Raw genomic sequence first — 57,671 nt, forward strand, 5'->3', positions numbered from 1 at the left:
ACATTCAACGACGGCATTTCGCCCGTTGCAGCTGAGGAAAACTTTAAAATACTGTCCGGGATTAGTTGACCACTACATACCAAACAAGACATCAAACAGGGCACTAACAGGTGGTTTCTGGTTCGACATGCGAGAAGACGAACAACGGCGTCGAATCAGCGTCAACGCCTTCTGCACCGACAAGCAGACGCCGACGCTGAAAAAATTCTGCTACAGTGGCCACCACGGCCGACAGCCGCATCATCATAATTTTCAGAATCACAACCAGTCAGAGAGAACACCACCATGGCCCTGATCACTGCCACCGTGCCGGTAACCGCCTTTCAGCAAAACTGCACCATTCTGATGTGTGAAGCCACGCATCAGGCGGCTATTGTTGATCCTGGTGGCGATATTGATCGCATCGTCGCCAAACTCGACGCCATGGGTGCCAAGCCGGAAAAAATCTTGCTGACTCATGCTCACCTCGATCATGTCGGTGGCACGGCCGAGCTGGCCAAGCGTTACCAGTTACCGATCGAAGGGCCGCACAAGGGGGATAATTTCTGGATTCAGTCGCTGTCGCAGCAGGCTCAGATGTTTGGGCTGCCGGATGTTGAGATGTTTACTCCAGATCGCTGGCTCAGTGACGGTGATCAGGTCACGGTTGGGGATGTCACGCTGGAGGTGATTCATACGCCAGGCCATACGCCGGGCCATGTGGTATTTGTGCAGCCAGAGCAGCAACTGGCGTTGGTCGGGGATGTGCTGTTTAACGGTTCGATTGGACGCACTGACTTTCCGCAGGGAAACCATGCCGATCTGATCCATTCTATTCGCGACAAGTTGTTCCCATTGGGGGATGAGATTGAATTTGTCCCAGGTCATGGCCCACGTTCAACCTTTGGTCATGAGCGCAAGAGCAATCCTTTTGTGGCTGACCAACGCGGGTAGCTCTGCCTCATGCGTTTATTGGGGTCAATGTGGTTATTTGAGCCAATTGCTTTATGCAGGCCAACCATTAAATCCCGTCAGGCTGGTGTATATCACTCCGTTTCAGCACAAAATTAGTGCGAAATTATGTTCAGTGAACATTGATTGCTCACACATAGCGAATTCGTTCCAGGTAAGTTTCGTGCTTCACCCGCTTCAGATAATCCAGAGGCGTGGTGTTCACCTGTTTTTTGAATTCTCTGGAAAAGTGGGATTGATCGCTGAAGCCGAGGTCGGATGCCAAGTCGGAAAAGGCTACCTGATCACTGTGATTGATGTCGTAAACCGCCGATTGGCAACGGATAATCTGGCTGAATGCCTTGGGTGACATGCCCATATCGGCCCGGAACTGCCGCTGCAGTGAGCGCGTGGTATATCCGGTCAATGCCTCCAGATCGTTGATGTGAATACTGCCATGGCTCTCGCAAATACTGCGGATCGCCTGGGTCGTCAATCGGGATGATTTCCGCATCTCCTTGCCATCACAAAAACGCCCGAAGATTTCAATTTGTTCGGCAAAACTGGCGCTGCCAACAATCGCTTCAAACACTTGATTTGACTCAGGAACCAGCTCCTGAAAAGCAAAGTGCTGCTCGATCAGTTCTTCCGCCGAGACGTTCAGAAAATCCGGCATGGTGCCGGACACAAAACGCACCCCAAAATAACGGTGATGGCTGTTCAGGTCGATGTCGATGGCCTTCATCGGCGTGCCAAAAACTTCGGCGGTGGGATGGCTGCTGTCGCAGTCAAACAGTATATCAACACAACCGTCCGGTATGGCAAACGTCGCTTCGACGGAGTCTTTGGCTTCAAAACTGTAAAAGTGAGAAATGAGCGGATTGTCAGACCCTGAAAGATAAAATCTCTCGGCCGAATTAAGCACCAACCAAGGCTGTTTGGAACGAATTCCAGCAAGACAATGAACAAGGGAAGTATGTGACATAACCTGGATTCGCTCGCTTGATATTTCGAAGATACGCAATCCATAGCAAAGCCAGTGCCAGATTTTTTGAAGTTGATATTTCTTGATTCCATGTCGCAAAAGTTCAATACGGATGATTTTTCGACGTCTAGGATCGTATTTTTCCTCAGCCCGTCTCGCTCATGAGTTTGACCCGTCATTATTGATTCTGATGAGCGTATGGCAGCTGAATAAAAGTACAGAAGTGCTCATTCCCAGATTCAAGGTGCTGTTATGTCAGAGAATACGAAAATCGATTTTATTTATCTTTCCGAGCCGGACATGATCAAAGCCGGCGTTATGGATATGGAAAAATGTGTCGACACAATGGAAAGCATGTTCACCTTGTTACATAAAGGTGATTATCGTATGGCTGGCCCGAATAGTGATTCCCACGGTGCCATGATTACCTTCCCCGAAGAATCTCCATTTCCGACAATGCCAAAACCTACTGCCGATCGTCGTCTTATGGCCATGCCGGCTTATTTGGGTGGAGAGTTCCAGACTTGCGGAGTGAAATGGTATGGCTCCAATATTGCCAACCGTGAAAAAGGCCTGCCGCGTTCAATTCTGATGTTTATTCTGAACGATATCGATACCGGTGCTCCCATGGCTTATATGTCGGCCAACCTGCTATCAGCTTATCGTACCGGTGCGGTTCCTGGTGTTGGTGCACGCCACCTTGCCCGTAAAGATTCCAAAGTGGTGGGTTTATTGGGGCCTGGCGTTATGGGTAAAACATCTATTGCGGCCTTTATGGCCACTTGCCCGGATATCGACACCATCAAGGTAAAAGGTCGTGGGCAAAAAAGCCTCGATAGCTTTATTGGCTGGGTTAAGGAAACCTACCCTCAAATTACTACGATTACCACTGTCAATACTCTTGAAGAGGTGGTACGTGGTTCCGATATCGTAACCTATTGCAATTCTAACGAAACCGGTGATGTGTCCAGTTATCCGGAAGTCAAAAGAGAATGGGTAAAACCCGGCTGTTTCCTTTCAATGCCAGCGTATTGTCGTCTCGATGATGCGATGGAAACAAACGATGTCCGTAAAGTGCTGGATAACACCGGCTTATATCAAGCCTGGTTTGAAGAAGTGCCAAAACCGGCTCACCAGTATATTCCCATCATTGGTGCCCGTTTTATGGATATGGTCGACGAGGGCAAGTTATCGCTGGATCAGCTCGAAGACCTCGGAGCCATCACCGCCGGAGCCACTCCAGGTCGGGCGAATGATGAAGAAATTATCATTTTATCGGTTGGCGGCATGCCCGTCGAAGACGTTGCCTGGGCCACCGTGATTTATCGCACGGCAATTGAGCAAGGCATTGGCATCAAGCTGAATCTTTGGGATAGCCCTGAATTGTGCTAGCAGCATCCGGCGTCGTGACCGGCGCCGTTATTTCCTCTGCATGACTGTATTTGACACCCTGGATATTCCCAATGACACAGATTCTAAAACTGAAAACCGGCTCAAAATTCGAAGAAATCGGCAGCTATTCCCGCCTCGTTGCTGTCGATCGCTGGATTTACGTTTCCAATACTGCGGGCCGTAATCCACACACCAAAGAGATCCCAGAGGACGTGCTGGCGCAAACGCACCAGGTGTTCAGCAATATTGAAACCGCCTTGGCGGCGGCGGATTCCTGTCTCGCCGATGTGGTGTTTTCACGGGTGTTTATTCAGGACCCGGCCGATGTTCATGCGGTGATGGGATTGGTTGGCGAGAAGTTCAAAGGCATCAATCCGGCCACCACGGTGACTTGTCCACCGCTTGGTTCAACCGTCTACAAGATGGAGCTGGAAGTCACCGCCTATCGCGGCGCTTCCCAAGCCACCGTAGAAGAAATGTCCATCGCCTGATCGTTCCAGGCGATACCCGCAAACCCGTTGATGTCGGCAGCAATCTTATGACCAAAACACTGGAAACAGTACACACAACAGATCAATTACCTGACGCCACCACGGTGGTCATTATTGGTGGAGGCATCGTCGGTGTTACCGCAGCACTGACGCTGGCAGAGCGTAACATCCCCGTTGTGCTGCTGGAAAAAGGCCATATCGCGGGCGAGCAATCATCACGCAACCTGGGCTGGATACGCAAAACCAGCCGTCATGCCGCCGATGTACCCTTGGCTCAGGCGGCCGACCGGCTGTGGGCCGGGATGCCGGAGCGTATCGGCCAGTCGGTCGGCTACCGCCAGTCCGGCATTATGTTTCTGGCCAAAAACGACGAACAGATGGCGATGCACGAAGCCTGGTCACGCTCAGTGCAAGACCTGTCTCTGGACTCTCAGCTGCTGACGCCACAGGCCATCGACCAGCATGTACCTAACGGTCAGGGTCAGTGGGTTGGCGGTATTTACACGCCATCGGACGGCCGGGCCGAACCCGCCATTGCCACCAGCGCCATTGCCAGGGCTGCCGTCGCCAAAGGGGCAACCCTGATCCAGCACTGTGCTGTACGAACATTGGTGAGGTCGGCCGGAAAAATCAGCGGTGTTGTCACCGAAAAAGGCGAAATCCGGTGTGAACAGGTGTTGTTGGCGGGCGGAGCCTGGTCACGGCGTTTTCTCGGTAACCAGGGTATTGCCCTGCCGACGCTGCCGTTGATTTGTTCCGTGTTACGTACCACACCGATGACAGGGCCAACCAATATTGCTGTGGGTGGCCCGGATTTTTCTTTCCGCAAACAGGACGGCGGCGGTTTTATTATCACCCAACGAGGTGCACTTGATGCTCCCATCACCCTCGATCATCTGCTGATTGGCTGGCGTTATCTCAGCCAGCTCCGTGCCCAGCGCAGTTTTTTGCGCACCTCGTTAGGCCGGGCTTTTCTGCAGGACCTGGCCCTGGCACGCCGCTGGGGAGCCGATCGCCCTTCTCCGCTTGAGAAAATTCGTACGCTGGATCCATCAGCCAACCCTGCCCTCAATCAAGAGGCGCTAACCAATCTTGCCGACGCCTGGCCTGTTTTCAAGCAGGCACAAATCGAAGAATCCTGGGCTGGCGTGATTGACGTAACACCCGATTCAAACCCGGTGATCGACCATGTTCATGCCATTCCTGGCCTGACGATCGCCACCGGGTTTTCTGGGCACGGATTTGGTACCGGGCCAGCAGCAGGGCAATTGGCAGCAGACCTTGTCGCCAATACTTCTCCCATTATCGACCCAGACCCTTACCGGTTTGATCGACTCTGAAATACCGATAACGGTTTTACTCACACGAGGTACAGAATATGAGCGGTACTGCACACACAGCAACGGCAAACTCGATTGATCTGGCGGGGGCTAATAAAAAGACCCATATTGGCCTGCTGACCATGATGGCAATTTGTATTGGTCTGGTGATTGTTCAAGGAGCGATGATTTCTGCCCTGCAAGGGCTCGGCATTGGCGGCCTGAGCTTTATCTTTGCCATGGTGGCGGCCTTGGTACTGGCGCAATTTAATGCCATGAGTTTTGCCGAGTTATCCTTGATGTTTCCGCAAGAAGGAACGCTGGCAACTTACACCCAAAAAGCGATTGGGCATTTTCCGGCTATTGTTTCTGTATTTGCTGGTTATGTGGTGGTTGCCGTATTGGCATTACCGGTAGAAATGTTTTTGGTGGATGCCATGCTGGGAGAATTATTACCCGGTGTATTACCAGAAAAATTAATACCCTTGCTTATTTTGCTGGTTTTCACTATTACTAACCTGATTGGTACGGATGTCTTTGCCCGGGTACAAAATGTTCTGGCATTTATTCTGGTCAGTGCATTGATCCTGACCGGCCTGGTGGCAATTACCGGTGCTTCTGAACCACACCCGGTACTGACAGGTGCCACGGTTGACTGGAGTATGGCGGGGGTTATCGATGGCAGCTTTATTGGCTTGATCGGGTTGGCATTATGGACCATGGTGGGCGTCGAATTTATTTGCCCAATGATTGGTGAGGTAAAAAATCCGAAGAAAAGTATTCCTATGGCCATGCATTTGTCATTGTTTTTTATCTTTACGATTTTTGTTGCCTTTATTTTTGGTGCCAGCCTTTATCTCGACCTGGATACTTTATTGGGTTCTCCTCTGCCATTCCTCGATTATGCCAATGCCGTATTCGGACAAAGCGGTTTGATTATTGCCACCGTCATGGCACTGGCCGCCACGTGCAGCACCATGAATACAATTCTTGCGGCTGTGCCAAGAATGCTGAAAGGTATGGCAGATGAAGGCCAGGCTTTCCCACAATTAAAATCGCATAACCGTTTTGATGCCCCTTGGGTGGGTATTGTCATGATGGCGGGATTAACAATGATTCCTTATTTTGTCTTTGGTATCGATTCCTTGATCATGCTGATTATTGCCGCCACCACCAGCTGGTTATTGGCTTATAGCGTGGCACATATCAATGTCATCGTATTACGCAAGCGTATGCCAAACCATGAACGCCCTTATCGTACGCCGTTTTATCCACTACCTCAGATTGTGGGTATCATCGCGATGCTGTACGTTGCTCTGAATAATTCACCAGCACCGGAAATGACTCAAATGGTCTATAGCATTACGGGGGGGATTTTGCTGATTTTAAGTATTATTGCTGCCGTGTGGGTAAAATTTTATATGAAGCGTGGCTTGTTTGAGCCAGATATGAGTTAAACAATACCATTCGTCATTAACCTGTTTATCCCGATGCCGGCATGATTAACCCTGTTAATAGATGTCGGCATTATTGTTGTTACTGGCGTCGTATTCTCTCCTCTCTCCTCTCTCCTCTCTCCTCTCTCCTCTCTCCAAGCCCAAGCCCAAGCCCAAGCCAGAACCCAAACCAGAACCCAAACCCAAGCCAGAACCCAGGCCAAAAAAAACCCGCCGAAGCGGGTTTTGGTGTTGCGGGACTTTGGCAGTAACAGGGATTACTTCTTGCCAAAACCACCGAAACGCTTGTTGAAGCGATCAATACGACCACCGGTATCCACGGTTTTCTGCTTGCCAGTATAGAAAGGGTGGCAAGCGGAGCAAACGTCCAGATACATTTCGCCAGGCTTGGCGGAACGAGTTTTAACAACATTGCCACAAGAGCAGGTAGCTGTCAGTTCAGCGTATTCAGGATGGATATCTTGTTTCATGGGAACACCTCGGGTCTTCACGCCGCCACCTTCCGACCATCGGACAGGCACCGCGCTACTGTTAAGAAAACATCAAATTCTCGCTGTCGCCATGAACCAATGACGGTGCCAAACCGTACATCAGCCCCTTGCACAGACAATAAGGACGCGCATAATACCAGAGCCTCTTTTACCAGCAAGTTCTTTTCATGCCTTTTTACGTCGTGCAGGTCGCTGTACCCGTGCCCTTGCGGCGCTGTTTCGACTATCTTCCTTCAGCCGGTGAGCCGGAAGACACCTGGAAACCCGGACAGCGGGTGCGGGTTAACTTTGGCCAGCAGTTATTGACCGCCGTCGTAGTCGGTACCGCTCATACCACCGATGTGCCAACAGCCAGGCTCAAGCCCTTACTCGAACGTCTCGATGATGCTCCCTTGCTGGATGCCAGTCAGCTGGCTCTGGGGCGCTGGCTGGCGCGCTATTATCATCACAGTCTGGGGGAAGTGCTGGAACTGATGATACCGGCACTGCTGCGGCGCGGCGGCGCCCTGCAAGAGGCGCTGGAGCAAAGCTGGTTGCGATGCCCCACCGCTCATGATGAAACACCGTCTTTACGTGGCAAGCAACAGCAGGCGCTGTGGCAGCTATTCCAACAGCGGCCCGTGTGGGTCCATGCCGAGCTGACGGCCCAGGGGTTTACTCTGGCCCAGCTGCGCCGACTGGCACAACTGGGGCTGATCGAAACACAACAGCGCCTGCCCATACCCGCCACGTCCTTACGTCGGCGCGACGACTTGCCTCTCAACGACGAGCAACAGCAAGCCCTGACACAACTGAACCAACCACGGCAGCAATTCCGGGCCAGCTTGCTGGAAGGCATCACCGGCTCCGGCAAGACCGAAGTGTATTTGCAACACCTCAAACAGACACTGCAACAGGGCCGCCAGGTGCTGGTGCTGGTGCCGGAAATCGGCCTGACGCCACAAACCGTGCAGCGCTTCCGGGAGCGGGTTGATGTGCCGGTGGCATTGATACACTCAGGGTTGAATGACCGCGAACGCCTGCAAGCCTGGTGTCAGTGCCGTGACGGCAGTGCGCGTATTCTGATCGGTACGCGCTCGGCGGTCTTTACGCCGATGCCGGAGCTCGGGCTGATTATTCTCGATGAAGAGCACGACAGCTCGTTCAAGCAACAAGATGGGGTACGCTATTCCGCCCGCGATTTTGCCTTGGTGCGCGCCAAGCAAGCGAATATTCCCATTGTACTGGGATCGGCAACTCCGTCTCTGGAGTCGTTGCACAATGCCCTCAGCGGCCGCTACCAGCATCTGAAGCTGACCCAGCGAGCCGGTCAGGCCAAGCCGCCGGGCATGACCTTGCACAGTATCCTCCATCAACCATTGACCTTTGGTCTGGCACAACCGGTGATTGCCAAAATGCAGCAGCATCTGGACGCTGACCGCCAGGTGCTGGTGTTTGTGAACCGCCGCGGTTACGCCCCGCTGATGGCGTGTCAGGAATGTGGTTGGCTGGCAGAATGTCCTCGCTGCGACGCCCGGCTAACACTGCATCAATCGCCAGCGCATTTGCACTGCCATCATTGTGATTTCCAGCAAGCGGTGCCCCGCTTCTGCCCCAACTGCCACAGCGACAAGATTCAGGCCCTGGGTCAGGGCACTGAACGGCTGCAAGACGAACTGTCGATGTTATTCCCCCAGGTGCCGATCACCCGCGTCGATCGCGATACCGCCCGTAACAAACACGCCTTTGATGCGTTGCTGGAGGACATTCATTCCCCCGGCAAGCGCTTATTGATCGGTACTCAAATGCTGGCCAAGGGGCATCATTTCCCGGCGGTGACCATGGTGGTGGTACTCGATGCCGATGCCGGTTTATTCAGTGCCGACTTTCGGGGTATGGAACACACGGCACAACTGATCTTGCAAGTGGCTGGCCGGGCCGGACGAGCGGAGCATCCGGGCGAAGTGTGGATTCAGACCCTGTACGCCGACCATCCGCAATTAAACCTGTTGATCAACGACGGTTATCACGCACTGGCGCTGGCGCTGTTACAGGAGCGCCAGCAACGGCAGTTGCCGCCTTACAGTCATATGGCCATGTTACGGGCGGAATCGCCCCAGCGTCATCTGGCCGAGCAGCTGTTGCAGCTGGCACGACAATTCCTGCAATCGCTCTCGGCCCAGCACCGGGCGCACTCGACCAGTATTACCCCGCTGGTCCTGGTGGGGCCGTTTCCGGCCATTATGGAACGCCGCGCCGGACGTTTTCGCCAACAATTGCAGCTCCTGAGTGACGAACGCACAGGGCTGCATGCGGTACTCGATCCATTGGTGGATTTTCTCCACCAGCAAAAAGGCTTTCACCAGGTGCGCTGGCATCTGGATGTGGACCCCCAGGACACCCTCTAGCCTGGGTGAATCCAGCCAAATAACCACACGGCCAACTGGCGGTCCTGCCGTCATCTCTTTATCATCGCTGCTTTATTCTGGTCGCTGTCAACGGAGTAACCTGTGGCTCGCACGCAATTAACATCTTGGACACATTGGCTCGCGTTTGGCCTGGGTTCTGGTCTGGCCCCCAAAGCACCGGGCACCTTTGGCACCATCGCAGCGCTGCCGGTCTGGCTGCTATTGCTGGCGGACATTCCGCTGTTACCGTATCTCGGTATCCTGATCGCCGGTTTTGCCTTTGGCGTTTACCTTTGCCAGCAAACGTCGCACGACCTGGGGGTACATGATCACCCGGGTATTGTCTGGGATGAATGGATCGGCTTGTGGATTACCTATATTGCCCTGCCGTCTGGCTGGGGATGGATTCTGGCGGGGTTTGTCTTGTTCCGCTTTTTCGACATCCTCAAGCCCTGGCCGATCAAATGGCTGGATGAACAGGTCGAAGGCGGTTTTGGCATTATGATTGACGATGTACTGGCGGGTATCTTCGCTCTGGTCTGCTTGCAGCTGGCGGCCTGGGTGTTGATCTGAGGGGGCTGATCTAACACCCGCTCTAACGCCGCAAGTAACGCAACCAGCGCCAGATATTCAACAGACTCATCAGGGAACCGGCAACGTACGTCAGGGCGGCGGCTCGCAAAATGGTGCGGGCATGAAGCATATCGGCGTCATCCAGGTACTGGCCTTGCTGTAACAGCGGCAGGGCTTTGTTAAAACTGGCATCCAGCTCGACCGGCAAGGTTACCAGATGCACCAGGGTGTTGATGCTCATCGCCAGTACCGCAATCAACAATGTCCAGCGTGACAGTCCGGGCTGTACCGCCAGCAGCAAGGGCGACAGCAACAGTGCCACTGGTGCCAGCCGTTGCATCCAGCTCGCCAGTACTGCCAGCCCCTGACGCCAGGAGAACATCCGCTCGCCACGCTGGTGCTGCAGGGCATGGCCTACTTCATGGGCCGCCACCACTACTGCGGTGAGCGACTTGCCATCGAGCTTGTCGGCGGTCAGTCGCACGGCATGCTGTTGGGGGTCATAGTGGTCGCCTTGTTCTGTTGCTTCGACCACCACCTGTTCCAGCTCCAGCTTGTGGATCAGGTGCCGGGCCATATCTCCCCCGGTTCCGGGAAAATCGTCACGCACCGAGCTGTGACGAGTCAGCACGTGGCGTACCCATAACCCCGGCAAAACCAGTACCAGCAGCAAAATAACGACCCCGGCGATCATCAGCATCTATATATCCTGTGCAACAGTGTGTTAACCAGACGCTTTACGACGCTGGAAGAATCCCCTCGTAATGCTCTGTTTCGAGGTGATGTATGCCATTTTCGAACCTTTGCCAAGGCCAGAAGCAGCGATGTGCCATTGTGACACCAACAAGTCCCGTTTTTAAGGTCAGGGAAGTTTGGGGGATTATGGTTCGTGCTGATAGAATACGCCGCTTGTTTTATCGGAGGTGAGAGCCTTGAGTATCCAATACATTGCATCGTCCAAGCTGCCAACGCCATTTGGCGTCTTTACCATGCACGGATTTGAAGACACCGTTGCCGGCAAAGAGCATGTGGCACTGACGCTGGGGGATGTTGGCAACGGCGAGCCGGTACTCGCCCGTGCTCACTCCGAGTGCCTGACCGGTGATGCGTTATTCAGCATGCGCTGCGATTGTGGTTATCAGCTTGAAGAAGCGATGCGTTCGGTGGCAGAGGCAGGCCATGGCGTGGTGCTGTACTTGCGTCAGGAAGGCCGTGGCATTGGTCTGTTGAACAAAATCCGTGCCTATCACCTGCAAGATCAGGGCGCCGATACGGTCGAAGCCAATGAGCAGCTGGGGTTTGGTGCCGATATGCGTGACTACAGCATGTGTGAACCCATGCTGAGCCATTTGGGTATTCATGCCGTGCGCCTGATGACCAACAACCCGCGCAAGGTGAAGGCTCTGTCAGAAGCCGGTGTAAAAGTCATTGAGCGAGTGGCCATCGAAGTGGGCAGAAACCCGTACAACGATGGCTATCTCACCACCAAGGCCAGCAAGCTGGGGCATATGCTCAGCAATACCGCCGTTGCGCCGCTGACTCATCAGGATGATGAGGCGGTCTGAGGTCTTTCCGGTCTCTGTCTACTGTCCATTGTCTACTGCCTGGAGCTGACAAACCGTCCTCCAAGGCCGGACAGGCCAGCGATTAACACTGGCCGACGGTTGGAGCGGTCAGAGCTGCGCCAGACGCTGCTGAATCCGCTCCAGCACATGGTTGCTATCAAGACCGGCATCCAGCCATTGGCGATCCGGGCTGGCATGTTCGATATAGCGATCGGGTAATCCCGTCAGTAAAACCGGTACCATCACGCCCCCAGCCGCCAGGGATTCCAGCACCGCACTGCCTGCTCCACCTGCCGTGGCGTTTTCTTCCAGCGTTACCAGTAAGTCATGAGATTCTGCCAGCGAGGCAACCAGGGCATCATCCAGTGGTTTGACAAACCGCATGTCCGCAACGGTCGCATCCAGCGCTTCCGCTATTGCCAGCGCGCTGCTTAACGGGGCACCAAAGCCCAGCAAGGCCACTCGCTGGCCGGCAGCAGCGGTCGATGAGCGCACAATCCGTCCTTTACCAAGCGGCACGACCGCCATGGTGGTCTCTGTCTCCATGCCGGGGCCGCTGCCACGAGGATAACGCACCGCTGCCGGGCCAATATGTTGATAACCGCTATACAGCATCTGGCGGCATTCGTTTTCATCGGATGGTGTCATCACGACCAGATTCGGAATACAGCGCAGATAGCTGAGATCGAAGGCGCCATGGTGGGTCGGACCGTCTTCCCCGACCAGTCCGGCGCGGTCGATGGCAAACAATACATCCAGATTTTGCAACGCCACATCGTGTATCAGCTGATCGTACGCCCGTTGCAGAAAAGTCGAATAAATGGCAACCACCGGCTTGCTGCCTTCACACGCCAGACCGGCCGCCAGCGTCACCGCATGCTGCTCAGCAATGGCAACGTCGTAATAACGATCCGGGAATTCATGTGAAAAACGAATCAGGTCAGAGCCTTCGCGCATCGCCGGAGTAATACCGACCAGCCGTGCATCAGCGGCAGCCATATCGCACAGCCATTCGCCGAAGATATTCGAGTAGGTCGGTTTTTTGACCGCAGTCGATGCCTGATGCACCGGCTTCAGGGCGTGATAACCAATCGGGTCCTGCTCCGCAGGTTCGAAACCCTTGCCCTTGCGCGTGACGATATGCAGGAAGCGCGGCCCTTTCATTTTCGCCAGGTTGGTCAGGGTCTGGACCAGCTCGCCAAGATCATGGCCATCGATCGGACCATAGTAGTTAAAACCCAGCTCTTCAAACAGGGTGCCTGGAGCCACCATGCCTTTCATATGCTCTTCGGTACGGCGGGCAAATTCCCACGCTGACGGGATTTTCTCCAATACTTTTTTGCTGCCCGCCCGCATGGCGGAATAGGTTTTCGATGACCAGATGCGGGTGAAATACTTGTTTAATGCGCCGACGTTATTGGAAATCGACATATCGTTGTCGTTCAGAATAACCAGCATATCGGCTTTGACATGACCGGCATGGTTCAGCGCCTCAAACGCCATACCGGCGGTGATGGCTCCATCGCCGATAATGGCAACCGATTCCTGCTCCAGTCCTTGCTGGCGAAAACCCAGCGCCATGCCCAGTGCTGCACCAATGGAGGTACTGGAATGACCTACGCCAAAGGTGTCGTATACGCTCTCATTACGATGTGGAAACGCGGCCGGGCCTTCTTCACTGCGAATAAGGGGCATTGCTTCACGGCGACCGGTGAGTATTTTATGGGGGTAGGCTTGATGGCCGACATCCCACACCAGACGGTCATCCGGGGTGTTAAAGACATAGTGTAATGCAACCGTCAGTTCCACCACGCCAAGTCCGGCAGCAAAGTGCCCGCCTGACTGTCCAACACTGTAGAGCAGGTATTCTCGCAGCTGACAGCAGACCTCCTGAAGTTGCTCCGGCGCCAGCAGACGCAAGTCGGCAGGCTGATTGATAGCATCCAGTAAAGGAGTAAGAGGACGAGAACTCGGTATTTCGGTAAACATCAGGCGTTGTGTTTCCGGTCGTTGAGCATCAGATATTGCGCAGATGCTGCTACGTAATAGCAAAAAAGGGCGACCATTCTAACGATTGCGGTGGCTATTGAGTAGGCCAATAGCCACCTTGGTCATGATTCCTTCCGGTATCTGTCCTGCCATGGCCAACCTGCGGCTGGCTCCGGGAGCAGGCCAGGTCAGTGATTACGCTCAATCACATAGTCGGCAATCTGTTGCAGCAAGCCGGTTTGGCCGCCGTCTTGCTGCAATACCAGCAAGGCTGCCTGGGCTTGCTGACACAGTTCCAGCGCTTTTTGTCGGGCGGCATCCATCCCCAACAAGGCCGGATAGGTCGGTTTGTTGAGGGCAATATCAGCTCCGGCCTGCTTGCCCAGAGTCGAGGTATCCCCTTCCACATCGAGAATGTCATCCTGAACCTGGAAGGCCAGCCCGATGGCATTGGCGTAGTCAGTCAATGCCTGTTCTTGCCCAGCTGCCAGTGGCCAGCGCACCGACATGGCTCCCAGCATCACGGAGGCGCGAATCAATGCGCCGGTTTTACCCCGGTGCATCTGCTCCAGCTCAACCAGAGACATGGGCTTGCCGACATGGTTGAGGTCGATGCTTTGTCCTCCAACCATACCAAACGCTCCGGCCGCTCTGGCCAGCAGTGTGGTCATCGCCAGCCGCTGCTCTGCCGACAGGCTGTCATCAGCCAGCAGGATTTCAAAGGCGCCGGTCAGCAAGGCGTCACCTGCCAGAATGGCCGAGGCTTCATCAAAGGCAATATGAGTCGTGGGTTTGCCACGCCGCAGGTCGTCATCGTCCATCGCCGGTAAATCGTCGTGGATCAGACTGTAGCTGTGCACCATTTCCAGTGCTGTCGCCGCGCTATCGGCCTGGCCTGGCTGGCCACCCAATGCTTCTGCAGCGGCATAGGCCAATAATGGCCGTAAGCGCTTGCCACCATTAAGCAAGCCGTATTGCATGGCTTCGGCCAGCCGTGAATCACAACTATCCAGCTGTATTACAGCTGCCCGCAATTGCTGTTCCAGCTGTTTTTGCACGGCGGTCAGCCGTTCTGGCAACAGGCTCATTCAAAAGCATCCCGAACCATGGGTTGTGCCAGACTCTGGCCATTCTGCTCAGTCAGCAGCGTTACTTTCTGTTCCGCCTCGGCCAGTGCCTGCTGACACGAGCGGGTCAGCCGAATCCCTTGCTCAAACGCTCCCAGAGACTGCTCCAGAGTCAGTTCACCACTTTCCATTCGCTGTACCAGAGACGTCAGCTCTGCCAGCGACTGTTCAAAATCAAATGCTTGTTGTTTATCGCTCATAACACCTACCCACGCTGTGTGCCGCCACAGTAGCGCCTGACTGCAGCTTCAACAAGTCTGACGGCCAGTTTTTGCCATAGAACAGAGATGTTTGCGCGCTGGAATACCCGGTCGGCAGTTGAGCCTCTGCGGCACGGAAGCCGGTGCAGACGCTGAATCCTAGGGAAACAAAAGCCATGGCGTGACACTGTGTCATCCCCGCTGCCGGTGCTATTATCCGCCGCGATTGCCTGTGGAGAAAACGATGTCGTCACCGAGAATTTTTACCAATCAGCCCTTGATCGTCGGGCAAACCGTTACGCTCGATGAGCAGCCCAGCCTGCACCTGTTGCGGGTGCTGCGCCTGACCGTGACGGCTCCGGTGCGGCTGTTTAATGGTGACGGCTGTGAGTATCAGGGCGCCATCGCTACGGCCAATAAAAAGCAGGCGGAAATACATATTGTTACAGCCTCTGCCGCAGAGGCCATACCTCCATTACCGCTCCACCTCGGCCAGGTTATCTCCAAGGGCGACAAGATGGATTTCACCATCCAGAAAGCCACCGAGCTGGGGGTCAGCCAGATCACCCCGCTGTTCAGTGAACGCTGCGATGTACGCCTGAAAGGTGAGCGGCTCGAGAAGAAAATCGAACACTGGCAAAAGGTCGCGTTATCCGCCTGCGAACAAAGTGGTCGCAACCGTATTCCACAGGTTTTGCCGGCTCTGTCCCTGAACGACTGGTATGCCCGATGTGATGCCGAACGGCGGCTGATATTACATCCACACAACCAGCAGCCGCTGCAACAAGCTCATCCGCCAGCCAGTGTTGCTTTATTGGTTGGCCCCGAAGGTGGTCTGACAAATACCGAAGTCGCCGCAGGGGCGGCTCATGGTTTTCAGGGGCTGTTGCTGGGGCCAAGGATTCTGCGTACCGAAACCGCCGCACTGGCTGCAGTCTCGGTCTTGCAATTTTTATGGGGTGACTTTTAACTACTATTAACTCGCAACGCTTGTAACGCTTGGCTTGCGCAGCAATAACCGCCGCTGCCGCCAGAGATCAGAACCAACGACAGACTCAACCCATCCACAGCTACTCACGGGACGGCGTACTGACCACTCCAAGCCGGAGCGACGACCAGTCCCACCAGCTGCTAAGAAAATACACGCCAATAAACAGCGTCGCCCACCACTCGATCAGACGTTTGCCATGGCTCATATCCATACCGATGGTGACACCTGCAAAAGCAATAAACTGGAACCACAGCAACGCCATCAAAACGGTTTTCAACCAGAACGATGGCACCTGCAAACCCCGCCTGCGGCCACGCCAGATCAATACATAGTTAATCGTCAGCGCCACCAACATGCCCTGAAAAAACAGATTGGCGCCACGGACATGCACACCCCAGTGAGTTGCTGACTTGTCCGGTAATAAAACCGCAGTACCAACCAGCAGCCCCAAAGCCGCCAGCACACCAAAAAACTGCATGATGGCTAAAGTCAGTCGATGACTGTGCCCGGCCAACCAGGTACTCATAACCTGCCACCAGATCATAAAAAAGGCGCAGGCGGTAATCATGCCACCCCGGAAGATAAACCCGGCGTCTCCCTTCATGCCGGTATGGGTAATATCGGTACAGCCATCGAGAAACGGATTGCAAAGTTCCGCGGTGCCCTGGGCCGTTCCCACCGCATAGGTCACGGCAATGGTTCCCATCGATAACACAAAACTGGCCAGCGCAACAAACTGTCCGAACGACATTCTTTTCTCCTTCAAGCCCAGGCATTCGCCTGGGCAGGTTTTGCATGCAGTGACCGTTTAGCCTGCCGCATCCAGCGCCTGAGTGATATCAGCAATAATATCGTCGGCATGCTCAATACCAATCGACAGACGGATCAGGTCCTTGCTGACACCCGCAGACGCCAGCTCTTCTTCATTCAGCTGCCGGTGCGTGGTCGTTGCCGGATGACAGGCCAGGCTTTTGGTATCACCAATATTGACCAACCGCTTGATCAGCTGCAGTGCATCAATAAATTTTGTTCCGGCTTCTGCCCCGCCCTTGATACCAAAACTGAGAATCGCTGACGGCTTCCCTTGGGTCATTCTCTGAGCCACTTCGTAATAGGGGCTGCTCTCCAATCCGGCATAATTGACCCAGCTGACCTGTGGATGATTATGCAGATATTCAGCCACTTGCTGGGCGTTTTCGACATGGCGATCCATCCGCAGGGCAAGGGTTTCCAGCCCCTGCAGCAACAGGAAAGAACTCATCGGCGACAAGGCAGCACCCATATTACGCAGAGGCACCACACGGGCACGGGCAATAAAGGCAGCACCACCCATGTCCTGAGTGTAAATCACACCGTGGTACGACGGGTCTGGCTCATTAAAGTGCGGGAAACGCGGGTTATCTTTCCATGAGAATTTGCCTGAATCGACAATGGCACCGCCCAGTGTTGTTCCATGACCACCAATGTATTTGGTCAGGGAATGCACCACAATATCAGCACCGAACTCAAACGGCCGACACAGATACGGTGTCGCCACGGTATTATCAACAATCACCGGCAGTCCGTGCCTGTGCGCCATATCGGACAGCGCCTGCAGGTCTACGATATTGCCAGCCGGGTTGCCGATGGATTCGCAGAACAGTGCCTTGGTGTTGTCATCAATCAGAGCTTCCAACGCTGCTACATCGTCACCGGAAGCCATGCGCACTTCCAGACCCTGCTGCGGAAAAGTATGGGCAAACAGATTATAGGAACCGCCATAAAGCTGACTGACACTGACGATATTATCACCAGCCCGCGCCAAGGTTTGAATCGCGGCAGTAATTGCCGCCATGCCGGATGCCAGACAGAGCGCGCCGATACCGCCTTCCATCGCTGCCAGACGCTCTTCCAGAACCGCATTGGTCGGATTCATGATGCGGGTATAAATATTACCCGGCTCTTTCAGATCAAACAGATCAGCACCATGCTGGGTATCGCGAAAGCTGTATGACGTGGTCTGATAAATGGGCACCGCAACCGCACGTGTCGTCGGGTCTTCACTGAACCCTGCATGAATCGCCTGTGTTTCTATTTTCATGGACGAAAAATCCTCATTGTCAGCTTTAGCGTAAAGATGTCAGTGTAACAAGATGCGGCGGCTTGCCATAGTGACCGGCTGCCCACGGTGCGCGCCCTTGCATTCACTCCGCCCCGCCGTAAACTCGCTCTATTCTTTATTTCACTACTTTGTTTTACCGGAAACCGGACCCCGTTATGGCCAAGAAAAAAATCGCTTATGTCTGTGCCGACTGCGGTACCGATCATTCCAAATGGCAAGGTCAATGTACGGGGTGCGGCGCCTGGAACACGCTGCAGGAATTTGTCGTTACAGCCGCCAAAACCCCGGCTCGAGGTGCGGGCTTGGGTGGATACGCAGGTGCCGCCGGACAAACCGGTATCCAGCGGCTGGATCAGGTCAATCTCGATGAAGTCCCCAGGTTCAGTTCCGGGATGCAGGAATTTGACCGGGTACTGGGTGGTGGCCTGGTACCGGGTTCCGCCATTCTGATTGGTGGTCATCCCGGTGCTGGCAAATCCACCTTGCTGCTACAAACCATGTGTAATCTCGCCCGTCAGATGCCGGCGTTATACGTCACCGGCGAAGAAAGCCTGCAGCAGGTTGCCATGCGCGCACGCCGTCTGGGCTTGCCGATGGATCAGCTCAATATGCTCAGTGAAACCAGCGTGGAACAGTTGATCCAGACCCTGCAACAGCATCAGCCCCGAGTAGTGGTGATTGATTCGATTCAGGTGATGCATGTCGAAGGCGTGGATTCCGCCCCCGGCAGTGTCTCTCAGGTACGCGAAAGCGCTGCCATGCTGACCCGCTTTGCCAAACAAACCAACACTGTATTGTTGCTGGTCGGACACGTCACCAAGGACGGTACTCTGGCCGGGCCAAAAGTACTCGAGCACATGATCGATTGTTCCATCATGCTGGAAGGCTCCAACGACAGCCGCTACCGCACCCTGCGAGGCATCAAGAATCGGTTCGGTGCGATTAATGAACTGGGGGTGTTTGCCATGCTGGACAGTGGCCTGAAAGAAGTCAAAAACCCCAGCTCCATTTTCCTCAGTCGCAGTGACGAGCCGTCACCCGGCAGTGCCGTGATGGTCATCTGGGAAGGCACCCGGCCTTTGCTGATCGAGATTCAGGCGCTGGTCGACGACAGTCACTTTGGCCAGCCCAAGCGGGTTGCTGTTGGTCTCGACCAGAACCGGTTAAACCTGCTGCTCGCGGCCATGCATCGTCATGGAGGCATTCATCTGGGGGATCAGGATGTCTATATCAATGTGGTTGGCGGTGTCCGGGTGTCGGAGACCAGTGCCGACCTGGCGCTATTGCTCGCGGCCCTGTCGAGCTTCCGCAACGTGCCATTACCACAGGATATGATTGTCTTTGGGGAAGTGGGGCTATCCGGCGAAATCCGCCCGGTACCTTCGGGGCAGGAGCGGATTCGGGAGGCGGCCAAACATGGTTTCAAGCGGGCGATTGTACCCAAAGCCAATATGCCCAAAATCATGCCGGAGGGCATGACGGTTATTGGTGTCGAGCGCTTGCAACAAGCACTGGAAAATATCTGACACAGATACAATTCACGCTCTGTCGCTTCGCCTGACAACCGGACGGCCCGCACAATCAAGGATTGGCGGGCAACAACAGAGATAAACCCGCATCTCTATTGTCGTCATTATCGTCGGTCTAGCCGTGATACGCCGGGCTTAACTCAACCACCGCTTCAACAAAAGCCTTGGCTCGTTCAGGGTCCACAAACTGATGGATACCGTGACCCAGGTTAAAAACATGCCCGGTACCATAACCATAGCTATCGAGAATACGTTTAACTTCGGCACGAATTGTTGCAGGCGAGGCATATAACACCGATGGGTCCATATTGCCTTGCAACGCAACCTTGCTGCCAACACGCTGACGCGCCTGACCCATATCGGTTGTCCAGTCCAGCCCCAATGCATCGGCTCCGGTGTCAGCCATCGACTCCAGCCACTGCCCTCCGCCTTTGGTAAACAGGATCACAGGAATCTGCTGGCCGTCATACACCCGCGTCAGGCCTTCTACAATTTGACGCATATAGCGCAGCGAAAATTCCTGATACGCCACATCACTCAGACTGCCGCCCCAGGTATCAAAAATCTGTACCGCCTGGGCTCCGGCCCGAATCTGGGCATTAAGATAATCAATCACCGATTTGGCAAGCACATCCAGCAGCTGATGCATGACTTCCGGCGTGTCGTACATCATCGCTTTCACATGACGGAAGTCCTTCGACGAGCCACCTTCAACCATATAGGTTGCCAATGTCCAGGGACTGCCGGAGAAACCGATCAGAGGTACACGGCCATTCAGCTCAGAGTGAATGGTCGTCACCGCTTTCAAGACGTAATTCAGGTCGGACTCGGTATTCACAACCTTCAACTGCTGAACATCCGCGGCAGTACGGATAACCTTTTTGAAACGCGGTCCTTCCCCTGTTTCAAAATACAGGCCCAGGCCCATGGCATCCGGAATGGTCAGAATATCGGAAAACAGAATAGCGGCATCGAGCGGAAAGCGCTCCAGAGGCTGAAGCGTTACCTCACAGGCCAATTCAGGATTTTTGCACAACGACATAAAGTCGCCGGCTTCTCCCCGACTGGAGCGATATTCAGGCAGGTAACGTCCGGCCTGACGCATCATCCATATGGGGGTACGATCAACTGGTTGGCGCAGCAGCGCCTTGAGAAAGCGGTCGTTTTTAACTGGGTCCATGCAAATCATCCGTCGCTGGAAGTGTACCAGCGACGGATGATAGCAGAAATGATACGAGGGTAATTGATTTGTAGTTACTACTAGGGAGTCAGAAATATAACGGAAGTTTCTGAACTGCCATAAGTCGCTGTTACTTCAATAGACTCCGGTTCATCATCAACTTCGAATGAAACGTTATACAGCACACCATACGAAGGTAAGCCATTATCCTCACCAGTATACAGTTCACCAACGGAGTTACCCACATCCCCAGAAGAACCATAAATATTGTACCCCGTTCCATCAACTGACAACGTCGTACCGTTAGCTGGAATGTTCCCGTTTAGATCCTGAAGCAGGACATAAAACTCTCCGCTACTACTCAATGTAACTGTGCTGATTTCTGTATATTTCGACGTCGCATCGTCATAGGTATAAAAGCGCATAATAGGGGCTTCGGCATAACTCTGAACGATCCGGATACTGTCTCGTACATGCATCAAGGAGTCGCAGTGACTTTCACCTGCAGTATCAGCATTAATAGCAGAGTCTGAACAGACGAGTCCCTGAAAGACGGTTGGTGCCTCGTCGTAAGCCCCATCGGTATCAAAGTCGAAAAAAGCCTCAACTACCTGACCATCAGAATTGGTATCCAGCGCTTCATTCCAGTTATCGTCGCGGAAAGCTTCCGGATAGCTAACATAAGGTTCAGCGCCGGTATCATCCAGAACATCAAAAGTACCATTACCATTGGTATCGGTATAACTGGATTCACCTACGGTGTAGGCATTGATCGTAGTCATACCACATACAGTGCTCACACAGTCACTATCCTCAATAAAGCTGTCATATACCCGTCCCTGAGGATCAATTTCGTTCACCCTATCCAGGCTGGCTTCATGCTTTCCTGGACGAACACCACTACTGTACCAGGTGACAGAGCACGTACCAAAGGAAGTTTCACAATAGGACTCGATGGTGCCACTTTCGGCGGTGAAGTTCACAACCGTTCCGTCAGCAACCGGGTTCTGATACTGGTCGGCTGCGTATACAGTCACTGATACTTCAGTGCCGTTTGTGGCATACGCTCCGGGGTTAAAGATATCGACGGCAATATCAAAGCTGTCCTGGTCGGCAATACCGGTCGTAATTGAAATTGCTTGAGAGGTTGTGCTGATGGATGTGCCATCGCTGGTTTCCGTCGTTGCACGAACCGATGTCACAGCATGTGATGTCCCGGAGTTAATAATTGCAGTGACCTGACCGCTGGAGTCGGTTACGTCGGAGTCAGTTACTTCTCCACTACCAAGTGTGATTCCCCCCGTTGTATTGGTCAATTCAAAGGAGACTTCTTGACCTTCCACAACTTCTCCCTGCTTATCCACCACAGTAAAGGTAACAGTACTCTGCTTAGGCAGTACCGCATCCCCAATATTTTTCAGTGAGATATAGGGTTCCGATACACTGGTGAACGTAATCGCTCCAACTTCTGCAGACTGGATAAAAATAATACCAGTGACTTCATCATCATTAAGCTGAGTCGCCAGCTCTCCACTTTCAACAGAGTAAAGATTGGCCGAGAAAGCGTCTTCCAGGCAGCCATTCGCAGTATAGGTAAAAGTTACCGTACCCGTCGTTGTTGTTTTTTCATCCGAATCCAGAGTAGCTGTGCCATCTTCGACACAGCTGGATTCCAGACTGACACCATAGGTTGTACCTGTAGCCAAGTTGTCATCATCATTATCATCAACAATATTAGCGGTAATCAGCATGGTGCCACCCGCAGATAACTTGAGCTCGTCACTGACGTTTTCCGAAGTTGGATCATCACCATATTCACTTTCACGAATACCATTCACCAGCAACTCGGTATAGAACTCATCATCGTCAAGCACACCTAATTTAGGTTCAACCCCTTGTTCAACAGTTACAACCGACGTCATGACAACATAACAGCTGTCGGTATCCGTAAGACTGCATTCGGTATCAGTATCACCAAACAACAGTAGCGTCAGGTTATTGTCGCCAGGACAGGTCGTATAGTCAGCATTGTAACTGGTGCTGAAAGTCCCATCAGAATTGGTTTCACGCGATACAGAAAACTCGCCATCAGCACAATCGCTATACCATTCAATGATATAACTATCGTCCGTCACCAGCGCATTGGAAGACAATGGATTAACAATATTCACAGAGAGGTCGGTACTGTCTTCGTCGGAGATTTCCAGGTCACCTTCCAGCTGCCCTTCCGTAAAGGAAATACCGCTATCGGTCCCCAGGGACGGGTAGTCCGTGCTGACAAACACCGTAGCAGTTGCCAGCTCAGTACTGGAAGAAGCATCAGAATACAGCGTTGCAGTAATGGTATCACCACCACTACATCCCTTGTTGCGATAGGTAGAAGAAACAGACCCTGTACTGGTGTAGGAAGACGCAATGGAGAACAAACCCAAGGAGCAGTCAGATGTAAAAGTGTAGTAATAACTGTCGCTGGTCAGTGATGAATTACTGTCATTCTGATCAACACCATCGATGGTCAATGTAACACTGCCGCCAACAAGCACATAATCTTCCGACGAGGCGATAGCACCCTCCTCAAAATCAGCACCAGTACCATTTCCCAATGCTTCAATCACCGTCTCTTCTGTAAGATCCGAATCATCGCTATCATCTGTGTCGTCGGTATCGTCGGTGTCATCTGAACTGCTATCTCCTGCGCTAGCGTCCGCAACAGACTCTCCTCCTCCGCACGCAGACAAGGTTCCAGCAAACAAAACCAGCAACAACAAATCGCGCAATGACATAACGACAAGCTCCTTTCGGGCAGTTCCAGACGATTTCACAACAGGTCGGGAAGGATAACATTTACATACGAACAACAGCCATACACAAAAAACGCGGCTAATGCCGCGTTTTCTACGTTCTGTCACAAAAACAGAATTTATCAGACATCCAGATAGTCAAGAATACCTTCAGCAGCCTGGCGACCCTCGTATATTGCCGTGACGACCAAATCAGACCCTCGAACCATATCACCTCCGGCAAAAACCTTCGGATTGGTCGTTTGATGTTTGAATTCCTGGCCTTCTGGTGCAACAACACCATCCCAGTTGTTCACTTCAATGCCGAAGTCCTTGAACCAGGGCGCAGGGCTTGGACGAAAGCCAAAAGCAACCAGCACCGCATCCGCAGGCAGGATTTCTTCAGACCCTTCCACTACCTGAGGACGGCGACGGCCGTTTTCATCAGGCTCACCCATTTCGGTTGTCACCACCTTGACGCCTTCGACTTTATCTTCGCCGATGATAGCAACCGGTTGACGGTTGAAGAGGAATTTTACGCCTTCTTCTCGCGCATTGGTCACTTCACGTTTGGAGCCTGGCATGTTTTTCTCGTCGCGACGATAGGCACAGCTGACACGCGCAGCGCCCTGGCGGATGGAGGTGCGGTTACAGTCCATGGCTGTATCACCACCACCCAGCACAACCACCTGTTTGCCTTTCATGCTGATAAAATCAGCCGCATCTTTTTCAAAGCCCAGGTTGCGATTCACGTTGGAGATCAGGAAATCCAACGCATCGTGCACACCGGGCAGATCTTCACCAGGGAAACCGCCTTTCATGTAGTTGTAAGTGCCCATGCCGAGGAAGACGGCATCAAATTCATCGATGATGCTCTGGAAGTCCACATCCTTGCCTACTTCGGTCTCCAGGCGGAATTCCACGCCCATTTCCTGAAATACCTTGCGGCGGTTGGACATGACGGTTTTCTCGAGCTTGAACTCAGGAATACCGAAGGTCAGCAAGCCACCGATCTCGGGGTATTTATCGAAGACTACCGGGGTAACACCGTTGCGAACCAGTACATCAGCCGCACCCAAACCAGCAGGACCCGCACCAATAACAGCAACGCGTTTGCCCGTCGGTACGACTTTGGACATATCCGGTTTCCAGCCCATCGCAAATGCCGTATCGGTAATGTATTTCTCTACATTACCAATCGTCACTGCCCCAAACCCGTCGTTCAGAGTGCAGGAGCCTTCACACAAACGGTCTTGTGGACACACTCGGCCACATACTTCTGGTAGCGTGTTGGTCTGATGACTCAGTTCCACGGCTTCCAGGATGTTGCCTTCGCTGGCCAGTTTCAGCCAGTTGGGAATGTAGTTATGTACCGGGCATTTCCATTCACAGTATGGATTACCACACGCCAGGCAACGGTGCGCCTGATCGTTTACCTGAGCCTGTTTGAACGGCTCGTAAATCTCCACAAACTGCTTCTTGCGAGTAGAAATTGCTTTTTTCTTCGGGTCCTGGCGACCCACTTCAACAAACTGAAAATTGTTGTTCAGACGTTGTACCATCTCGAACCTCTCTATACTCGTCCTGGACTCATTCTGTTGTCGCGTCGTGAGATTACTCAGGACGAGCGCGGGTGTTTTTCAGCAGCTGTTGCAGATCAGCAGCCTTTGGTTTGACCAGCCAGAAACGACCAATAAAACCATCAAAGTCATCGAGGATTGCTTGTCCCCAGGCACTGCCTGTCTCTGCCACAAATTCACGAATAACGCTGCGTAAATGGTTACGGTGCGCTTCCGTTTCTTCATTGCTGATACGATGAATATCAACCAGCTCATGATTGTACTTGTCAACAAAGCTGTTGTTACGATCCAGCACATAAGCAAAGCCGCCGGTCATACCAGCGCCAAAGTTGTAACCGGTTTCACCCAGCACACAGACCATGCCACCGGTCATATATTCACAGCAGTGATCTCCAGTTCCTTCGACGACGGCATGAGCACCAGAGTTACGCACCGCAAAACGCTCACCGGCACGACCTGCTGCCAGCAGTTTACCGCCAGTTGCCCCATACAAGCAGGTATTACCCACAATGGAGGTATCGTTGGTTTTGAATTCGGAGCGCTTGGGCGGGAAAATAACCAGCTTGCCACCTGTCATGCCTTTACCGACATAATCGTTGGCGTCACCTTCCAGTACCATTTGCAGACCACCGGCATTCCAGACACCAAAGGACTGACCTGCCACGCCTTTCAGGCTCAGACGTACTGGCTTGTCTGCCATCCCCTGATTGCCGTAACGACGGGCAATTTCACCCGACAGGCGAGCACCGATCGAACGGTCACAGTTGGTAATCACAAAATCGAATTCACCACCTGTTTTGGCTTCAATCGCTGGCAGAATCTCTTCCACCATACGCTCAGCCAGTAAACCTTCGTCATACGGTGCGTTACGCTCGACCTCAACGGTATGGGGTTTATTTTCTGGAATCTGGTCATTGACCAGAATCGGCGTCAGATCGAGGTGGCGTTGCTTGCCGGTTTTACCTTCCAGCATTTCCAACAACTCCGTACGACCAATCAGCTGGTCCAGACTGCGAACCCCCAGTTGAGCCATCAAACCGCGTACTTCTTCAGCAAGGAAGTAGAAGTAGTTTTTCACCATCTCGGCAGTGCCGATATAGTGCTTCTCACGCAAGTCATCGTTCTGGGTGGCAACACCGGTCGCACAGTTGTTCAGGTGACAAATACGCAAGTATTTACAACCAACCGCAACCATGGGCAGAGTACCAAAACCAAAGGACTCTGCACCCAGGATAGCCGCCTTGACAACGTCGAGGCCGGATTTCAAACCACCATCCGTTTGTACCCGTACCTTGCCTCGAAGGTCATTGGCACGCAGGGCCTGATGCGCTTCGGACAATCCCAGTTCCCATGGCGAACCGGCGTACTTGATCGATGTCAGCGGTGATGCCGCAGTACCACCGTCATAACCGGAAATGGTAATCAGGTCGGCATAGGCCTTGGCGACACCGGCAGCGATGGTGCCAACACCGGGTTCAGAAACCAGCTTGACCGAAACCAGAGCCGTTGGATTTACTTGCTTCAGGTCAAAGATCAGCTGAGCCAAATCTTCGATGGAGTAAATATCGTGATGAGGCGGTGGCGAAATAAGCGTCACACCCGGTACGGAATACCGTAACGTGGCAATCAGGTCGTTGACCTTGCCACCAGGCAACTGGCCACCTTCTCCTGGCTTGGCACCCTGGGCAACCTTGATCTGCAGCACTTCGGCACTGGCCAGATAAGCGGGAGTCACCCCAAAACGTCCGGAAGCAATCTGCTTGATTTTGGAGTTCTTGCGAGTGCCATAACGAGCAGGGTCTTCACCCCCTTCACCAGAGTTGGAGCGACCGCCCAGATCATTCATGGCTTCCGCCAGCGCTTCATGAGCTTCTGGCGATAGAGCACCCAGCGACATGGCCGCAGTATCAAAACGTGTGAAGAGTTTCTCTACCGGCTCCACTTCGCTGATATCAATTGGCTGGATACCTTTACGGAATCCCAGCAAGTCGCGAATGGTCGCTACCGGGCGAGTATTCACCAGCTCGGAAAAACGATCGTAGGCTGCCTGGCTGTTTTGCTGTACGGCTGTCTGGATGTTTTTCACCACATCCGGGTTGTACGCATGATATTCGCCGCCATGGACGTATTTCAGCAAACCACCCTGGTCAATTTTCTTACGTGCTTTCCAGGCGTTTTTCGCAATCAGCTGCAAGTCTTCATCAAAGTCAGAGAAGGTTGCTCCACCAATACGGCTGGTAACACCACAGAAGCACAAATCAACCACTTCCCGGCTCAGGCCAATCGCTTCAAACAACTGCGATCCGCGATAAGACGTGACGGTAGAAATGCCCATTTTAGACATGACTTTCATCAGGCCTTTACGAATCGCCTTGCGGTAATTCTGCTGCGATTTAAGCGGATCGCCCAGCAATTCACCCGAACGGTGCAAGTCGGTCAGAACGGTATACGCCAGCCATGGGTAAACAGCTGTCGCACCAAAACCCAGCAGCACGGCAAAATGGTGCGCATCACGGGCATCACCGGTTTCAACCACGATATTGCCGTTGGTACGCAGGCCTTTTTGCACCAGATGATGATGCACCGCGCCAGTTGCCATCACGGCAGGAATCAGTACTTGATCCCTGACCACATCGCGGTCACTCAGAATCAGGATAACGTAGCCATCCTGTATCGCTTTTTCTGCCGCCAGCGTCAGGTTCTGAACCGCTTGCTGCAAACCGATCTCCGGATCAAATGCCATCGACAGGGTGATATGCCGGAAAGCATCCGATGCACGATTGGTCAGGCCAATGAATTTTAATGGCGACAGCACAGGCGACGTCAGGATAATACGATTGGCGTGATCCGGTGTTTGTTCAAAGACATTCTTCTCTGCACCAACACAGGTTTCCAACGACATCACAATCGCTTCTCGCAACGGATCGATAGGCGGGTTGGTTACCTGGGCAAACTGCTGGCGGAAGTAATCTGCGACATGCCGAACACGCAATGACAGTACCGCCATCGGGGTGTCATCACCCATGGAGCCGGTCGCTTCCTGACCTTCTTCACCCATGGGCCGCAAGACCTGGTCACGCTCTTCGTTGGTAATCAGGTGCAGTTTTTGCTGGCAGTCCAGCTCTTCACCGGCAATGGGGTCAAAGCCCGCTTTCTGTAAATACAGTTCGCTTTCGATACGAATGGCGTTTTCACGCAGCCATTTTTTGTAAGGAAATTCGGCCTTCAGGGCGTTATCAATGTCATCGGTTTTGAGTAGTCGACCCTGTTCGGTATCGATTGCCAGGATCTGGCCAGGTCCAACCCGCCCCTTCGCCACAACATCCTGTGGCAAGTAGTCATGCACACCCACTTCAGATGCCACGGTAATAAAGTCATTTTTGGTAATGACCCAGCGCGACGGACGCAAGCCGTTACGATCCAGGCCACAGACCGCGTAACGACCATCTGTAATGACCAGCCCGGCCGGGCCATCCCATGGTTCCATATGCATGGAATTGTATTCGTAGAATGCGCGCAAGTCGGCATCCATGGTTTCAACATTTTGCCATGCTGGCGGAATCATCATCCGTAACGCACGGAACAGGCTCATGCCACCCGTGGTCAACAATTCCAGCATATTGTCCATCGACGACGAATCCGAACCCGTCGTATTCACCACCGGGGACAAATCCATCAGGTTGGGCAGCAACGGGCTGACAAACTTGCTGGAGCGAGCGTTGGCCCAATTGCGGTTACCCTGGATGGTATTGATTTCACCATTGTGCGCCAGCATGCGGAACGGCTGCGCCAGCTGCCAACGAGGCATGGTATTGGTTGAGAAACGTTGGTGGAAAACACAGATTGCGGTTTCCAGGCGCTCGTCGCCCAGGTCCAGATAAAAATTCGGCAGGTCGACCGGCATGGTCAGGCCTTTGTACGACAGCACTCGGGATGACAGGCTGGCGATATAAAAATCTGGGTACTGGGTCAGGGACTTTTCTGCGTAACGTCGGGCATAAAAAAGTTTTACGTCCAGTTCGGCATCCGTCATTTCTGTCTCACTGGAGACAAAAATTTGCTCGAAACGAGGCAAGCAGTCTACGGCCATCGGACCCAGGCAGTCATTGTTGGTTGGCACGGTACGCCAACCCAGCACTGTCAGGCCTTGGTCTTTGATTGCTTTTTCTACCGCCGCTTGTTGTTCTGCGCAAATGGCGTCATCAAGATCCACAAACAACATGCCTACTGCATATTGAGCGGGTAAGTCGATGCCCACTTCCGGAGTCACTGCACGCAGGAACGAATCCGGTTTCTGCAGCAACAGCCCACAGCCATCACCTGTTTTACCGTCAGCCGCAATACCGCCCCTGTGCGTCATGCAAGTCAGGGATTGGATAGCCGTCTTCAACAGCTCATGACTTGGCTGGCCCTTCAAGTGAGCCAACAGACCAAAGCCACAGTTGTCTTTGTAATCGCCTGGAGTATACAGACCAGTTCTCATAGAACAGCTCTCACCAAAAAAATGCTATTAAAATTATTTGCGGCTGGGAACAGCCGAGTGCTCAAAATTTGAGCAACATAGAGACAAAAGGACGCTCATTCTACACATCCAGGCGTCCTCTAACAAATATGCCCCGGCCAGCAGGCCAGTAACGATCACAAACGGCTGGCTGAAAAGCCGCTTATCGGGGCTCAACTGAAGGGGAAATCTGGCTCATTTCCCGAATCCAGGGAGAGTCTGTTTTTAAGCCAGCTGGCCGTTTTTTGACCCATGCCGCCGCATCTTCCCGAGAAGAAAATGCTCCCGCAATCACCACATACCAGGGCTGGCCATTTCTCTGGCTACGATACCAGACCAGCTTGCCATCCGCTCCGGACTGCCACTTGGTAACAAAGTCACGCGCGCCCTGTTGCTCGGAAGTCCCCAGCAGCTGAACTGCCCAGGCGTTGTCCTTGGCAAACCAGGCCGGATAGCCGGATAGCCGTGATACCGATGCTTTCTCTACCGGCGCCTGCGGCGCAGAAACTGCCGCTGCTGGTGTGGCCGGCGTAGAGACGACCGCTGATGTGTCTGCTCGACCAGCGACTGCACTCTGACTACTGGAGTTTGTCGGATTCCTGCTGGCCTGTGAAGGCACAGGTAAATCCTCTGCAGGCATTGCTGCCAAATCAGCTTCAGGCCGGGCAATCACCGGTGGCATTGGCACCTGGAGTACCGTGGTGGCAACGGCACTGTCTTCATCTCCTCCTGACAACAATCCGATAACGATGAAGATCAACAGAATGGCAGCCATAAAGGCGAGTGCCAGCGGAGAGCGCAGCTGACTTAACAACGCATTGGTATCCAGCTGACTCAGGTTTGGCAAGCGCCAATCAAAGCGCCTGCTGCTGGACGATGATGGAGCAGAGGAGCGCGAGCTGGTTGAGCTCAAGTCGATACCATCCAGCTGCAGGTCTGCAAAATCACTCTTTGTTGTGAATCCTGGCTCTCGCTTTGAAGTCGCGACCGGCTCCACTGGCCTGGACGGTTCTGGTTCTGCTGGCCTGGATGGCTCTGCTCGCTTGGGCAGCGCTACTGATTCTGCTGGCTTGGGTGATTTTACGGATGATTGTTGCACCCCGGAATTTGTATCAGCAACAGCTTGCATGGCCGCTTCAGGCTCGGGCGCCCCCTCAGATGCCAACAAGGAAATACGATACATGGACGCGCTCGCAGGGCCTTCTTTCAAGCCGTCATCAAAGCCCTCACGTCCAAACAGACAAAAGGAAATAGCATGGGATGACATCAAGGCAAACTGGGACAATGCCAGCAACATCTCGGCAGGCAGTCTCTCCGCCCGGGAGACAATAACCAATAGCGGGTCGGCCGTCTCCGCACGGATACGTGCCTGCTCCAGCAACACCTCTCGCGCCACCACTTCATCAACAGGCAGCTTGGTCACCCCCAGAGCCCCTGCCAGCTGGCCAATCAGCGTCCGGGTCTTCTGCAAATCCTCGGCCACGAGGGGCAACACCAGACTGGAATCCGCATAATGCCGGGCAACAGCAGCGGCAAGCGAGTCCCCATCTGCCTCGGACTGATACCGGATCAGCATCATCAGAGGGGAATAGCAACTCAGGTGACAAATCAGCTCGAGATAACGGGCCGGTGACGCATAAATATCCTGACCCGGCGCCTGAGAAAGTGGCGATACCATATGGCCTCCGTGCGTTGGGGTTAACCGTTTAATGCGGCCATTGCCAGTGTCTGGCAAAGCTGCGTCCGGTCTATATCTGAGGTGATATAGGCTTGTCCAATTCGGCGTAACAATACCAGTCGGATACGACCATCAAGTACTTTTTTATCCAGACTCATCCGCGATAAAAAATCCTCTTCGCTCATATTTTCCGGAGGCAATACCGGAAGAGAGCTGCGGATGAGTAGTGCCTTCAGTTCAGCAACGTCTGCACTCGATATGGCTCCCATACGACACGAAAGATCCGCCGCCATCAACAACCCGGTACCCACGGCTTCGCCATGCAACCATTGGCCGTAACCCTGATGGGACTCAATCGCGTGTCCAAAGGTATGACCAAGATTCAATATGGCGCGAATGCCTCCTTCACGCTCATCCTGAGCCACGACACGGGCTTTGCAAGCGCAAGAGGTGTGAATCGCCTGTGCCAGCAGAGCTCCATCTCCAGCCATCAGTCCATCAACATGCTGCTGAATCCAGTGATAAAATTCCACGTCTTCCAACAGACCGTACTTGATCACTTCAGCCATGCCTGCCGACACTTCCCGAGATGGCAGTGTTGTCAGTGTATCGGTATCGATCAAGACTGCTTGCGGTTGATAGAAAGCACCGATCATGTTTTTACCGAGGCGGTGGTTAACGCCCGTCTTACCACCAACAGAAGAGTCTACCTGTGACAATAACGTGGTCGGCATTTGAATAAAATCAACCCCGCGCTGATAACTGGCGGCCGCGTAACCACACATATCACCAATCACGCCACCTCCCAATGCCAGCAGGGTTGTGGTGCGGTTATGTCCTTGCTCCAGCAAGGCGTCAAAAATCAGATTCAGTGTTTCCAGGTTTTTGTACTGCTCACCATCAGGGAGAACAACACTGTCAACCTGATAGCCATCCAGCATCTGCCTGACCATATCCAGATACAGTGGCGCGACCGTAGTATTGGTAACAATCATGACCTGTTTACCACGGATATGACGAGTCAATAGTTCTGGCGTCGCGGACAGCCCTGAACCAATGTAAATTGGGTAGCTGCGCTCAGCCAGCTCTACGGTCAATGTAATCATGACAGGGCCTTAATACGTTTTTTTATTTCATTGACGACCCAGCGAGGATTACGCTGGTCGGTTTGTAATACGATGTGGGCAACTTCTCGATACAGAGGGTCACGCTTGCGGAACAACTCTCGCAGCACTTGTGCTGGATTGGCTGTTTGTAACAGAGGGCGATTTTTGTCCTTTGAGGTACGGGCTATTTGTTGCTCAACGGAAGTGCATAAATACACCACAATGCCACGTCCTCCGAGATGCTGACGATTAACAGGCCTCATAACAGCACCACCACCCGTCGCCAGAACCAAACCCTGGCGTTGCGTGAGGATATCTATTGCCTGCTCTTCGCGATCACGAAAACCCGCTTCCCCTTCCATATCAAAGATCCAGGGAATATTGGCACCACAACGCTCCTCGATAAATTTGTCAGAATCGACAAATTCAAGATGCATCTCGCTGGAAAGCAAACGGCCAATGGTGGTTTTACCCGCTCCCATTGGCCCTATTAGAAAAATCGATTGTTCGGACGGCATAGACTATCTGGCGCTGAAGGAGTCCTTCACCAGCTTCGGCGTGATGAAAACAAGTAACTCGCTCTTGTCATCCGAAACGCTAGAGTAACGGAACAGGGCTCCAATTAATGGTAAATCCCCGAAGAAAGGCGTCTTGCTGACCGACCTGACTTCTTCAGAACGGAAGATACCACCTAATACGATAGTTTCGCCATTATCTACCAGCACTTGAGTCTGTACCGCATTGGTATTAATCGTCGGACCGGCCGAAGTATCTTCCCCCACCGAGTCCTGATTAATGACCAGATCCATGATAATACGATCATCCGGCGTGATTTGAGGTGTCACTTCCAGTCGCAATACCGCCGACTTGAAGGTCACACTGGTCGCACCACTGGACGTTGACTCTTCATATGGAATCTGGGTACCGGATTCAATAAAGGCAGTTTGTCCATCGGCAGTAATCACCCGAGGCTGGGAAACAATTTCCGCCCGACCATCGGTCTCAATCGCTGACAACTCCAGATCCAGCAGATAATCGACAGTCTGATAACCAATGGCAAAGGTCGAAGCCGATGAGCTGGTTGCCCCAAAATCAACGATATTGGCTGAATCCAGATCCAATGCGCTGGCATCATCACCGGATGCCCGATCAAACAGAATCTGGTTGGTATCCTCAATGGTTTGCTGACTACCACCGGCAGTAACCCAGTTGGAGCCATTATCCTGATAGAAACCACCACCCCACTTGACACCCAGCTCTTCACCAACTGCCGTCGATGCCGCCACGATCCGGGCTTCAATCAATACCTGTCGCACCGGCACATCCAGCATTACCAGAGCTTCACGTACTTTTTCCAGATTCGAGGCAGTATCTTTCATCAGAATCGTATTGGTACGCTCATCCACAACAGCAGTACCGCGCTCAGACAATAGCCCCTGGTCGGAAGTCAGGATCGTCGCAATATCCGCCGCCTTGGCATATTTGAACTGCATGAACTCTTGCACCAGCGGAGCCAGCTCTTCCACCTGACGTACAGCTTCCAGCTCTATTTTTTCACGGGCAGCAATTTCTTCAGCCGGTGCAATCAACAGTACAGATCCCAGCTGACGCTTACCCAGCGCCTTGGTTTTCAACACCAGGTCCAACGCCTGATCCCACGGCACATTTTGCAGCCGCAAAGTAATACTCCCTTGCACCGTATCCGAGGCGACCAGATTCAGGCCGGTAAAATCTGCAATCAGCTGCAGTACCGCCCGGACTTCAATATTCTGGAAATTAAGTGACAGTTTTTCACCCGTGAACGGGAATTTTTTCTTACGCTCTTCCGCCGCCTCTTCTGGCAGATTGGTCACGTTAATCGACAATAAACGATCGGTCTGATAAGCCAGATATTCAAAATCATCCGAGACAGGCTCAATTACAATGCGCGTGCCACCTTCATGATCCTTGGCGTCCACATACTGAACCGGAGTAGCAAAGTCAGTCACATCCAGGCGACGGCTCAGCTCATTAGGCAAACGAACCCCAGACAGGTCGGCGATAATTTTTGATCCTTCCCTGCGGATATTGGCGGCCGCCTTGGCATCATTCAACATGATCTGCACCTGACCATCGCCTTGCTCGCCACGTCGAAAATCAACATTGACCACTTTCAGCTCATTCATCCCTGCCGAAGCCGGCGCCCCACCCAGCAAAGACGACTGACTTTCTATGGTCATTTGCCCTTCATTACTGGCTCCCACACGAATCAGCAACAGATTGCCATTAGAGCGGGTTGTATAAGCAACCATACGAGACAGATTAATCACCAGCCGGGAACGATCCTGGGTCGTGACCACAACCGCGGACCGGGCATTACCAGCACCGATCTGGTGGCGTTTTGTTTTCAAGGCACTGACAACACCAGGCATATCAATGGCAATACGGGCTGGCTTTTCAATGGTGTAACCACTGATTTCCGGCGGCGCACTGTCAAATGTCAGGCTGATTTCTGTTACATCACCGGGAAGTGATGAAAAAGCGATATCGTTCAGTACGGCAGCGGAAGACAGGCCGGCCTGAAGCATCAGCAAAGCTGCAACCCAGGTACGGCCCAGAGTGCGTACAGCATTTAAAAGATTCATTTCAGTTATCTCCGCCTATTCCTTCCAGAGCAATTGTTTTAGGGCGTTCTATCCAGCCGCCAAGACCATTAGGAACGATCTCGATCAGACTGAGCCTGTTTGAGGATACCGTTATTACCCGACCATGATTCTGGCCCATGTAATAGCCACGCTTTATTCGTACAACACTGCCACTACCGTCCTTGACCAGAGCCCACAAGACGCCATCGACTCCGGCCATCGTACCAACCATGGTCAACTGGCCCAGTGGGAATTGCTCAAGATGTTCTTTGGGTCGGTCAAAGTCAGGACGTACATTACTCGATGCCTGGGCAGACTGCAGTGTACTGTCAACAACAACGGGCAATTCAAAAGGGGATCGAAGCCCAGCCGCACTGTAACTGAAGTACTCGTAAGGCTTGAATACCGGAATAGGTTCTATTCGCCCCCGGGGCTTGGCCAATGCCTGACTGACAAACTGCTGCAAATCGGCAGTATTCGCAGACTGCGAACACCCCTGCAACAGCAGCATCGACACGCCCATGGCGAGCAGCCATAAATGCTTATTCATCACCACCTCCATACTGATACGTCTTGGCCAGAATGGTCATGGATAATCCGTCTTTTTTGGCAGAGCTGATTGCAAAATCATGCAGGGTTACAATCCGGGGCAAGGCAGCCACGCCGGAAACAAACGCTCCCATTTCATGGTAGCCGCCATCGACCTCGATACGAATCGGCAACTCGTTATAAAACTCGGTATTGACCATTTTTTGTGGTGAAATCGCGTTCAGTTTCAACCCGGCACCCAAGGCAGCAGCACTGATATCATCAATCAGGCCAGGCACTTCGGTATCCTTGGGCAACTGCTTCAGCAATGATCCAAAACTGTCCCGCATTTCCGCCAACTGCTCCTTGTAAGCATCCAGGTTGGCAACACGGTACGCTTTTTTCTCAATATCTTTTTTTAGTTGAACTTCTTTGGCCGCTTCTTGCTGCAAACGCTCGCCCGAATCCTTCACCAACAGGAAATATCCGGCAACCAATACAGCAACAAAGATCAACGAGCAGAAAACGACCTTGCCGGGTGTCGGCCAGGAGCCCATATCCTCCCAGTCAATCTCGTTCAGATCATTGACGTCCAGTTCCTGCAGCTTGCCAGCCCATGCCTTGAAATCAAATCCTTGCTTGGCCATATCAAGGCTCCTCACTGCTTTGAGGCTCTACCCGCCGGACAGATACCTCAAACACGTTACTGCCATTCGCGACGGCTTTAACTCCCAACAACGCCGGGTCTGCAAACCATTCAGATTCATCAAAGTTACGCATCAGTGCCGCCACACGGTTATTGGACTTGGCAACACCCTTGACGTTAACCCGACTTCCCTGGATGGACAGACTGGTATAATACAGATCTTCAGGGACGGAGCGCGCCAACTCGTCAAACAGCCGGACAATCACCGGGCGATTACCCTGCAAGTTTTGAATCAGTTCCATACGTTCAATCAGCTGTTCCCGTGTTGCCGTCAGCTCATTGATTTCGACAATCTTTTTATCCAGCTTGGAAATTTCCTGCGACAGGAAAGAATTACGTCCCCGCTGGTTACTGAGTTCACTGTCGTAGTAACTGCTTACCATCCAGACCAATCCTGCAGCAATCGCAGCAACCACGGCAATAATACTGATAAACTGCTGTTGCTTCTCCTTGCGGAGTTCCTGACGCCAAGGCAATAAGTTGATATTGGCCATTAATTAAAACCTCGCATCGCCAACCCGCAGGCGACCAGTAAAGAAGGCGCATCGTTACTCAGTAATTTGACATTCACCTTCGATGACACCGACATATCCCGAAAAGGGTTGGCAACCACCGTCGGCAAGCCCATATCTTCCTGAACCTTGTCGACCAGGCCAGCCAGAGTCGCGGTCCCTCCAGCCAGTACCAGGCAATCGACTTCATTAAACTGGCTGGATGAAAAGAAAAACTGCAGGGATCGGCTGATTTGCTGAACAACGGCGTTACGGAACGGCTCCAACAATTCATCTTCATAGTCGCCAGGCAAACCGTCGCCATCACGTGCTGCCGCTGCTTCCTGTTCGGACAGACTGTAACGCCGCATAATATCGTCAATCAACTGACGGCCACCGAAGAGCTGCTCACGAGTATAAATTGACACACCATTATGCAGGACACTGAGCGTTGTCATGGTGGCGCCGATATCAATAATGGCAACGGCTTCATTGGCATCCCCATCCAGGTGATCCCGAATCAGCTCGAATGCCCGTTCGGTACAGTAAGCTTCAATATCGACCACAACAGCTTCCAGACCGGAGTACTCAACAGCATCCTTACGCCGCTCAACGGTATCAGAGCGACAGGCCGCCAGTAGCACCTGAGCCACGGCTTCAGTCTCATCCACACCTGTATTCTGTACTTCCCAATCCAGCGAGACCTCTTCCAAAGGATAGGGAATATATTGATCAGCCTCGGCACGGATCTGCAAATCCATTTCCGATTCGGACAGATTGGCATTCATCTGGATGGTTTTGGTAATGACAGCAGAACCAGCAACGGCAAGAGCAGCCCGCTTTGCCCCGGAACGGGATTTGATCAAAGCCCGTTTGACCGCTTCGCCCACTTCTTCATCATTATGGATATTCTGTTCCATAATGGCATTGTTAGGCAGCGCCTCTGAGGCATAGGCTTCTACCCGATATCCTGCATCGCTGCGACTCAACTCAAGGACCTTTACCGACGTGGAGCTGATGTCCACGCCAAGAAGAGCCTTGCCCTTCTTGCCAAACAGATTCGCCAGCACAACAAAATCCCCTTGAAAATCGAGAACTTGCGATAACAAGTTCAGATTAATTCTATATTTGGGCGGCTATTATAGGCACAATCCTATAAAAAGGACAAAAAAGCCTTATAATGCCGCAACCGCCGATAACCGACCATACGAAGGAATTTTCAATACCTTTATGATCACGCTCAAATCGATTTTTAAATTCGTTATCTGGTTATTCGTTTGCGCCGTTTCCGGCACTGGTTTAACTTGTCTTGCCATATACCTTTATCTAACTCCTACGCTTCCTGACCCTCGTCAACTCCGCGACATTGACTTACAAACACCGTTAAGGGTGTACACCGCCGACGACCAGCTGATCAGTGAATTCGGAGAGAAACGCCGGTCTCCCCTTACATTCGAGCAAATTCCCAATCAATTCGTCAATGCTCTGCTCGCCTCGGAAGACGATGGTTTTTACGAGCATTACGGCATTGATGTTAAAGGACTTTTACGAGCAACGCTGGAACTAATTCGCACTGGCAGAAAGAAATCGGGCGGTAGCACCATTACCATGCAAGTTGCCAAGAATTACTATTTATCCAGCGAGAAATCCTTCACTCGTAAATTCACTGAAATACTATTGGCGATAAAAATAGAGAAGACGCTCACAAAACAGGAAATTCTTGAACTTTATGTCAATAAAATATACCTCGGCAAACGAGCCTATGGTATTGAGGCTGCAGCCCAGGTTTATTATGGCAAAGCAATAAACGAATTAACCCTGGCCCAAACAGCCATGATTGCCGGACTGCCCCAGGCCCCTTCCGCCGCCAACCCCATCAACAATCCGGATAGAGCGGTCAATCGACGCAACTACGTCCTGTCACGCATGGCCAGTCTCAACATGATCAGCCAGGCAGACTTTGAAACCGCAGCCGCTGAGCCAATCACCGCCCGCTATCACGGTGCAACCAGTGCCATTACCGCCCCTTATATCGCAGAAATGGTGCGCCAGTTTATGGTTGAACACTATGGCGACAATGCCTACACCGATGGTTATATTGTTCACACGACCGTTGATGCTCGCCGTCAGGAAGCAGCCACGCGGGCATTGCAACGTGGATTATTAAACTACGACCGGGCACACGGCTACCGTCAGAAAGAGAGCTTTGCCGACACCATTGCTGTCAGCCCAAACCAGACAACAACCAACAACCTTCCAGACTGGTTTGATAGCACTACCGCCGACCCGGCCACCAACTGGCCAGAAACCCTGGCCGACTGGCAACAGCAGCTCCGCAGCCAGAAATCACAAAGCCGGTTGATTCCCGCCATTGTCGCGGACGTCAAGGACGATGGCGCCTGGATGGTAACGGCCAACGGTTTCCGCTTTTTACCTCTTGAGGGTATCAAGTGGGCAGCCCCCTATGTCAGCGTCAACGTAGTTGGCAAAAAGCCAGCCACTGCTTCCCAGCGTCTGAGCCGACGGCAGAAAATCTGGTTTGAAGACCGCGATGGCGAATTGCTGCTGGCACAACCTCCTGAAGTCGAAGGCGCACTGGTATCCATCAATCCAAACACCGGTGCCATCCAGGCCTTGGTCGGAGGATTTTCCCAGGATGGCAACCAGTTCAATCGCGTCCTGCAAGCCGATCGCCAACCAGGCTCATCATTCAAGCCTTTTATTTATAGCGCGGCTTTGGAAAATGGCTTCACCCCTGCCAGCATCATCAATGATGCCCCGGTTGTCTTTAACGACTCAGGGCTGGAAAACACCTGGCGACCAGAAAATTACAGCGGCAAGTTTTACGGCCCGACCCGCTTGCGCCAGGCCCTGTACAAATCCCAGAACCTGGTATCCATCCGTATCCTCAAACAGATCGGTCCTGCCAATGCCGTCGATTACATTACCCGCTTCGGTTTTCCAAAAGCCAAACTTGGCGCCGACCTGTCTCTGGCGCTGGGTTCCTCAGCGATATCACCCATAGAGTTGGCCACAGGTTATTCCGTGCTGGCAAATGGCGGTTTTGCGGTGAAGCCTTATTTTATCCAACGCATCACCACAACCGACGGTGATGAGCTGTTTGCTGCCACTCCGGAAATCGCTTGCCGCCAGTGCGACAACTCATCAGCCAATGCTCCAGCAGCTACGATTAACGACCAGGCATCCACTACCGCAGCGCCAGAAACAGCCACTGAACCAACCCTGGCTCCACGGGTGATGGACAAACGCACCAACTTCCTGATGGTGAACATGCTCAAGGATGTTATCCAGCGCGGTACCGGTCGCCGGGCCAGAGCACTTAATCGTCATGACCTGGCTGGCAAAACAGGCACCACCAACGATCAAGTGGATGCCTGGTTCTCTGGCTTTAATCCGAACCTGGTAACAACAGTATGGGTTGGCTTCGATCAGCCCAGAAGCATGGGTAAATGGGCTCTGGGCGGCTCAACGGCATTACCTATCTGGATTGACTACATGGCTACCGCCCTCGAAACCGAACCACAGGTATCCATGGAACAGCCTGACGGTATTGTCTCGACCCGTATCGATCCTCAATCCGGACTGCTGGCAGCACCAGGACAAGAAGATGCGATTTTCGAATATTTCCGCACCGAAAATGTCCCCACCGAAATGGTGATGCCGACATACTCAGATTCAGGCAATGGCGACAACGGTGGCCTGCATGCCACACCAGAGCTACTGTTCTGACCTTTAACTGAATGCCAGATACAACAATGCCGATCCATATTCATGAGATCGGCATTGTTGTATCAGCAGAGCTGACCAATCAATTCATATCAATTACTTTGCCGGGATTCATCACGTTGTTAGGGTCAAAAGCAGCCTTCATCGCCTGCATATACCCGATCTCAGCGGCAGAGCGGGAATAGTGCAAGTACGGTTTTTTGGTCATGCCAACGCCATGCTCGGCTGATACAGAACCATCGTACTGTTCGGTAATTTCAAAAACTCGTTTTGATACTCGTGCGCAACGTTCGAAAAACTGCTCTTTCGGCAAGTCATCCGGCTTCAAAATATTCAGATGCAGATTGCCATCACCGATATGCCCGAACCAGATGATCTCGAAGTCGGGATACTCTTCCACAACCACGGCCTCTACTTCCTGCAGAAAATCAGGCACTCGGGAAACAACCACCGACAGGTCGTTTTTATACGGAGTCCAGTGTGAAATGGTTTCGGAAATATCTTCACGCAAGCGCCACAAATTGGCGGCCTGGGTTTCGTTCTGGCTGATCACACCGTCGTAGACCCAGCCTGCTTCCATACAGTCCTCAAACAACTGCATGGCCAAATTCATCTTGTCGTCGGTCTCGGCTTCAAATTCCAGCAAGGCATAGAATTCCGTCTCCGTCTCAAACGGTGCTTGAACATCACCACGAGCCAGCACTTTTTTCAACGCTTTATCCGAGAAAAACTCGAAAGCCGTCAGGTCGATGCCCGACTGGAACTTGTGCAATACACTCATGATGGCCGACATTTCCGGCACACCCAGCACCAGCACCGTCAAATTCTGTGGCGGACGCGTCAGGCGCATGGTCGCCTCAGTGATAAAGCCCAAAGTCCCTTCACCCCCAATAAACAGGTGGCGCATATCGTAACCGGTATTGTTTTTCAGCAGATCCTTGTTCAAACGAACAATGTCACCTTTACCCGTCACCACGGTCAGTCCCGCAACCCAGTCGCGGGTCATACCGTAGCGAATCACCTTGATACCGCCGGCATTGGTGCTGATATTGCCGCCAAGCTGGCTAGAGCCTGCCGAAGCAAAGTCGACGGGGTAAAACAATCCCTGCTCTTCCGCAAAGGTTTGCAGTTGCTCGGTAATCACCCCGGGGCCACATCGGACCGTACGATCAATTGCGTTAAAATCGGTCAGATGATTCATGTAGTCAAACGACACAACCACCTCGCCATTTGATGCCATGGCACCAGCACTCAGACCGGTTCGACCACCGGACGGCACCAGAGCCAAGCCGACGTCATTGGCCAACAGTACAATCTGCTGTACCTGCTCGGTGGTTTTGGGAAAAACAATCGCGCAGGGGCAAGGCTCGTAAATTCGAGTCCAGTCTTTGCCGAAATTATCCAGCGAATCAGCATCAGTGCGGACCTTGTCAGCACCAACAATGGCAGCCAGGCGTTCAACAAGGACATCTTGGGTAAGTTGTGTCATGAGCAGTCCAGGAATATGAAGAGTCGTCACACCATCCTGAAGAATCATCGATTTGAAGGTGCGGACGGAGGATCACATTGAAAGCCGCGTATGCTATCATATGCGCCCTGTTTTTCGGAGAGCTTTCGCCCCCGGACAGCACGACCGCATATAATCAGCATGGACTCAGGCCCTCCCAGACCTGACCGTCACCTCTTGAGAAGGTACCCCAATGGCCCAGACTTCCCTCGACAAAAGCAAGATCAAATTCCTCTTGTTGGAAGGCGTGCATCAATCGGCACTCGACACCCTTCATGCCGCTGGCTACACCAACATCGACTATCTGAAGACATCGCTGCCTGAAGACGAATTAAAAGAGCGCATCAAGGATGCACACTTTATCGGCATTCGTTCACGCACCCAGCTGACCGAAGACATCTTTGCCGCCGCAGAAAAACTGATCGCCGTTGGCTGCTTTTGTATTGGCACCAACCAGGTTGATCTGAAAGCCGCCACCAAACGCGGCGTTGCCGTATTTAACGCGCCTTATTCCAACACTCGCTCCGTCGCTGAGCTGTCGTTGGCTGAGATCATCATGCTGATGCGCGGCATTCCAGAGAAAAGCACCCAGTGCCACCGCGGCGGTTGGAGCAAGTCAGCTACCAACTCATATGAAATCAGAGGGAAAAAACTGGGGATTGTTGGCTACGGAAGCATTGGTACCCAGCTGTCGGTCATGGCTGAAAGCATGGGCATGAAGGTATATTTTTACGACATCATCACCAAACTGCCCATCGGTAACGCCACTCAGGTCGGCTCACTCGATGAGCTGCTGTCAATGTCGGATGTCATTTCCCTGCACGTGCCAGAAACTGCCTCCACCAAATGGATGATGGGCCCGGAACAATTTGCCCAAATGAAGCAAGGTTCCATCCTGCTGAATGCCTCTCGCGGTACTGTCGTCGATATCGACGCGCTCGCGGATGCCGTCCGCAGCAAAAAATTACTGGGAGCCGCCATCGACGTATTCCCGACAGAACCTCGCTCCAACAAGGAAGAGTTTGTCAGCCCGTTGCGTGAATTCGACAACGTTATCCTGACGCCACACGTCGGTGGTTCGACCATGGAAGCGCAGGAAAACATCGGCAAAGAAGTGGGCGAAAAACTGGCAACCTACAGTGACCGGGGTACCACCACAGCCTCCGTCAACTTCCCAGAAGTCGCCTTGCCATCCAACCAGAATGTTCACCGGATCTTGCACATCCACCAGAACGTTCCTGGCGTGATGAATGCGATCAACAGTATTTTTGCTGAAAATCACATCAATATCGCCGGTCAATACCTGCAAACGGCTGAAGACATCGGTTACGTTGTAATTGATGTGGCAACATCGGCCAGCGAACTGGCGCTGGAGAAAATCAAGGAAGTTGAAGGTACCATTCGTGCCCGCGTATTGTACTGATCCTGCTAGATAGCGGCTGGTGACAGCCGCATACCACGCCGATACAAAAACGGCCTGCCACCAAAGTGACAGGCCGTTTTTCATGCAATCGTCATTACGCGATACCGTTGCCAGCCAGTCGACAGCCAACACCTGAAGCTAAAGCCGGAAACGCACATTCACCCACGTCAACCAACGGGGCGTACGCTCAAAGTACAACTGGCCGCCATCCGCATCATACTGAACTGATAGCGCCACCCCGGCATGACCAAAATCATGGCCAAAGCGACTTTGCACTTTACGCTGCCGATAAAATTGCTGGCCCGCAAAGCCTGATCCGACGCTGCCATTTCCTTCATCCAGAATCAGCCCCAGCATCCACTCCGAATCCCCAGGAGTGTAGGTCCATGCGGCACGCAAGCTGCGCTCAGCCCCCAATACACCTTCATTACTGCCAGATAATTCCCGATGCTGCAGCAAGCCCACCAGCCACAAACGCTGCAGTCGAGCCAGGCGCCAGTCGAGCTGCCACTCCATCCCCATCAGCGTCATGCTGTTGTTATCATCCAGCGATCCATCCAGCAAATTCACCTGCCCTTCAATCAATTGGAACATCCACTCATGGAAAAACTTGATATCCACCGAGAGTCGAGGGTCAAGGAACGCACCGTAATAACCCACTTCCCAGGCATGGATGCTTTCACCTTCCAGATTACTGTTCCAGTCATCGGCATTCACGGTCAGGAACAACGAACCACTATCCAGCCCAAGGTAGTTATCCGTTAATTGTGTCACGTCTGCATTGGCATTCAGGTATTGCTCGGCCAGGTCGGGGGAACGATGGGTCTGGGAATACTGGAACCGCAGGCTTTGATCCGGGGTCAGCAGATGAGTCACCGCAAACCGGGGGGAATAATTCACCGAACTGTCAGTCTGGTGCTCTGCCGTCAACGAGAAAAACATCAGCCAATCGGGTCTCAAGCGGTACTCAACACTCGAGAAAGCCATCAGACTGTTGCGGGTAAGAGCACGGCCAAAATAAGCCTGGGAGTTCACTTCATCGCGACGATACACCAGGCCTTGAACGGAACGCAGTCGCCGATTCCACCAGATGGTGTTTTCCACCTCCATTTCCCAGCGCTGCTCATAAAGGTCATAATCGCCCTGGCCACACGTGGTTTCATCCAGCCCATCGGCTCCGACAGCCGTTGCTGCAATCTGCTGGGCCAGCGCAAGCTCTTCTTCCGACACCTCTGTATCAACACCCGCACTGGCAAGATAGGCCTGCAACGTTGACGCATCCATCAAGCCATAGGCCAAGGCACTATAATACTGCTCGATTGCCGTTCGTTCAGAGGACGTTGTATCACTATCCAATAACGGTAACACACCATAACCAAGGGCCGTGGCCAGCTCAGAATCCAGATTAAACAGTGTCCGAAGATTGGGATCGTAGGCAATGGTTGCCGTACACGCCCGATAGGATTTTTCCTGGTTTTCCGCTTGCCAGTAAGCTTTTACTTTCCATTCATGGCGACTGTTTTCCAGACCATGAAACGCGATGGAAACAAAATCAGTTGTGGCATCCATCTCTGGCGACGCTTCATGAAAGTTTTCATCCACGAGAATATTACGCTGCAGATTCTGTCGCCCGGCTTGCCAGAAAACCTCAAGATCGTCGGAGATATCACTGGCACCGCTCCAGTTAAGACCCACCATCCGGTTGTAATCCGGCAGATCCCCGGACTCATAGTCATAATCGCCAGCGGTGCCCTCCTGGCTGCCAAAGGCACTCAATCGCTGACGGGATCCATTCAGATCAAACGCCGTGGACAAATAACCTCGACGGCGGGAGTCGGAACCAAGCGATGCAGACACATCAAGCGAGCGGCTGTCGCCCGGATGACGGGTGACGATATTGATCACCCCCTGAAACGCATTCATGCCGTACGAAGAAGCACTGGAGCCACGGGTAATTTCGATCCGCTCAATATCTTCCAGCGCGATATTCAGCTGATCCCAGTCAACACTGGCAAAAATGGCACCATAGACAGAGCGCCCATCCACCAGCACTTCCAGGCGGCGGGACAAAGAGAGGTCGCCGGAGTGGTACACCACACCCGACTGGTTGGAATCCAGCTCCTGTGCCACAAACATTCCGGGCACATACTGAAAGACATCCACCAGTCGCTGAATACCCCACAGACGGATTTGCTCGGCGGTAATCAGCGTTGCACTGGCAGGCACTTCTGGCATCGGCTGCTGCAGCCGGATTGGACTTAATACAACGGGCAGGTCGGGTTCAAAGTCGTCCAGAGCCTCGGCCTGACAAACATTTGATCCGCCTGCCAAGCATCCCAAGACACTGGCAACCAGACCAATATATCGTCCAATACGAGGCATAAAACAATCCATCGGCACAGTTGCGCTAGTTCACAGAGACATTGTGGATTATGCCCATATCAGCATCAAAAAACGACTGGATTCGACCAGTGGTCAATCCACCAGACGCATTTCAATCCCGGCAGCGGCCATATGCTGCTTGGCCTGCTGCACGGTGTACTCCCCAAAGTGGAAAATACTGGCGGCCAATACCGCGTCCGCTCGCCCTTGTGTTACGCCTTCAACCAAGTGATCGAGGTTACCGACACCGCCGGAGGCAATGACCGGAATGTTCACCGCGTCTGAGATTGCCCGCGTTACACCAAGGTCAAAACCTGATTTCACACCGTCACGATCCATACTGGTCAGCAAGATCTCACCCGCGCCGTAGTCGGCCATTTTCACCGCCCACTCGACCGCATTGATACCGGTTGGCTTGCGGCCGCCATGGGTAAAAATTTCCCAATGGTTATCACCCACCTGCTTGGCATCAATCGCAACCACGATGCACTGCGCGCCAAATTTCTGTGAAGCTTCACGCACAAATTCCGGGTTATATACTGCGGCGGAATTGATCGATACCTTGTCGGCACCGGCATTCAGCATCCGGCGAATATCGTCCAGTTCCCGAATACCGCCCCCGACAGTGAGCGGAATAAACACCTGTTCGGCAATGGCTTCCACCATATGAACCGTGGTTTCACGCCCTTCATGGCTGGCGGTAATATCCAGAAAGGTGATTTCATCCGCACCCTGATCGTTATAACGCTTGGCAATCTCTACCGGATCGCCCGCATCCCGGATACCGACAAAGTTCACGCCTTTGACAACCCGGCCCTTGTCCACATCCAGACAAGGAATAATACGTTTGGCCAAAGCCATAGGAACTCTCCTGCACTACCTGTATTAGGCCTGAATCAGGCGATTGGCTTCGCCACCAGCGTATCCGCCAGAGTCTGGGCTTCGGCAACATCCAGGCTGCCTTCATAAATGGCCCGACCGGTAATCGCGCCAAGAATCCCCTGGCCGGCAACCATCGCCAACTGGCGAATATCGTCGATATTGGTCACACCACCGGATGCAATCACCGGAATGCCTCCTTCGACGGCCAACTCAAGCGTTGCAGCCACATTCACCCCTTGCATCATGCCATCCCGGGCAATATCGGTGTAAACAATGGCTGATACGCCGTCGTGCTTGAACTGCCGGGCCAGATCCACCGCCTTGACCTCAGAAACCTCAGCCCAGCCGTCGGTGGCAACAAAGCCATCCTGGGCATCCAGCCCCACAATGACCTTGCCTGGAAACGCGGCACAGGCTTCTTTGACAAACGCCGGTTCTTTCACCGCCTTGGTACCGATAATGACGTAACTGACACCGGCTTTAACGTAGGCTTCGATAGTTTCCAGAGAACGGATGCCACCACCAATCTGGATCGGCAAGCCCGGAAATTCCTTGGCAATAGCCGTCACCGCGCCACCGTTGACGGGTACACCAGCAAAGGCACCATTCAGATCCACCAAATGCAACCGCCGACAACCAGCGTCTACCCAGCGACGGGCCATTTCTACGGGGTTATCACCAAACACGGTAGAGTCTTCCATACGACCCTGGCGCAGACGAACGCATTCGCCATCTTTCAAATCAATTGCAGGTATAACGAGCATGAGAAAACCTTAATATCAGAGTGACAGCCAACCCTCAGGCCTGGCCATCCCATTCGAGAAAATTCTTTAACAACGCCAGACCGGCGTTATGGCTTTTTTCCGGGTGAAATTGCACCGCAAATACATTGTCTTCCCCCATCGCGGCAGCAAACTCAACACCATAATGGCCGCGACCTTTAATCTGCTGCGGCCGCTCCGCGTGGACATAATAGGAGTGCACAAAATAAAAGCGGCTGTGGTTATCAATGCCATGCCAGAGCGGATGATCCACTTGCGAGACCTGGTTCCAGCCCATATGCGGTACTTTCAGTTTTTCACCATTTTCGACCAGATCGTGACCAAAAAACCGCACCTGCCCAGGAAACAACCCCAAACAATCAACACCGTTGTTTTCTTCCGAACGATCCATCATGGCCTGCAAGCCCACGCAAATCCCGAGCAATGGCTTGGTCTGGCGTGCTTCTTCCACCACCTGATCGATACCCTGACGGCGAATTTCAGCCATACAGTCCCGAATCGCACCCACGCCGGGCAACACCACATGGTCAGCAGCACGAATGACTTCCGGGTCACTGGTCACCAGCACCCTGGTATCCTGGGCGACGGCCTGCAACGCACCATGGGCGGAATGCAGGTTACCCATGCCATAGTCGATCACTGCACACACTTTACTTGTCACGAAACCACTTCCTTCCAAAAAATCTTACAAAGTGCCCTTGGTGGAAGGCATGACACCCGCCATTCGAGGGTCCATCTCAACCGCCATCCGCAGTGCCCGGCCAAACGCCTTGAAAATGGTCTCAGCCTGATGGTGTGCGTTAAACCCTTTGAGGTTATCAATATGCAAACTGACCTTGGCGTGATTCACAAAACCCTGGAAAAACTCCCAGAACAACTGGGTATCGAGCTTGCCAATCGCAGCGCGGGTAAAATCACAATTGAAGCAAAGGCCAGGACGACCGGAAAAATCAATCACCACCCGCGACAAGGCTTCATCCAGCGGCACATAACTATGGCCATAACGAACGATGCCTTTTTTGTCGCCAATCGCTTCCGCAAAGGCTTGCCCCAGGGTAATGCCAATGTCTTCCACCGTGTGGTGATCATCAATATGCAGGTCACCCTCGCAGAAAATATCCAGATCGATCAGGCCATGGCGAGCAATCTGATCCATCATATGCTCCAGAAACGGCACACCGGTATCAAACTGGCTTTTGCCAGTACCGTCGAGATTGATGGAGACCCGAATCCGGGTCTCCAGGGTATTACGTTCGACCGTTGCCGTACGGGCCATGGAATGCTCCAACTATCGCCAAAGAAAAAGGAAACCATTATAAAGGGCGCAGTGAAAAACCTCCATGAAACCTCAACAAGCATCTGAAGACCAAACGCTTGCCCTTCAAACCATAATCAGGAGTCCCAAGTGCCCGTTCTACTCGAACACATCAAACAGCCTACTGCTGCCGACTGGGCTGATATCGCCAAGATTCAGGCCGATACCGCTGACGAACAACTGCAAGCTCCCATGCTGCAACAACGGCTCGCCAACCAAGGCTGGATTATTGCCGCACGGTTTAACGACCGCATCGTCGGTGTCATACTCTGTACCCAGAACCAACAGACAATAACCCTGTCGAACGCAGCCGTGAGAACAATTACGCAGCGCCGGGGCGTCATACATCAGACAATACACCTGCTACAACACTGGGCCAGGGATCAGGCCATGACCCTTCGTATCGAAACAGCACCCGATACACTGGCACCGGCCTTGGAAAAACGCGGATTTGAGTTCACCGAATCCGCCTGGGTATGGCAGCCGTAACCTGTTCATACCAATGTACCCGTTGCGATCATGGATACATTTTCAAGCGTTACAGGCAACAATCTTTTCACCACCCGGGTGCTACACAAGCAATGCGCGGCACGACATACTGCACAGATATCAGAACCTGATCTGTGCCTGTAGCCACCTCTAACATAACAATGGACGCCTCACTCATGTTTCGATTCTTGATTCTTATTTCAGCGTTGCTTTGCAACCTTACGGCCTGGGCCGCGCAAACGCCCTCGGAAGTAGTAGCCAAGGCAACCAGCCAACTGACCGAGCGTCTGAATCAGACGCCGGTAGAGCAACGTACCGAAAACCTGGTGCGCGAACTTGTAATGTCGTTCATTGTGCCTGCCATCGATCAGGAAAAAATCGCCAAAGGGGCGTTGGGCAAATACTGGCGGCTGGCCAGCTCGACGCAACAACAGGAATTCATCGATCGTTTTCGGGAATTACAGATCCGCACCTACAGCGGTGCCTTCAAGGCATTCAGTGGTGAAAAGCTGGAGTTTGAAGAAGCCCGTATCAACCCCGAAGGCGACAAAGCCTTTGTTCAAGGCTTTCTGACCCAGTCCAATGGCAACACTGTCCCAATTGATTTCAAACTTTACCGCAAAGATACGGAAGACCAATGGCGTGTATACGACGCAGTCGTCTCGGGTCTGAGTATGGTCAAAACCTACCGGGACCAAATGGCTGAACGCCTGCAAGGAACCCACCCCGGCAACGCAAAAACCCGCATGGACGACCTGTTGCAGCAACTTCAGCAAGAAGCGGATCGGGCAGCACAAGCCAACCTGGCCGCTGAATAAGAAAACGCGCCATTATTCAGTGCGTATGGTGGTCGGAACCCCATACGCACTCCGGGTCTCTCTAGGCAAATACCTGATTTATGGTACATGCTATGGTTTATTCCAAGCGGACCACATCACGTAACCGCCCCAAACGAGCCGAGAGACATGCATCTACAGGTACAACGCCTGAAGCACAAGCTGGTTATCGTCACGTTATTGACGACCACCCTGACTCTGATATTTTCAAGCATCGCCTTTACCTGGCTGGAATACTATCTGACCCGCCAGGACAACGAACGCCAACTGAACACCATTGGCACCATGATCGCTCGCCACAGCGCACACGAACTCCTGGCCGGACACACCAGCGAACTGAAAGAAAGCATCCGCTCCCTCAGTGACAACAGCGATATTCTGAGCGGCTGCATCTACGACGCCAACAACCTGCTGGTCATCACTTACCTGCGCGATAATCAGCCATCCTTGGCTCCCTGCCCACCACAACGGGACATGAGCCATGACAACCACGAGCAACAGATATTCCCGATCCAGTATCAACACAAAACCGTCGGCACCCTGACCCTGCACACCACCCAGGAATCCAGAAACAAACGACTGCAGCAGTTTGGCCTCTTTTCAATCCTGATTGCCATACTGGCTCTATTACTCGGGTTTGTTGCTTCATCGCACCTGAAAGAACTGGTCTTGCGTCCGTTACACGAGCTTTACGCCACGCTCAAGCGCATTGCGCAAGACCAGGACTACTCCATCCGTGCCACCCGTAAAACCGACGATGAACTGGGCGCTCTGGTCGACCTGTTTAACTCCCTGCTGCAAACCATTGAAACCGAACACGCCTCACTCAAGGAAAACGAAGCCCGCTTCCGCAAACTGGCGGCCTTTTCTCCCGTTGGCATCTTTCAGGTAGACACCCAACAAACCCTGCAATACGTCAATCAGCGCTGGCGGGAAATCCACCAGTTGTACGACGAATTACCGCAACTGGAACGCTGGTTTGACAGCATCGCCCCCGCCGACCTCGTCAGCCTGCGCGACGCCTGGCAGCAATTAATCACCACACAAGAAGGCATTGCCATGGACCTGCGCCTGCTGAATCGCGACAGCAGCCAGACCTGGATTCATCTGATGGCCAGCCCAATGAACAGCTCAGACGGAGAAGTCGTGGGCTATCTCGGAGCCATCTCTGATATTTCCGAACTGAAATACGCCCAGCTACAAATGGAAAACCTGGCTTTCTACGACTCGCTCACCGGCCTCGCCAACCGACGACTGTTCAAGAACCGGCTCACCAAATCCATCAAATCCGCTCAACGTACCCAATCTACCCTGGCGCTCGTTTATCTCGACATGGACCAGTTCAAACGCATCAACGACTCCATGGGCCATGATGCCGGCGACCAGCTTCTGCAAGAAGCCGCCAAACGACTGAGCAACTGCGTTCGTGATCGAGACACAGTCTCCCGTATCGGTGGCGACGAATTCACCATCCTGCTAACCGATATCAAACAGACCTCCGACGTCCTCGCCGTGGCCGAAAAATTACTCTCCACTCTCAACCGCCCGGTCAGAATCAAAGGACAGGACATCACCACCTCCGTCAGCATCGGCATCACCCTGACACCGCAAGACTCCAGCGACCCCAACACCCTGATGAAAAATGCCGACCTGGCCATGTATCGCGCCAAAGAACTGGGCCGTAACAACATCCAGTTCTTCTCCGAAGACATGAACCGCTCAATCCTCGAACACCTGGACTGGGAACAAAAAATCAACACCGCCCTGGCAGAAGACCAGTTTAACCTCGTTTACCAGCCCAAAATCAGCTTGCAGGGTTATCACACCACAGGCCTGGAAGCCCTGGTTCGTTGGCATCACCCGAAGAACGGCCTGATACCCCCAAGCCAATTTATCCCGGTCGCGGAAGAAAACGGTCAAATGCTCGCCATTGGCCGCTGGATTCTGGAACGCAGCTGCACCGATATGCAATCGCTCCTGCAGACCAGAGCACTACCCGCCGACGCTCGCCTGTCCGTTAATCTGTCGGCCAGTCAGTTTGCCGCCCCCGACCTGCAGCAAAACGTTCAGCAAGCACTGCAACTATCCGGTCTGGCGGCCGCCAACCTGGAGCTGGAAATCACCGAAAGCACCCTGATGCGCGATGTCGAAAGTTCCATTGCCATCATCAACAACCTGCAAGCGCTTGGTATCCGCTTTGCTATCGATGACTTTGGCACCGGCTACTCATCACTCTCCCATCTCAAACGCCTGCCAATCACCGTACTCAAGATCGACCCGTCATTTGTCGCCGACATCACCACCGACGTCAACAACATGGCCATCACTGCCGCCATCATTGCCATGGCCCACAAACTCGGCCTGTCCGTCGTGGCCGAAGGTGTTGAATCCGACGATCAGGTAAACTTCCTCCGCAACAGCCTTTGCGATGAAGGCCAGGGCTATCTGTTCAGCCGACCACTGACACTGCCGCAACTGCAGCTGTTTCTGCACAAAGCACCAATCGCCCCACTCAACCAATGACTCAGCCTGATGACCTCTACCCAGACCGATACCGCATTCTCTGACACCCTGCTCCACTGGTATGACCACCACGGGCGCAAACACCTGCCCTGGCAACAAGACATCACACCCTATCGAGTGTGGGTCTCAGAAATCATGTTGCAACAAACCCAGGTGGCCACCGTCATTCCCTACTACCAACGCTTTATGGAACGCTTTCCCACTGTACAAGCGCTCGCCGCCGCCGAACAGGATGACGTACTCCACCTCTGGACCGGCCTCGGCTACTACGCCCGAGGCCGTAACCTGCATGCCTGCGCCAAACAAATCGTCGAACGTTACCAGGGTGAATTTCCCCCATCGGTAACACAACTGACAGAGCTGCCGGGCATCGGCCGCTCCACCGCCGGAGCCATCGTCTCCATCAGCATGGGCATCCGCGCCGCCATCCTCGATGGCAACGTCAAACGAGTCCTTACCCGCTTTTACGCCATCGAAGGCTGGCCCGGCACCACGGCCGTACAAAACCGGCTCTGGGACATTGCCGAACGGCTGACCCCCAATCACCGCCCCCGCGAATACACTCAGGTCATGATGGACATGGGTGCCACCCTCTGCACCCGCAGCAAACCCGATTGCAGCATCTGCCCGCTCCAGCCCGACTGCCTCGGCTACGCCAGCGGCAACCCGACCCAATACCCCAACAGCAAACCCAAAAAAGACAAGCCGGAAAAACACACCTGGATGCTGATGCTACGCAACCCGCACGGTGAATACCTGCTGCAGCCACGCCCACAAACCGGCATTTGGGGTGGCTTGTGGAGTTTTCCGGAAGCCACCTCCCTGGCACAAGCTGAACAGTGGCTAAGCACTCACTACGGCGACAGCACCGACATTCAGGAACTCAGCAGCTTCCGTCATACCTTCAGCCACTACCACCTGCACATACACCCGGTCGAAGTGCACTTGCCCCGCGCCCCGACATACATAGGCGAAGCACAACAGCATTGGTACAATCCACACAACCCGAGCGAACTGGGCCTGGCCGCACCGGTCAAAAAACTACTGCACGCCAGCCTATGACTCACCACACCAGGAACGCCACATGAGCCGCACAGTCTTCTGCCGCAAATACCAGCAAACACTGCCAGCACTGGCCACCGCCCCACTCCCAGGCCCAGCCGGAGAACACATCCTCCAACACATCTCCGCCCAGGCCTGGGAAGAATGGACCGCCCATCAAACCCGGCTAATCAACGAAAAACACCTCAACATGATGGACAAGGAAGCACGTAAATACCTGACCGAACAACGCGAAAAATTCTTCTCCGGCACCGACTTCGACAAAGCTGATGGCTATGTCCCTGAAAATTCTGAAAAATAATCACCCAAATACTGTTGACAGAAAATCAACAGAGCGGTTTAATACGCGCCACTTAACGAACAGCACGCCACGCTCAGCGTAGCAGCAAAGTTTTCGTTAACGTTGCCCGGATAGCTCAGTCGGTAGAGCAGGGGATTGAAAATCCCCGTGTCGGTGGTTCGATTCCGCCTCCGGGCACCATTTATTACTTAAAAATCAAGCAGTTACAATAGCTTGATTGGCCAGAAAAGTAGTCCAGACTACTTTGGGCACACAAAAGACCGGCTTTTGCCGGTTTTTTTGTGTCTGTCTGTTTTCCCTCAAAAACACCTTCTTTGAATACTGAAGTTTTACTCTTGTAAGACTGAGCCATTTGCACAAAAAACCCTGCTCTGGCCAACAATATCAGACACATTGATTTACTGGTTTCTCATCCTCTGGCCAGTTGCTGGATCATGGCGTAGATCGCTTGTATCTGCGGTGCTTTCTTGCTGTAAAAATCCGCATCAACCAGATCTTCCGATGAGTATCCCCAATAATCCCAGCAACCGAGCGGGTTCAGTGGTGCAAAGTCAGACACATTCACCTGGGGGTAAAGCACAATCAGCCGATTGCTGTCGGCCATCTGGTTGTAGCCAGTGGTGCGTATATAGGCATCGCCAATTTCATCGTAGGATTGTTTGCAGCCATGCAGCGCCACATGAATACGGCAGCGGCTGTTTTGCCGACAATATTGCGGTACATACACATAGCCGGTCTCTGCCATGCTGGTTCGTTCACCGACCAGAAAGGGGCGCTGGTCAAATGCGAGCAGTTCTCCGGATACCTCTGGAGCCGGTGGAATCGCATCCATATACAGGTAGGAAAGAATGCGGGTGGACTGCATAAACTGGCAGTTGTTGATAAAGGGAGCACGGGTCAGGGCGCAATCGGTATCATCGCTGTTATTGGTGAGGATCGCATGGCCAGCGTTAATCTGGTCGTTGTAGAGTATTTGCTGGGCTGGTACGCCAAGCTGTACAAAATAGTCTCGGGTGGCGTCCACTACTCGACTGATCACGGTATCGTCACTGCGACCACTGAACAGGTATAGATGGTCATCCTGCAGGTTGATAACCGCATCGATGCGGCCTTGCTGCTCCAGCTCCCGGGTCAGGCCAACCAGCCGCGAGACATTGGGTCGCAACAGCTCGGATTGAGGTGTCATGCAGGTGGTGGTGGCAGTCAATGCCGGAGCGGCCATCGGCCAGGAGCGGGAACACAGATATGGACCACCGGCAATTACCCCGATGCCCACCATAATATCGGAGTGAGCCATATACAGCTGAGAGGCCATAAAGGCCCCGGATGACAGGCCAGAAACCGAGGTCTGTTGAATATCGGCGTTATAGCTGGCCAAAGCCGATATACCAGAACCGGCGGCGGTATCAGCGGCTGCAGCCGCTGGATCAGAGGCGTCATCCCTTGAGCAGCCACTGTTCAGGGCTGCCAGGCAGACTATCAACGCCGTATAACGTACCAATGGGAACACACAGGCCTCCTTGCCGGGCTGATTATCGTTGTGTCATCCGTGTCATTACGATACCGCCAACATGGCGACTTGTCTGCGAGCCATACATCAGTTACGGGCCTACAATACGCCTGTTTCTACAAACGCCTATAGCCGTTGTTATGACTGTCCGACCAATGGTATCCGGGTCATAACCTGGTCAATCAGAGACTGAACCGGCTGCGTCAGTCGCATGGGTGCCGGAGCAACCTGATACAGCACGCCGCAAGTGATTAACAATACAATGGTTCCACGCCAGTTAACCAGACTGATGGGTTTGATGGCAGTACCAAAGGACTTTTTTAACCGCATCCCATTAAAATCCACGGCGTAGAGTTCATCCAGCAATAAATGTACAACAAAGCCACCGGTCACAAAACCACCACCGATCCAGCAGAAATCCGCGACACGATCAAACAGCTGATCAATGATCACAACGGTCAACAAACCACAGCAGAAAGCCGCCAGCAGGGAATGAATCACGCCCCGGTGCACCGTTAACCGCGTAAACAACTCCATCGCAGCAGGGCCAGCCAGGGCATAAGCCAGCGCCATGCCACCCCAGACAGTGGCCAGCGACGTCCAGCTGGCGTTGGCGTGAGGCAGTAGCAGCCACAACGCCACCCCCGCCGCCAACGATCCGAGACAGTTGAATACCCAGACCACCGGGCGGGATGTATCCGAGTCGATATCGGGCAAGATACCGCCCAACATCCCCAACAGAAACAAGATGAGGGCTTCAGGAAACGAAGCCCAGCTGGTCACGACTAACAATGATGAAGCCATCGCGCTGACGATCGCGGCACCGCCAAGATGGGTTGAGAAGCTGGCCATAAATACCTGTATATCCACACATGAAAGCTGCAAGGGTAACAGAATATCCGGGGCTTGCTGAATTAGTTGCTTTACAGCCTCAGACTATTGGACAGCGACGTCCTGTACCGCATGGATCAGGCGTTTTGGCTCCAGAATCCGGCGTAGTTCCGCGGCAGGCAAGAGTTGCTCTTCTTCCACCAGGTCGATCACGGTGCGATTTTCCTGCAAGGCCCGACGGGCAATCCGGGTCGCATTTTCATAGCCGATATAGGGGTTTAATGCCGTTACCAAACCAATGGAATGATGCACCATATCCGCACATTCCTGGCGGTTGGCGGTAATGCCGTTGATACAACGTTTTTCCAGCATCACCATGGCACGTTTGATCAGTCGCATGGATTCCAGCAGATTGTAAACAATCAATGGCTCCATCGCGTTCAGCTGTAACTGGCCAGCTTCAGCTGCCATACAGATGGCCAAATCATGACCCATGACTTGATAGGCGACCTGATTAACGGCTTCCGGGATCACCGGGTTAACCTTGCCAGGCATGATCGAGCTGCCAGGTTGCTGCGGCGGCAAGTTGATTTCATTGATACCGGCCCGTGGCCCCATGCTCAACAAGCGTAAATCATTGGAGATTTTGGATAGCTTGATCGCCAATCGTTTCAACATGGAGGAGAACAGCACAAACGCGCCCATGTCCGATGATGCTTCAATCAGATCTTCCGACTGGGTCAGGGCGAAACCACTGATACTCGACAGGTGCTTGATGGCCAGTTTGCCATACCGGGGGTCGGCGTTAATACCGGTGCCAATGGCTGTACCGCCAAGATTGACTTCCTTGAGCAGCTCCGACAGGGCCGCAATCACCCGTACATCTTCACCCAGGGTCGAAGCCCAGGCACCAAACTCCTGTCCCAGGGTCATGGGCACAGCGTCTTGCAACTGGGTGCGACCCATTTTGATCACATCGGCAAATTCGTGGCTTTTGTCTCGCAACGAGGCCTGCAGGCTGACCAGTGACTCGACCAGATCGCCATGGCTGAGCAGAATGCCCAGCCGGGCCGCCGTCGGGTACACATCGTTGGTCGATTGTGCCCGGTTAACGTCGTTGTTCGGGTGTAGATACTGGTAGTCACCACGGGCATGGCCCATTAGCTCCAGACCGATATTGGCAATCACTTCATTGGCATTCATATTGGTCGAGGTGCCCGCCCCGCCCTGAATCATATCCACCACAAACTGCTGGTGAAACTGCCCTTGCAGCAACCGGTCACCCGCCGCCACAATGGCGTTGCAACGTTGCTGATCCAACAAGCCCAGCTCGGTGTTGGCCAGCGCGCACGCCTGCTTTACCATCGCCAGGGCGTTGAT

47 protein-coding genes and 1 tRNA gene (1 of these 48 running past the window's edge) are annotated in these 57,671 nt (G+C 53.1%); 19 read left to right on the plus strand and 29 right to left on the minus strand.

All coding sequences use genetic code 11. The features are described from left to right. Positions 1 to 295, plus strand: a 295-nt coding sequence (locus Q4551_RS11050) for a hypothetical protein (protein ID WP_303433850.1), incomplete at its 5' end; no start/stop codon positions are given. Next, positions 292 to 933 (plus strand): MBL fold metallo-hydrolase, encoded by a 642-nt coding sequence (locus Q4551_RS11055; RefSeq protein ID WP_303433973.1) that lies wholly within the window; start codon positions 292 to 294, stop codon positions 931 to 933. The genes Q4551_RS11050 and Q4551_RS11055, both read left to right, overlap by 4 nt. A gap of 148 nt (positions 934 to 1,081) precedes the next feature. On the opposite strand, the gene Q4551_RS11060 is transcribed toward Q4551_RS11055, so the two are convergent. Next, positions 1,082 to 1,855 carry a helix-turn-helix domain-containing protein gene (locus Q4551_RS11060; RefSeq protein ID WP_303433974.1) on the minus strand — a complete coding sequence of 258 codons (774 nt, stop codon included), beginning with the start codon at positions 1,853 to 1,855 and terminating at the stop codon, positions 1,082 to 1,084. A 312-nt stretch (positions 1,856 to 2,167) separates the two neighbouring features. Here Q4551_RS11060 and Q4551_RS11065 point away from each other — a divergent pair, with 312 nt between their 5' ends. From Q4551_RS11065 to Q4551_RS11080, 4 genes are all read left to right on the plus strand, one after another. Further along, positions 2,168 to 3,307, plus strand: a complete 1,140-nt coding sequence (locus Q4551_RS11065; RefSeq protein WP_303433851.1) for a tyramine oxidase subunit B — start codon at positions 2,168 to 2,170, stop codon at positions 3,305 to 3,307. 71 nt (positions 3,308 to 3,378) lie between these two features. After that, positions 3,379 to 3,798 carry a Rid family hydrolase gene (locus tag Q4551_RS11070; protein WP_303433853.1) on the plus strand — a complete coding sequence of 140 codons (420 nt, stop codon included), beginning with the start codon at positions 3,379 to 3,381 and terminating at the stop codon, positions 3,796 to 3,798. Positions 3,799 to 3,845: 47 nt separating this feature from the next. After that, entirely contained in the window at positions 3,846 to 5,138 is a 1,293-nt protein-coding gene (locus tag Q4551_RS11075; RefSeq protein WP_303433855.1) for an FAD-binding oxidoreductase, read from the plus strand. A 38-nt stretch (positions 5,139 to 5,176) separates the two neighbouring features. After that, complete coding sequence (locus Q4551_RS11080) at positions 5,177 to 6,574, plus strand: APC family permease (RefSeq protein WP_303433857.1); 1,398 nt, start codon at positions 5,177 to 5,179, stop codon at positions 6,572 to 6,574. 257 nt (positions 6,575 to 6,831) lie between these two features. On the opposite strand, the gene rpmE is transcribed toward Q4551_RS11080, so the two are convergent. Then, the gene (rpmE, locus tag Q4551_RS11085) at positions 6,832 to 7,044 is read right to left on the minus strand and encodes a 50S ribosomal protein L31 (RefSeq protein ID WP_303433859.1); all 213 of its coding nucleotides are present in this window, start codon (positions 7,042 to 7,044) and stop codon (positions 6,832 to 6,834) included. 188 nt (positions 7,045 to 7,232) lie between these two features. On the opposite strand from rpmE, the gene Q4551_RS11090 reads away from it, so the two are divergent. Both Q4551_RS11090 and Q4551_RS11095 read left to right on the plus strand, forming a co-directional pair. Further along, positions 7,233 to 9,452 carry a primosomal protein N' gene (locus Q4551_RS11090; protein ID WP_303433861.1) on the plus strand — a complete coding sequence of 740 codons (2,220 nt, stop codon included), beginning with the start codon at positions 7,233 to 7,235 and terminating at the stop codon, positions 9,450 to 9,452. 102 nt (positions 9,453 to 9,554) lie between these two features. After that, the gene (locus Q4551_RS11095; RefSeq protein ID WP_303433863.1) at positions 9,555 to 10,025 is read left to right on the plus strand and encodes a phosphatidylglycerophosphatase A; all 471 of its coding nucleotides are present in this window, start codon (positions 9,555 to 9,557) and stop codon (positions 10,023 to 10,025) included. A 22-nt stretch (positions 10,026 to 10,047) separates the two neighbouring features. Here the strand turns inward: Q4551_RS11095 and Q4551_RS11100 are convergent, their stop codons facing one another. Then, the gene (locus Q4551_RS11100; RefSeq protein WP_303433865.1) at positions 10,048 to 10,725 is read right to left on the minus strand and encodes a zinc metallopeptidase; all 678 of its coding nucleotides are present in this window, start codon (positions 10,723 to 10,725) and stop codon (positions 10,048 to 10,050) included. Positions 10,726 to 10,957: 232 nt separating this feature from the next. Between Q4551_RS11100 and ribA the strand changes: the two genes are divergently transcribed. Beyond that, positions 10,958 to 11,590 (plus strand): GTP cyclohydrolase II, encoded by a 633-nt coding sequence (gene ribA / locus Q4551_RS11105; RefSeq protein ID WP_303433867.1) that lies wholly within the window; start codon positions 10,958 to 10,960, stop codon positions 11,588 to 11,590. 108 nt (positions 11,591 to 11,698) lie between these two features. Here the strand turns inward: ribA and dxs are convergent, their stop codons facing one another. The 3 genes from dxs to Q4551_RS11120 all read right to left on the minus strand — a co-directional run bounded on the left by dxs (position 11,699) and on the right by Q4551_RS11120 (position 14,906). Beyond that, positions 11,699 to 13,579: a 1-deoxy-D-xylulose-5-phosphate synthase gene (dxs, locus tag Q4551_RS11110; RefSeq protein ID WP_303433870.1), complete on the minus strand. Its 1,881-nt coding sequence runs from the start codon at positions 13,577 to 13,579 to the stop codon at positions 11,699 to 11,701. 188 nt (positions 13,580 to 13,767) lie between these two features. Next, a complete protein-coding gene (gene ispA, locus Q4551_RS11115) occupies positions 13,768 to 14,667 on the minus strand; it encodes a (2E,6E)-farnesyl diphosphate synthase (protein WP_303433872.1) in 900 nt (299 codons plus the stop codon). Continuing rightward, entirely contained in the window at positions 14,664 to 14,906 is a 243-nt protein-coding gene (locus tag Q4551_RS11120; RefSeq protein ID WP_303433873.1) for an exodeoxyribonuclease VII small subunit, read from the minus strand. The genes ispA and Q4551_RS11120 overlap by 4 nt, the downstream gene beginning before the upstream one ends. Positions 14,907 to 15,150: 244 nt before the next feature. Here Q4551_RS11120 and Q4551_RS11125 point away from each other — a divergent pair, with 244 nt between their 5' ends. Next, positions 15,151 to 15,876 carry a 16S rRNA (uracil(1498)-N(3))-methyltransferase gene (locus Q4551_RS11125; RefSeq protein ID WP_303433875.1) on the plus strand — a complete coding sequence of 242 codons (726 nt, stop codon included), beginning with the start codon at positions 15,151 to 15,153 and terminating at the stop codon, positions 15,874 to 15,876. A 100-nt stretch (positions 15,877 to 15,976) separates the two neighbouring features. Here Q4551_RS11125 and Q4551_RS11130 read toward each other — a convergent pair whose 3' ends face one another. After that, positions 15,977 to 16,648, minus strand: a complete 672-nt coding sequence (locus Q4551_RS11130) for a hypothetical protein (RefSeq protein WP_303433877.1) — start codon at positions 16,646 to 16,648, stop codon at positions 15,977 to 15,979. 57 nt (positions 16,649 to 16,705) lie between these two features. Beyond that, positions 16,706 to 17,977 (minus strand): O-acetylhomoserine aminocarboxypropyltransferase/cysteine synthase family protein, encoded by a 1,272-nt coding sequence (locus Q4551_RS11135; RefSeq protein ID WP_303433879.1) that lies wholly within the window; start codon positions 17,975 to 17,977, stop codon positions 16,706 to 16,708. Positions 17,978 to 18,153: 176 nt separating this feature from the next. Here Q4551_RS11135 and radA point away from each other — a divergent pair, with 176 nt between their 5' ends. Next, the gene (gene radA, locus Q4551_RS11140; RefSeq protein ID WP_303433880.1) at positions 18,154 to 19,524 is read left to right on the plus strand and encodes a DNA repair protein RadA; all 1,371 of its coding nucleotides are present in this window, start codon (positions 18,154 to 18,156) and stop codon (positions 19,522 to 19,524) included. A gap of 118 nt (positions 19,525 to 19,642) precedes the next feature. Here radA and hemE read toward each other — a convergent pair whose 3' ends face one another. The 12 genes from hemE to Q4551_RS11200 all read right to left on the minus strand — a co-directional run bounded on the left by hemE (position 19,643) and on the right by Q4551_RS11200 (position 37,810). Continuing rightward, on the minus strand, positions 19,643 to 20,707 hold the full coding sequence (hemE, locus tag Q4551_RS11145; RefSeq protein WP_303433882.1) for a uroporphyrinogen decarboxylase: 1,065 nt from the start codon (positions 20,705 to 20,707) through the stop codon (positions 19,643 to 19,645). Positions 20,708 to 20,787: 80 nt separating this feature from the next. Further along, complete coding sequence (locus Q4551_RS11150; RefSeq protein ID WP_303433884.1) at positions 20,788 to 23,490, minus strand: hypothetical protein; 2,703 nt, start codon at positions 23,488 to 23,490, stop codon at positions 20,788 to 20,790. A 140-nt stretch (positions 23,491 to 23,630) separates the two neighbouring features. Further along, positions 23,631 to 25,049 carry an FAD-dependent oxidoreductase gene (locus Q4551_RS11155; RefSeq protein WP_303433886.1) on the minus strand — a complete coding sequence of 473 codons (1,419 nt, stop codon included), beginning with the start codon at positions 25,047 to 25,049 and terminating at the stop codon, positions 23,631 to 23,633. 52 nt (positions 25,050 to 25,101) lie between these two features. Beyond that, a complete protein-coding gene (gene gltB / locus Q4551_RS11160) occupies positions 25,102 to 29,550 on the minus strand; it encodes a glutamate synthase large subunit (RefSeq protein WP_303433888.1) in 4,449 nt (1,482 codons plus the stop codon). Between the two features lie 181 nt (positions 29,551 to 29,731). Continuing rightward, positions 29,732 to 31,246 carry an SPOR domain-containing protein gene (locus Q4551_RS11165; RefSeq protein WP_303433890.1) on the minus strand — a complete coding sequence of 505 codons (1,515 nt, stop codon included), beginning with the start codon at positions 31,244 to 31,246 and terminating at the stop codon, positions 29,732 to 29,734. Positions 31,247 to 31,266: 20 nt separating this feature from the next. Next, positions 31,267 to 32,352: a 3-dehydroquinate synthase gene (gene aroB / locus Q4551_RS11170; protein WP_303433892.1), complete on the minus strand. Its 1,086-nt coding sequence runs from the start codon at positions 32,350 to 32,352 to the stop codon at positions 31,267 to 31,269. Then, on the minus strand, positions 32,349 to 32,870 hold the full coding sequence (aroK, locus tag Q4551_RS11175; RefSeq protein WP_303433894.1) for a shikimate kinase AroK: 522 nt from the start codon (positions 32,868 to 32,870) through the stop codon (positions 32,349 to 32,351). Before aroK ends, aroB begins: the two co-directional genes overlap by 4 nt. Before the next feature lie 3 nt (positions 32,871 to 32,873). Beyond that, positions 32,874 to 34,976 carry a type IV pilus secretin PilQ family protein gene (pilQ, locus tag Q4551_RS11180; protein ID WP_303433896.1) on the minus strand — a complete coding sequence of 701 codons (2,103 nt, stop codon included), beginning with the start codon at positions 34,974 to 34,976 and terminating at the stop codon, positions 32,874 to 32,876. Position 34,977: 1 nt separating this feature from the next. Continuing rightward, positions 34,978 to 35,526, minus strand: coding sequence for a pilus assembly protein PilP (locus Q4551_RS11185; protein ID WP_303433898.1), 549 nt, complete (start codon positions 35,524 to 35,526; stop codon positions 34,978 to 34,980). After that, complete coding sequence (locus Q4551_RS11190) at positions 35,519 to 36,151, minus strand: type 4a pilus biogenesis protein PilO (RefSeq protein WP_303433900.1); 633 nt, start codon at positions 36,149 to 36,151, stop codon at positions 35,519 to 35,521. The genes Q4551_RS11185 and Q4551_RS11190 overlap by 8 nt, the downstream gene beginning before the upstream one ends. Before the next feature lies 1 nt (position 36,152). Beyond that, positions 36,153 to 36,704, minus strand: coding sequence for a PilN domain-containing protein (locus tag Q4551_RS11195; RefSeq protein ID WP_303433902.1), 552 nt, complete (start codon positions 36,702 to 36,704; stop codon positions 36,153 to 36,155). Beyond that, positions 36,704 to 37,810 carry a pilus assembly protein PilM gene (locus Q4551_RS11200; protein WP_368501389.1) on the minus strand — a complete coding sequence of 369 codons (1,107 nt, stop codon included), beginning with the start codon at positions 37,808 to 37,810 and terminating at the stop codon, positions 36,704 to 36,706. The genes Q4551_RS11195 and Q4551_RS11200 overlap by 1 nt, the downstream gene beginning before the upstream one ends. Before the next feature lie 280 nt (positions 37,811 to 38,090). On the opposite strand from Q4551_RS11200, the gene Q4551_RS11205 reads away from it, so the two are divergent. After that, positions 38,091 to 40,451 carry a penicillin-binding protein 1A gene (locus tag Q4551_RS11205; RefSeq protein WP_303433905.1) on the plus strand — a complete coding sequence of 787 codons (2,361 nt, stop codon included), beginning with the start codon at positions 38,091 to 38,093 and terminating at the stop codon, positions 40,449 to 40,451. A gap of 79 nt (positions 40,452 to 40,530) precedes the next feature. Here Q4551_RS11205 and Q4551_RS11210 read toward each other — a convergent pair whose 3' ends face one another. Then, positions 40,531 to 41,937, minus strand: a complete 1,407-nt coding sequence (locus Q4551_RS11210; RefSeq protein ID WP_303433906.1) for an FAD-binding oxidoreductase — start codon at positions 41,935 to 41,937, stop codon at positions 40,531 to 40,533. Between the two features lie 211 nt (positions 41,938 to 42,148). On the opposite strand from Q4551_RS11210, the gene serA reads away from it, so the two are divergent. Beyond that, positions 42,149 to 43,378, plus strand: coding sequence for a phosphoglycerate dehydrogenase (serA, locus tag Q4551_RS11215; protein WP_303433908.1), 1,230 nt, complete (start codon positions 42,149 to 42,151; stop codon positions 43,376 to 43,378). A 138-nt stretch (positions 43,379 to 43,516) separates the two neighbouring features. Here serA and Q4551_RS11220 read toward each other — a convergent pair whose 3' ends face one another. The 5 genes from Q4551_RS11220 to hisB all read right to left on the minus strand — a co-directional run bounded on the left by Q4551_RS11220 (position 43,517) and on the right by hisB (position 48,700). Continuing rightward, complete coding sequence (locus tag Q4551_RS11220; RefSeq protein WP_303433910.1) at positions 43,517 to 45,760, minus strand: TonB-dependent siderophore receptor; 2,244 nt, start codon at positions 45,758 to 45,760, stop codon at positions 43,517 to 43,519. Positions 45,761 to 45,853: 93 nt separating this feature from the next. Continuing rightward, positions 45,854 to 46,621, minus strand: a complete 768-nt coding sequence (gene hisF, locus Q4551_RS11225) for an imidazole glycerol phosphate synthase subunit HisF (protein ID WP_303433912.1) — start codon at positions 46,619 to 46,621, stop codon at positions 45,854 to 45,856. A gap of 35 nt (positions 46,622 to 46,656) precedes the next feature. Further along, positions 46,657 to 47,406 carry a 1-(5-phosphoribosyl)-5-[(5-phosphoribosylamino)methylideneamino]imidazole-4-carboxamide isomerase gene (gene hisA / locus Q4551_RS11230; RefSeq protein WP_303433913.1) on the minus strand — a complete coding sequence of 250 codons (750 nt, stop codon included), beginning with the start codon at positions 47,404 to 47,406 and terminating at the stop codon, positions 46,657 to 46,659. Between the two features lie 34 nt (positions 47,407 to 47,440). Next, complete coding sequence (gene hisH, locus Q4551_RS11235; protein WP_303433915.1) at positions 47,441 to 48,085, minus strand: imidazole glycerol phosphate synthase subunit HisH; 645 nt, start codon at positions 48,083 to 48,085, stop codon at positions 47,441 to 47,443. Between the two features lie 24 nt (positions 48,086 to 48,109). Then, positions 48,110 to 48,700, minus strand: coding sequence for an imidazoleglycerol-phosphate dehydratase HisB (gene hisB, locus Q4551_RS11240; protein ID WP_303433916.1), 591 nt, complete (start codon positions 48,698 to 48,700; stop codon positions 48,110 to 48,112). Positions 48,701 to 48,829: 129 nt separating this feature from the next. On the opposite strand from hisB, the gene Q4551_RS11245 reads away from it, so the two are divergent. From Q4551_RS11245 to Q4551_RS11270, 6 genes are all read left to right on the plus strand, one after another. Beyond that, complete coding sequence (locus Q4551_RS11245; RefSeq protein ID WP_303433918.1) at positions 48,830 to 49,228, plus strand: acetyl-CoA sensor PanZ family protein; 399 nt, start codon at positions 48,830 to 48,832, stop codon at positions 49,226 to 49,228. A 176-nt stretch (positions 49,229 to 49,404) separates the two neighbouring features. Beyond that, entirely contained in the window at positions 49,405 to 50,046 is a 642-nt protein-coding gene (locus tag Q4551_RS11250) for a phospholipid-binding protein MlaC (protein ID WP_303433920.1), read from the plus strand. A gap of 147 nt (positions 50,047 to 50,193) precedes the next feature. Then, entirely contained in the window at positions 50,194 to 52,587 is a 2,394-nt protein-coding gene (locus Q4551_RS11255) for a bifunctional diguanylate cyclase/phosphodiesterase (RefSeq protein ID WP_303433922.1), read from the plus strand. 9 nt (positions 52,588 to 52,596) lie between these two features. Beyond that, a complete protein-coding gene (gene mutY, locus Q4551_RS11260) occupies positions 52,597 to 53,649 on the plus strand; it encodes an A/G-specific adenine glycosylase (protein ID WP_303433923.1) in 1,053 nt (350 codons plus the stop codon). Between the two features lie 22 nt (positions 53,650 to 53,671). Continuing rightward, positions 53,672 to 53,950, plus strand: coding sequence for an oxidative damage protection protein (locus tag Q4551_RS11265; protein ID WP_303433925.1), 279 nt, complete (start codon positions 53,672 to 53,674; stop codon positions 53,948 to 53,950). 104 nt (positions 53,951 to 54,054) lie between these two features. After that, positions 54,055 to 54,130, plus strand: a tRNA-Phe gene (locus tag Q4551_RS11270). Positions 54,131 to 54,359: 229 nt separating this feature from the next. On the opposite strand, the gene Q4551_RS11275 is transcribed toward Q4551_RS11270, so the two are convergent. The 3 genes from Q4551_RS11275 to Q4551_RS11285 form a co-directional block, all read right to left on the minus strand. After that, a complete protein-coding gene (locus Q4551_RS11275; protein WP_303433927.1) occupies positions 54,360 to 55,460 on the minus strand; it encodes a poly(3-hydroxybutyrate) depolymerase in 1,101 nt (366 codons plus the stop codon). A gap of 138 nt (positions 55,461 to 55,598) precedes the next feature. After that, positions 55,599 to 56,312 carry a metal-dependent hydrolase gene (locus Q4551_RS11280; protein ID WP_303433929.1) on the minus strand — a complete coding sequence of 238 codons (714 nt, stop codon included), beginning with the start codon at positions 56,310 to 56,312 and terminating at the stop codon, positions 55,599 to 55,601. A gap of 84 nt (positions 56,313 to 56,396) precedes the next feature. Next, positions 56,397 to 57,671 carry the 3' portion of an aspartate ammonia-lyase gene (locus Q4551_RS11285; protein WP_303433930.1) on the minus strand. Its footprint extends 147 nt past the window's final position, so the window shows 1,275 of its 1,422 coding nt (coding positions 148-1,422); its start codon lies beyond the right edge, outside the window — the gene reads right to left on this strand; it ends in the stop codon at positions 56,397 to 56,399.

Origin of the sequence: Oceanobacter sp. 5_MG-2023 (genome assembly GCF_030548165.1) — a bacterium.
Classification (GTDB): Bacteria; Pseudomonadota; Gammaproteobacteria; order Pseudomonadales; family Oceanobacteraceae; genus Oceanobacter.

What these genes read in the sequence shown, in the direction of transcription:
- pilQ (WP_303433896.1), bottom strand. Translation starts at nt 34,976, where the DNA reads ATGAATCTTTTAAATGCTGTACGCACTCTGGGCCGTACCTGGGTTGCA.
- Q4551_RS11220 (WP_303433910.1), bottom strand. Translation starts at nt 45,760, where the DNA reads ATGCCTCGTATTGGACGATATATTGGTCTGGTTGCCAGTGTCTTGGGA.
- mutY (WP_303433923.1), top strand. Translation starts at nt 52,597, where the DNA reads ATGACCTCTACCCAGACCGATACCGCATTCTCTGACACCCTGCTCCAC.
- Q4551_RS11195 (WP_303433902.1), bottom strand. Translation starts at nt 36,704, where the DNA reads ATGGCCAATATCAACTTATTGCCTTGGCGTCAGGAACTCCGCAAGGAG.
- Q4551_RS11075 (WP_303433855.1), top strand. Translation starts at nt 3,846, where the DNA reads ATGACCAAAACACTGGAAACAGTACACACAACAGATCAATTACCTGAC.
- Q4551_RS11065 (WP_303433851.1), top strand. Translation starts at nt 2,168, where the DNA reads ATGTCAGAGAATACGAAAATCGATTTTATTTATCTTTCCGAGCCGGAC.
- hisA (WP_303433913.1), bottom strand. Translation starts at nt 47,406, where the DNA reads ATGCTCGTTATACCTGCAATTGATTTGAAAGATGGCGAATGCGTTCGT.
- gltB (WP_303433888.1), bottom strand. Translation starts at nt 29,550, where the DNA reads ATGAGAACTGGTCTGTATACTCCAGGCGATTACAAAGACAACTGTGGC.
- Q4551_RS11165 (WP_303433890.1), bottom strand. Translation starts at nt 31,246, where the DNA reads ATGGTATCGCCACTTTCTCAGGCGCCGGGTCAGGATATTTATGCGTCA.
- Q4551_RS11125 (WP_303433875.1), top strand. Translation starts at nt 15,151, where the DNA reads ATGTCGTCACCGAGAATTTTTACCAATCAGCCCTTGATCGTCGGGCAA.
- Q4551_RS11280 (WP_303433929.1), bottom strand. Translation starts at nt 56,312, where the DNA reads ATGGCCAGCTTCTCAACCCATCTTGGCGGTGCCGCGATCGTCAGCGCG.
- Q4551_RS11190 (WP_303433900.1), bottom strand. Translation starts at nt 36,151, where the DNA reads ATGGCCAAGCAAGGATTTGATTTCAAGGCATGGGCTGGCAAGCTGCAG.
- Q4551_RS11155 (WP_303433886.1), bottom strand. Translation starts at nt 25,049, where the DNA reads ATGGTACAACGTCTGAACAACAATTTTCAGTTTGTTGAAGTGGGTCGC.
- dxs (WP_303433870.1), bottom strand. Translation starts at nt 13,579, where the DNA reads ATGTTTACCGAAATACCGAGTTCTCGTCCTCTTACTCCTTTACTGGAT.
- Q4551_RS11265 (WP_303433925.1), top strand. Translation starts at nt 53,672, where the DNA reads ATGAGCCGCACAGTCTTCTGCCGCAAATACCAGCAAACACTGCCAGCA.
- rpmE (WP_303433859.1), bottom strand. Translation starts at nt 7,044, where the DNA reads ATGAAACAAGATATCCATCCTGAATACGCTGAACTGACAGCTACCTGC.
- ispA (WP_303433872.1), bottom strand. Translation starts at nt 14,667, where the DNA reads ATGAGCCTGTTGCCAGAACGGCTGACCGCCGTGCAAAAACAGCTGGAA.
- Q4551_RS11185 (WP_303433898.1), bottom strand. Translation starts at nt 35,526, where the DNA reads ATGAATAAGCATTTATGGCTGCTCGCCATGGGCGTGTCGATGCTGCTG.
- aroK (WP_303433894.1), bottom strand. Translation starts at nt 32,870, where the DNA reads ATGCCGTCCGAACAATCGATTTTTCTAATAGGGCCAATGGGAGCGGGT.
- hisF (WP_303433912.1), bottom strand. Translation starts at nt 46,621, where the DNA reads ATGGCTTTGGCCAAACGTATTATTCCTTGTCTGGATGTGGACAAGGGC.
- Q4551_RS11080 (WP_303433857.1), top strand. Translation starts at nt 5,177, where the DNA reads ATGAGCGGTACTGCACACACAGCAACGGCAAACTCGATTGATCTGGCG.
- aroB (WP_303433892.1), bottom strand. Translation starts at nt 32,352, where the DNA reads ATGATTACATTGACCGTAGAGCTGGCTGAGCGCAGCTACCCAATTTAC.
- Q4551_RS11135 (WP_303433879.1), bottom strand. Translation starts at nt 17,977, where the DNA reads ATGAAAATAGAAACACAGGCGATTCATGCAGGGTTCAGTGAAGACCCG.
- Q4551_RS11150 (WP_303433884.1), bottom strand. Translation starts at nt 23,490, where the DNA reads ATGTCATTGCGCGATTTGTTGTTGCTGGTTTTGTTTGCTGGAACCTTG.
- hisB (WP_303433916.1), bottom strand. Translation starts at nt 48,700, where the DNA reads ATGGCCCGTACGGCAACGGTCGAACGTAATACCCTGGAGACCCGGATT.
- radA (WP_303433880.1), top strand. Translation starts at nt 18,154, where the DNA reads ATGGCCAAGAAAAAAATCGCTTATGTCTGTGCCGACTGCGGTACCGAT.
- Q4551_RS11130 (WP_303433877.1), bottom strand. Translation starts at nt 16,648, where the DNA reads ATGTCGTTCGGACAGTTTGTTGCGCTGGCCAGTTTTGTGTTATCGATG.
- Q4551_RS11255 (WP_303433922.1), top strand. Translation starts at nt 50,194, where the DNA reads ATGCATCTACAGGTACAACGCCTGAAGCACAAGCTGGTTATCGTCACG.
- Q4551_RS11100 (WP_303433865.1), bottom strand. Translation starts at nt 10,725, where the DNA reads ATGCTGATGATCGCCGGGGTCGTTATTTTGCTGCTGGTACTGGTTTTG.
- Q4551_RS11070 (WP_303433853.1), top strand. Translation starts at nt 3,379, where the DNA reads ATGACACAGATTCTAAAACTGAAAACCGGCTCAAAATTCGAAGAAATC.
- Q4551_RS11090 (WP_303433861.1), top strand. Translation starts at nt 7,233, where the DNA reads ATGCCTTTTTACGTCGTGCAGGTCGCTGTACCCGTGCCCTTGCGGCGC.
- Q4551_RS11250 (WP_303433920.1), top strand. Translation starts at nt 49,405, where the DNA reads ATGTTTCGATTCTTGATTCTTATTTCAGCGTTGCTTTGCAACCTTACG.
- serA (WP_303433908.1), top strand. Translation starts at nt 42,149, where the DNA reads ATGGCCCAGACTTCCCTCGACAAAAGCAAGATCAAATTCCTCTTGTTG.
- Q4551_RS11120 (WP_303433873.1), bottom strand. Translation starts at nt 14,906, where the DNA reads ATGAGCGATAAACAACAAGCATTTGATTTTGAACAGTCGCTGGCAGAG.
- hemE (WP_303433882.1), bottom strand. Translation starts at nt 20,707, where the DNA reads ATGGACCCAGTTAAAAACGACCGCTTTCTCAAGGCGCTGCTGCGCCAA.
- Q4551_RS11210 (WP_303433906.1), bottom strand. Translation starts at nt 41,937, where the DNA reads ATGACACAACTTACCCAAGATGTCCTTGTTGAACGCCTGGCTGCCATT.